Consider the following 57671-nt stretch of genomic DNA (forward strand, 5'->3'; position numbering starts at 1 on the left):
GATAAATTGTTCAGTTCAGTTTCTACTGATTCTAAATCATATGAACTTTTAAGGCCCTTTTTGAATTTAATAAGTTGATTTTGTATTTCTAATCTTTTATTATAAGTTTCAATAACATTAATCAATAAATCGGTTTCTTTAACTATAAATTCTTTGTCTATCCTACCATCAAACTTTTTTACTGCTGCTTTAAGGTCTTCTAATTCAACAAGCCTTCCATCTATTATATTTTTGGATATTTCAGTAAAATTAAATTCATCTTCAACTATAGGCGATAGATTACTAATATTTTCGAATATTTTACTTTTCAAGGAATCAAAAGGCACAGTATAATATGGTTTAAAAGTCTTTATTAAGTCAAAAATTCCATTTCTTGAATCGATTTCTTTCTTTAAATCTCTGTGAGCAGGCACGTAAAAGCAAGAAATATATTTCCTAAAAGTCCATGGAACATCCTTTATTTCCTGTTCTTCTTCTTTTAAATCAGTTCTTATGAATTTTATCGACGAATTAACATCACCTATACTCTCTTTCCATTCTGCAACAACCCTAATCGTTATTTCATCATTTTCAGGATTTTTTAAACCATCAAAATCAAAAAATACGGCCTCTTCGTCCCTTTTATCTATTTCATCAAAGGTTAATTCAATTTTTATGGGTTTTTCAGGGTTTTTAAAGTCCTTATCTTTAAAATAAATTTTTCTAGATAACGAATTGCAAATTGCATTTAAAATATTAGTTTTTCCAATGTTATTTTCGCCTACTAATACTTCAAATTCTGAAATTTCAATTTTTAAATCAGTAATGTTTCTAAAATTGTCAATATAAATTCGGGAGAGTTTCATGCATAAGCGCCTCTATCTTTTTTTAATTTCTCTCCCTTAAATTTATTACTAAATTATATTTATTTCGTTGAACACATACTTTTTTTAATTAAAGATAAAAAAAGCCGATGCATCACCTAAAATCACGATTTCCAAAATATCATTAAGAAACCCCATTTTTCTTTTCATTACATCTTGGAGGTAGTTTCATTCTTCTTCTTACTTTATCAATATCAAATCCTGGAGGTTTTGGTTTCAGATCTGTATCTTTAATTGGGCTTTCATAATTTAGTACTTGATGATTTCTTAATTTATTTATGTCTAAATCATGAGTAACTACATAATCTTTAATTCCGCCCTTTAATTTTATTAGATATTTATTTTCTCTTTTGGAAGGTTGAAGTATGCAGGTTCCTCCAAATTCAGAACTATTAACCTTAATACAATAACAAAATAAATCTCTTGACAAAGATTCTGCAATAGCCGTGAAATAAGCAGTATCTTTGTTATATTCGGAAACAATTACCATATCACAACAGCTCTTAAATAGAGATCTATGATCAATATTAGCTATTTCATAACAATAATATGGTGCGAAGTATATGTCATTCCAAATACATAAAACATATTCATATTTCGGTAACTTTTTTAATTCCTTAGTTTTATGTAAGTCAGATAATTTATTAGCTGACTTAGTTTTATTTAACTTTAATCCATTCTTTTTAGGTTTTAGATTATGTTTACGATATTCTCTCAATTCTTCAGGAGAATAACTATTCTTCAAACGCATTATTAAAGTGCAATTTTGCTTATTTTCTGTTTCTGAAGGTAATGCAATTCCAATATAATTTCCAACATGTTCTCCATGGATTATTGGCTCAATGCCAAAGACCATTGCCATATTATGTGTCCTTGAAATGTCTAAAATTCCAGGTATCCATTCATAAGGCATATACATCTCAGGCATTACAAGTAATTCTACTTTTTTCTTAACTGCCTCATTTATAATGGCTGCTATTTTATCTAAGCGTTTGGGGCTTCGGTTGGGATTACCTACCAATGCTTTTTGTAAAAGTTCGTTTTCCAATTTAGTGTTTATAAGACCAATTTTTACTTTCGATTTATCTTTTGAACCTGTTTTAATGACATGTACTCTTGCAGAGCATTTATCCTCTTTTATATATTTATCATAGTCCCTTATAAATTTACATTTGCTATTATCACAATTATAAGCAGCTATACAAGTATTTCTATAAAATAAATTCTTTTCTTTTTTAAAACTATTTTCTTTAGATTCTTCTTGTTTATTTCCGTTTTCTTCGTCAAATCCATTTATTAAATTATACAATTTCTTTGAGTGGAATAAATATTCATTTATATTTAATTGAGTCATATCATTCCAAAACAAACTCTTATTAATAATATGAATTGTTGCCTCATGAAATTGAACATAACATGGATAATAGTTATAAATATCTTTTTTATCCAAAGTTGAAAAATCAGGGTTAACTGAATCATCATATTCATTTGATAAAAAGTTTATTAAATCATAATCACTTGATAAAAAGTTATCAGGCACATCATTTATCAAAAACAAGGGATCCTTCATTAAAGAGGTTTTATATAAATATGATAAAACAAAGTTCTTGCGCATATCCTCTATTTTTAGATAATTTGGAAAAGAATCATCAATTTTTCGCAAATGAGGATCATTTATTTTTTTAAGCGATGATACTCTTGCATAAGTTAAATATAAAAAGTTCTTCAAGCTTTTCTTTAATAAATATTCATCATCTCCATTATATTTATATGTTGACTCATCATTTGTTTTGACCTCTAATTTAGATATTTTTTTGATAATTTTTTCAATTTCTTCCTCTAAAGTTCTATAATCTTTCTGAATAAACAAAAATTCCATCAATTTTTCCCATAAAATCATGAAATCAATTTTTTTACTTCCAGAAAATGCATGTATAATATTTTCTCTATTTTTTTTGGATAAACCCTTTGTTTCATAAATAGAACTTCTAATTAACCATGAAAGCGCTTTAGAAAGTTCAAATTTGTTTAATTCTATGGACTCGATGTCACTGATTTTATTTATTGAATCAGCATATTGAATCGAAAAAATATTTTTTCCAATGTCTACATATGATCTTTCAACTTCATGCATTAACCTAAACTCACTTGAGTTTCTATATATCTCTTTTTTAAAGTTTTCAATTAATGCTCGAGAATACTCATGCTTAAATATAAAAAGCTTTAACTTACCGGATTGTATTCTAAGATTCTCATAATTGGATTTATTAAATAGCGTATCTTCTTTATAAATAGATTTTTTTTCACATAAATTGTTTATACCGTACTCCTTACACTTTTTCTTGTTTTCTTTATCTCCATTTTCATTTTCATCTCCATTATTATCCTTCTTTTCATTATTTATGCACCTAAGTATATTGTGACTCGGATTGGGACGATTAGTAGTTAAATATTTTTCTAAAATTTCTTCTTTAGTTATATTAAAATTTTCATCAGAAAATGATTCGCTTTCAGGATATGATTTAAACACAATCAAAACATCATCAACATAGCGCCCATAATATTCGGGGTTTACAAGATCATGTATTGTTTGATCAAAAGCTTGAAGATTCCAGTTTGATATAATTAAAGAAGGTAAAAACCCTAAGGGGATTAAAGGTAATCTTTTATCTTCCGCTACTTCTTTTTCATAATATTCTCTTGTAAAATAACGTTCAGTATACGTTTTAAAAATTTTTTCGATGAAATTAGTTAAGAATTCATCTAATTTTTTATCAAATTCACTTACCTTCTTTAAACTGTCATTTAACAATTTTTGTTTAGCATTTTTAATATCCTGTTTTAGTTTTTTAAAGTCTATTGTTGATGTGTAATAATACTCCTTAAAATCCAAAGAAAGCATAATTGCATTTTCTTTTTTATTTAGCAATTTTTCTACAGAATCTAAACCTTCATCTCTCCAAACTTGATATCTTTTAAAATATGGTTCAAATAAGAAAGGTGTAGGCTCCGAATATTTTGAATTCTCTCTTTCGCAAGATATTATTTTTGATAATACGTCCTCATTTATCCTGTTACCATGAATATTCTCATTCAATCTGTGATCTAGTACCCACCCACTTCTTAAAATCCATAAAGTTCCTAGTATATGTGTTTCTATATCTAAATCTATAAAATAATTTAACTTTTCAATTTCATTAATATTGTCAGGAATATTTCCCAAAACAGGTGGATCAGATTTCCGTGGCTTTGGATAGCATAAAATATCAACAATAGGATCTTTTAAAAGATTCTTCCATTCTTTATCATCCAATAACTTCATAGCCAATTTCTCAAAAAAGTCATCCAAAGAATCTGAGTTTGCCTCAAAATCCGCTATCTTTGCTCTATTTATGGCACCGTAATTATCATAATATGTGTATGTTTTAAATTTGCGGTATGCACTTTTTAATTGCTCAACTAAATCATCAGTCATTTTATCACACATCAATGGGTAACTTTAAAAATATTATGCATCGATTCATATATTATTGTAGTAATATAGATATTTATCTACATAATCTGAATAGTTTTTGTCCAAAATGTCAATGATTTGTAATTTTATAAAAATCGTCCCTAATTGTTGTTAATGCATAAATAAATTCCTTATATTTCATAATTATTTTTCCTATGTTTGTTATTCATGATTATTTATTCCATGAAATTCCTTAATTTTAAGGTTTAATTATGTAATTTTAATGTTATAAATTCTTTTTTTCAAGATAGAAAGCCACTTCACCCCACCAAGGCTTTGTTCAAACCTCCAACATCGTACTAACAGGATGCGGCTTGTATATGTTATTTAATAAAAGCTGGAGCTTGACTGGTTCTTTACAAACTGCGAGGTAAGCTTAAATTAAAAAGATTTATATGATTTAATTTTATACAATTAAAAATATAATCCACCAAAAATGTAAGCAATGTTTTATACAATTAGTAAATCATCTTAAATAAACAATTACGAGTTTATTTATAAATAAAGGAGTTTAAATTTCATGTTAGGCGAAAAAGAATTGATCAAACTATTTCCAGATTTCAAAGAACTCATACAACCATCAGGAATCGATTTAAAATTAGAAGACGTTTTTATCCAAAAAAATGCAGGCTCCCTAATTGACAATGAAAAAAATTTACCAGAATTAGAGAAACTTGAAGGCCCAATATATACACTAAAATCGAAAACTGCTTATTCAGTTACAGTGGGGCCTAAAGTTAAAATCCCGAAAGGATGTGCCATGCTTTACCTTCCAAGGTCCACTTTAAACCGTTCATTTATTTCAGTGCACACGGCAGTTGGCGACCCTGGATTTTACGGGACTTTGCAGTTCATGCTCTACAACTACGGGGAATTCGATTACAGGATTAAAAAAGGAGAAAGAATTGCTCAAGCAGTTGTATTCGATGTTACTGGCTCTGGAGAGTATAATGGGAGTTATCAGGAAGTTGAATAATCTTTGTTAGTAAAGAGAATGATAAAAATTTGCATTGATCCTTAAATTATCATAAATTTTTAGTTTTTGATTTTGTGTTTCCATTAATATGGTGCTTACATTAAATTAGGAATATCCAATTAAATTTATTTCAGTTTAAATAATAGTAGAGTGCAGCGATTTTGGATTGAAAATTTTATCAATTTCATCTCAGTTTTTATCGCACCAATTTTTTAAAGCCTCTATACATGCCATTTTAATGGCTCCCTTTTCATAGTGAAATTTTTTATATGCTTTTTCTTTAAATTCGTCCATTAATTCTACTGGAATTCGTACGTTAAGTGTCTTCTGGTATGGTATTTAAATCACCTCATATGTTATTCTTATCTTTTTTTATACCATTTAACTTTTAATGTTGCTATATAGCAATGTAGTTATATAACGAACATTTTTATATAACAATATTTATAGTTTTAATTAAAGTTTGAAAAGGATGATATGATGTAAATAGTATGACAACATGGTTATTTAATATAATGAATATTTGGTTAAAAACCAATAAATAAGTGTTTAGGGAATTCAGAGGTTATTCTTGGTTTAATTGGAGGAATAGGATGAAAAATGATCTAATTTATTGGAATTTCTTAAAAAGAAAGAATATAACTTATGGAATTTATATGAGAAGAAATTTGGTTAAAAATGGCAAATATTTAAAAATTTCAAAAAATTAAAAAAATTTTGAATTCATAATTCTATAATAATTAATCATTATGAATAGAGGAGTATGTCTTGAAAATAAAAAAGGACCATTTAACTCAGTAATATGCCTTGCTGTAATGTTAGGGCTTTTAATGTTAATATTAAATTATTTAGTGTCAACAAAATAGGAGAATTTATAAATGGGCAGTGTTAAAGACCTTAAAATTTTAAAAAATCCAACTTTTGAAAAACCAGGTGAAGGGATATTCACTTTTTCCAATAGATACTCGATTTTTGATTGGGGAGGAATGCCTGATCACATAGATCATAAAGGAAAATCTATTGCACTCCTAGGTGCATATTTCTTTGAAAAACTGGACGAATTAGGGATTTCAAATCATTATATGGGCCTAATGGAAAATGGAGATGCAAAAAATCTTTCAGAATTAAATAATCCGTCAAAAGTGATGAAAGTCAAGCTTTTACGTGTTATCACTCCCAAGTTTGAGAATAATCAATATGATTACAACATATATTCACAAAATCTAAAAGGAAATTTTTTAATACCTCTTGAAATCATTTATAGAAACGTTTTACCTGAAGGTAGCAGTGTTTTTAAACGTTTAAATGAATCCGAGATAATTCCTGAAGATTTAGGATTAAAAAATCCTCCGGTTCCAAATCAAAAATTAAAAAAACCCTTAATAGATTTTTCAACTAAATTAGAAGTCACTGACAGATATTTGAGACCTCTTGAAGCTCAAGAAATATCAAGTTTAAGTGAGGAAGAACTTGATGAATTAAAAGACGTTACCACTATTATTAATAAGATGATATCTCAGGAATTTTCAAAAATCGGCCTAAAAAATGAAGATGGAAAAATAGAATTTGGATATGGTCCAAAACGTCAATTAATGGTAGTTGATGTGTTAGGAACTTTAGATGAATGCCGTTTTACATTTAATGACCTTCCAGTAAGTAAAGAAATCACAAGGATGTACTATCGAGATACCGAATGGCACTGTGCTACTGAAGAAGCAAAGAAAAAAGATAGAATAAACTGGAAAGATAATTGTGCCCTTCAGCCGAAACCTCTTCCTCCAAAATTGAAGAACTTGATTTCACAGGTTTATTGTTCATGTACCAATGAAATAACAGGTAAGGAATGGTTCAAAGATGTAATGTCCTTAAAGGAAATTTTAAAAGATATAAAAGGAGAAATACCCTGTGACAAATAAATTTGCAGTATGTCTTAACTGTATGGATGGCAGAGTACAGTTGCCAGTAATTCAATGGATTAAAGAAAACTATAATGTTGACTTTGTTGATTTAATAACCGAACCTGGGATGGACGGAGTTTTGGCAGATTTAAATTCAAATATAGGAAATATTCTAAATAAATTAGAAATTTCTGTGGATAAACATAGATCTGAATATATTTTTATTGTGGGACATTACGATTGTTTAGGAAACCCGGTTGATAATGAAACCCATAAACAACAGGTTATGTTGGCTGTAGAAAGAATTAAGAATTTAAAAGGTTCATATAAAGTAATAGGATTATGGATTTCTGAGAAATTTTCAGTGGAAAAAATAACTGAAATTTAAGGAGGATTAATTAATGAAAATACCACGATGTATGAGTACTCAACATCCAGATAATGTTAATCCACCATTTTTTTCAACAGACCCTGAACTTAGTGGTGAAGACGAGATAACCGAAGCTTATTATGTTTTTTCTCATTTAGGTTGCAATGAACAAATGTGGGATTGTGAAGGTAAAGAAGTAGATAATTACGTGGTTAAAAAATTACTTACCAAATATGGATCATTTTTTAATGAAAGAATTTTAGGTAAAGATAATTTTATAACCTTGAGAGTTCCAAATCCTACAGTTGAAAAAGCAGAAGCAAAAATTTTGCTGGAAACCCTAGAAAGCATACCTCGTTCATTTGACGCCGCTAAATTATTTTATGGGAAAGATAATGTGCCTGTATTTGAGGTAATTTTACCTATGACTGCTTCTTCAGACTGCCTTGACAGAATTTACAGATATTACCACGATTTTGTTGTGGGTAAACAAAACAAACCATTCAAACAAGGAGATATAACTATAGCTGAGTGGATTGGTGAATTTAAACCTGAAAAAATTAATGTAATCCCTCTTTTTGAAGATATGGAAAACATGCTAAATGCCCATAATATGACCCGTGATTATTTAAAGGATAAATCTGTTGAATATCAAAGAGTTTTCTTAGCAAGATCAGACCCTGCCATGAATTATGGATTTATAAGTGCACTTATTTTAAATAAAATAGCTCTGCAAAAACTGGTAAAATTAGAACAAGAAACTGGCGTTAAAATATATCCCATAATTGGAATGGGTTCGGCACCATTTAGGAGTAATTTAAGACCTCAGACTGTAGAGAGGATTTCAAAGGAATATCCCAATGCACATACTTTTACGATTCAATCTTCATTTAAATATGATAATCCTCCTAAAGAGGTCATATCGGCTATTAAAATACTGAATGAAAGAAAAACAACTATTCCTGAAGAAATTGACGAAGAAAGATGTATAGAAATAATAGAAAAGTATAGTAATGAATATCAAAGACAAATACTTGAAATTGCTCCAGTAATTAATAAAATTGCTAAATATATTCCCGTTCGGAGAAAAAGAAAGTTACATATTGGCCTTTTTGGCTATGCACGTAATATTGGGGGGATTTCATTACCTCGAGTCATAACCTTTACCTGTGCCCTATATTCATTAGGATTACCTCCAGAGATTTTAGGAATCAATGTACTTGATGATGATGACATATTATTTATTGAAAATGTGTATTTAAATTTTAAAGATGATTTGAAGGATGCTCTTCAATTTTTTAATCCAGAACCCGTATTCTTACCCAAAAATATTAGGAAAAATGATTTAATGGAAAGTTTACTTAAAAATATTCAAATAAATGAAAATCATAAAAAGTTAACAGATATTATCAGGTCTTCTTTGAATGCAAATAAAACAGAAAATTTAGGTGAAAACATATTAAGGGCAGCGAATTTAAGAGGATTCCTAGGGTAAATTATTTTTTTATTTTTTGAAAATATTTCCCTTAAATTAAGTCTTTTTTTAACAGAGGGTTAATATTTATTATATTGTGCCGGTTTCGGCCATTGAGGGAGATATTTTTAATCCCAGAATTATGTATTGATGAAGGCAGAGCTAGGGGGATTTTTATACATATAAGATGGGCTGCTGCTGTTTATTGTTCTAAATGCAACTCCAAATCAGTACAAAATCAGGGTTTCCAAGAAAAATCTAAACACTTACGTGAAATTTTTCCAATTTGTTTACAATAACAGCGTAAAATGGATTAATAAGGCGTTAAAAATAGTACTAAATTAACTAACTACATTCGGGGAATGGGCGAATAAAATAATCATAAAAATAAAAAATATACTTCTATTGAAGTATTATTCTAACTTATCAATTAATTTTGTTAACCAATCCACCCATTCTTCATAGGAAATATTTGGATAGGACATATCTGCATTGGGATGCATAAACCGACACAAAGTTAAGGTCTTTATATGTGGTGCAAAGTTCTTTAAAGTAGATAAACCCTGTGAGCCTAAATAATATGGAACTCCGATAAAACATACCAGATCATAGTTCCCCTGACCATCAAAACCTTTCCATTCCGGGTCTTTTAGGTGATTAATCAGTTCAATTACACCAATAACTTCGGCATTGAAATTTAATTTGGATAAGGTTAAACTAGAACCTCCGGTAGCAACCACCTTTATATTTCTTTTTTTTGCTATTTCTAAACTTTTTTCTGATATCTCTTCTGGAATATCATTCAGTAAAGATCCCATTACAAAAAGAGGATTTTTTGATTGTTTAATTGTTAAAGCTGCCATTTCAGGCGGCCAAACAGTTGCTGGATTTATGCTTATCAATGCAGGATTCCATGCTGACATTCTATCACCGCCAATATTTGTAGAAGGTGTATTAATCACATATGTAATGATTAATGATGACAAACTACATATGTAATGATTAATAATGATAGTATATAAAGGTGATGTTATGGTTCAAACCCGTCAAATGAAAGATAACCAACTTTCAATTAAAGGATTTAATATGGATTTTGAAGAAATAGATTCGTATTTAAAGCAAAAAAAAGTTAATTATGATATTCTGGATAAAAAAATTAGTTTAAACTACTCCTTACTTCGAGAATGGGATTTTAAATTACTTTATTATTTCAAGCCATTTTATGCACCCCTATGTGATATGTGTTGCCTATGCACTTATGGGCGGTGTGATCTTTCAGGTAACAAAAAGGGAGCTTGTGGTATAAACCTGGAAAAACAGCAGTCCCGAATGGTATTAATGAGCAGCGGCATCGGCGCTTCTACCCATGCGGCACATGCTAGACATTTAGTGGACCACATACTGGAAAAAAACCCGGAATTAGAATTAGAATATGGTAATTCTATTGAGGTATTATCTCCAATTATTACTACATTAACTGGAATGACTCCTAAAAATGCCAGAGACCTGGATAAAGTCATGGTGTGTGTGGAAAAAGAACTAACCAATCTAATGGCAGCTACTCATACTGGCCAGGAAGGATACTACTTAGAATTTGAATCAAAAGCATTTCATGCGGGAATGATAGACACACTATCCTTGGAAGTTGCAGAATTAGCACAGATAAATCAATACGACTTAAATAAAGGCGAAGCTGACGTTCCTATGATAGAAATTGGAATGGGTGCAGTTGACCGCGAAAAACCTGTTATATTGTGTATAGGTCACAACATAGTGCCCAGTAGTGAAATTATTGACTATGCTGAAGAAATGGACTTATTGGAAGACCTGGAAATTTGCGGACTTTGTTGTAGTGCCATAGAAATGGGAAGGTACTCTTCAAAATCAAAGATCATAGGCCCTATTTCTCGTCAGCTTATGTTTATAAAATCCGGAATACCTGATGTGGTGGTTCTGGACGAACAATGTATAAGGGCGGATATTTTTGAACTCTGTGCTGAAAAAAATATACCCATTATCACTACCAGTGACAATTGTTCTTTAGGACTCCCTGATAAAACCAAAGAAACTCATTACAAAATTGTTAATGAAATACTGACTGGAAAAATACCTGGTGCTCTAATAAGGGATAGTGAAAAAGTTGGAAAGGCTGCTGTTGATTTAGTAATCAGGATCAAAGAAAAGAATGAGATTCATAGTCGATTAAAAAAGTTAAATCCTGATGAAATTGATATCTTCGAAGCTGACACTAAATGTACTACTTGCACACATTGTGATACTTCATGTCTTGAAGTTAAACGAAAAAGTTGTGACAAAAGTTTTATCTCAGAAGTTGAAAATGATATAGGTCCATATATTGATCTATGTAACTCTTGCGGACAATGCAATAGAACATGTCCAGCTATGCTGCCTATCAAAGAAGCTTTTGAAGAAGCTAAAAATGGAGACATATCTCTCATGTCTAGTTTTTATGGTAAATGTGTGGGTTGTGGTAACTGTATGGAGCAATGTGAAAAAAACATACCTCTGATTGATATTATAAGATTAGCTTCCGAGAAAAAAATTGATTCAGAAAAATTTTTGATGAGAACTGGACGGGGGCCGATTCAGGATGTTGAAATACGGAAAGTAGGAGCATCCATAGTTTTTGGTGATATACCTGGAGTTATAGCACTTGCAGGATGCTCCAACTACACTAATGGGGAAGTAGAAGTCCATAAAATAGCAGAAGAATTTTTAAAAAGAGGTTACATAGTTTTAGCGGCTGGATGTGCCGCTATGGACATTTCACTTCAAAAAGACGAAGAGGGTAAAACTTTATATGAAAAATACAGTGGAGATTTTGATAGAGGAGGACTCCTTAATTTAGGGCCTTGTGTTGCAAATGCCCATGCAATTGGTAGTGCCATAAAAATAGCCAATATTTTTGCTAATGTACCTCTGGAAAATAACTTCACTGAAATTGCTGATTACATATTGAACAGGATAGGTGTTTGTGTAATTGCATGGGGAGCTATGTCTCAAAAAGCATTTGCAATAGCCACTGGAGCCAACCGATGGGGAATCCCTGCAGTAATTGGCCCTCAAGCATCAAAATACAAGCGATTATATCTTGGAAACGACCGAGAATTAAGGGATATTAAAGACAAAAGAGACGGAACAGAAGTAATGTGTGAACCTGCCCCTGTACATCTAGCATATTCTGCTGAAAGCCTGAATGAATGCATGATAATGGCAGCGAAATTATGTATTAGGCCAAACGATAATCCTAGGGGAAGAATGATCAAATTAACCAATTATGTAGATATCTACAATAGATTCTATGGTTGCATGCCTCCAGATATAAATCAGTATGTGAGAAGTGAGAAAGAAATTCCCTATCAAAGAAAAGATGAAATTAAGGAGAAACTTTCAGAAAATAACTGGGAGCCAAGAAAAAGTCCGCATGAACCTTCAATTTTATGAGTCTGAGAATTAATTAATTAATTTCTCAAATAACCGCCTCCAAATTTAATTCTCAGGCTTCATATTTTTTTTAAAAACTTAATTAGACATATAATTTTAATTTAAACGGGTTAATTCCCACTAATCTAGGTGAAAAAAATGAATCCACGGATAATGATAAAAAATCCATTAAAATGTTACAAATGTAATTTATGCCTGGAAAAATGTAAAGAAATACATGGAATTAGTAGAATAAAAAAAATTGAGGATATACCTTCATTTTGTAAGCAATGTGATGACGCACCCTGTGAAAAAGCATGTCGGGTAAATGCCATAACATTAAAAAATAATATAGTGGTAGTTAATGATAAACTCTGTGTGGGATGTAAAATGTGTCTGGAAGTTTGTCCATATAAAGGAATATTTGTCAAGGATCTTACAGCCCATAAATGCACACTATGTCTAGATTCCAATCAAATAACACCAGCATGCATAGAGGCATGTCAGGATAGGATACTGGTGGTTAAATGTGAATGAATGATAGGTAGTCAATATGACCTATTTTAAAGGGAATAAATTAAAGAGCATTATCCAATCCATCAACAGCTTCAGGATTTGCAAGGGTACTTATATCGCCCACATCCTCTCCTTTTACTTTAGCTTTAATCACTCTACGCATAATCTTTCCAGATCTTGTTTTAGGAAGATCATCAACAAATCCAATGTAAGATGGACTGGCTATAGGTCCAATTTCGGCTCTTACATGTTCTCTTAAGGCGTGTTTAAGTTTAGGGGATGATTCATAATTTTCTTTTAAAGTTACAAATGCTGCAATTTCTTCACCTTTAAGTAAATCTGGTTTTCCAACCACTGCTGCTTCCACCACAGCATGATGACTTACTAAAGCAGATTCAACCTCAGCAGTACTTATCCTGTGTCCGGCTACATTTAATACATCATCTTCCCTTCCTTGAATCCAGAAATAACCTTCTTTATCTACACGAGCCACATCTCCGCTTAAATATTGATTAGGAAACTCGCTCCAGTAGGATTCCACATAGCGTTCTGGTTCTCCAAAAAGAGTTCTAAACATGGCAGGCCAAGGAGTTTTAATCACAAGATGCCCTCCACCTTCAGTAATAGCGTTTCCGGAATCATCCAGTATTTCTGCCTTAACAGTTGGAAACGGTTTAAGTGCAGAACCAGGTTTTAAATTAGAGATAGGTAAGGGTGTTATCATGTGCATCCCTGTTTCGGTTTGCCACCATGTGTCCATAATAGGACATTTTCTGTTTCCAATGTGTTTGTAGTACCATATCCAAGCTTCTGGATTAATGGGCTCTCCTACAGAGCCTAAAATCCTCAAAGTACTTAAATCATGTTTTTGAGGCCATTTTTCCCCATATTTCATGAACATTCGCACTGTAGTAGGGGCTGTATAAAAAACACTGACTCCATAATCTTCAACCATGTTCCATAATCTTCCAGGGTCAGGATAATCTGGAGTTCCTTCATACATTAATGATGTAGCTCCCATTATGAGCGGAGCATACACAATATAGCTGTGTCCGGTGATCCAGCCAATATCTGCTGCACACCACCATATATCTTCATCTTTAATGTCAAAAACGAGTTTAAGAGTAGTGTATGTTCCTACTGCATATCCTGCATGTGTGTGCAGAACTCCTTTTGGTTTTCCCGTGGTTCCGGATGTGTAAAGAATAAATAAAGGATCTTCTGAATCTAATTCTTCAGTAGGGCAATTAGGACTTTCTTTTTGCAGGGCATCGTCCCAATAACTGTCCCTACCCTTTTTCATATAGGCTCCGCATTCGCAGTTTTTAACTACAATTACATTTTCAATGCTTGGTATTTTATCCATTACTGTGTCTAAAGTATCTTTTAGTTTAATTACTTTTCCTCGACGGTGAAATCCATCTGCAGTTATGGCTACTTTTGCTTTAGCATCATTAGCCCTTTCCTGGAATGCTTTGGCCCAAAAACCTGAAAATACCACACTGTGCACTGCTCCTATCTTTGCACAGGCCAGCATGGCAATAGGAAGTTCCAGAATCATGGGAAGATAAATACTTACCCGATCACCCTTTTCTACACCCATATTCTTTAATGCATTGGCTAATCGATTAACTTCTCGATATAATTCAAAATAAGTTAGTTTACGGACTTCTCCTGTTTCACTTTCCCATATATAGGCAACTTTATTCTTTCTCCAGTTTTTCACATGTCTATCCAGAGCATTATGCACAATATTAAATTTTCCATCTAAAAACCATTCTGCATGGGGTGGTTTCCATTTTAAAACTTTTTTGTAGCTTTTAAACCATTCAAGTTCATTTGCAAGTTCATCCCAGAACCATTCAGGATTTGCACCTGTTTTTTGGAGTAAATCATCGTAGTTTTCTATTTTATGTTTATTCATCCATTGCATGATATTGCTTTCGTTTATAATTTCCTCTGAAGGTTTAAAAATCCGTTCTTCTTTAAGCAGAGCATCTAAATCCTTTGGCATTTTATCTCCTCAAGCTTAGAATATTTCAATATCAAATCACTGCTTACTATTATCTAATTTGAACAAAATAAATTAACTGATTTTTACAATGATTAATTAAATAAAAATAAATTGGAAAATTTTTTATTATTCATTGAATGGAATATTCAAGACTCTTATCAAAATTAAGTTTATCTATTTAACTTTCAGGGCTATTAAAATCATATCATCAAACTGAGGCTTATCTTTGCTGAAAAATAAGATTTCTTTTTTTATAGTCCCAACTAAATCTTTTGATGGTAAGTCATAATTCTCTTTAATAAACTGTTTAAGCCTTTCAATTCCAAAAAGTTCTTCTTTTTTATTTAAAGCGTTAATAATACTATCTGTATAAAGAATAAGGATATCTCCCGAGCTTAAACCTATTTCTTTTTCTTTAAATTCTATATTTATTATTTTACCTAAATTGAAATCCTCATCTACAAGTTCTATAATATCTCCAGTATCCTTTTTGAAAACTAAAGGAGAATCATGTCCAGCATTAATATAGCTAAGAGTTTTATTTTTCAAGTCTAATACGGTATAAAATAAGGATAAATCAATTCCAGAGTCTGCTTCGACCATTACCAGCTTATTTAAGTACTCCATTACTTCAGAAGCTTGATGAGTTTCCCTGGCTTTTGTTTGAACTATTGTTTTGGATAGGGCCATTAAAAGAGCTGCTGGAACACCTTTTTCAGAAACATTTGCAATGGCAATGCCTATTTTGTTATCTGTAAGTGGAATAAAATCGTAAAACTCTCCTCCCACCTCTTTTGCAGGAATATTAAGTGCAGCAATGTCAAAATCATTTAACAAGGGGATTGCATCTGGCAAAAAAGTCTCCTGAATTTTTTGTGCAACTTTTAACTCATTCTTTTTCCTTTCAAGCTCGTCAAAATACATATCTCTTTCTTTTGTAGTTTTCTTCTCTTTTAAAAGATTTGATATAATATATGAGAAAACGAGGATACCCAGAGCATTTGCAAGAATCATAGGAATACTAAGTTCTTCAACTATTGCAAGCGCTTGTGAATAGGGTTTTACAATAAGAAGTGCTAATAACATATGGAATGCTTCCATTAAAACGGCAAATACTACAGCGCCAAAAATTCCAATGAATTTACGTCCATTTGCTAAAAATACGAGTCCTGCAAATAATCCTGCAAGAATTGTAGCAATTGAACATGCTAATGTGGTTGGACCTTCTAAAAAGAAATATCTGAAAAGTCCACCAATAAGTCCGGCTCCTAATCCTATTATGGGTCCACCAACTAAACCTGCAATCATAGGGCCGAGATCCCTGACATTTGCAATGGCACCAAAGACATCTACTCCAGAAAAGGATCCAAAAATGGAAATTACTCCAAAGATTAATATGATAATGGCCTGATTTTTAAGAGTAAATTTTCCGTCAAGTATTTCCTGAAAATATTTAATACGTGAAACAATATAAGCGATTACAATAATTACACATGTTTTTTCTATAAGTACCAGTAAAGAATGTAATGTAAGGGGTAATGATTCTTCTCCTCCCTCTAAAATAAGCAATACGCTTATACTTCCTATTACTGCAATTAATGCATGAAGGTTTAATATCTTATGCTCTTCATTAACTCTTAAATAATTCTTTATTTTCGAAAAAGCAGATTCTATTCGTTTTTTCTGTAATTCTGTCAAATTTAACACCTGATATAATAAGAAAATCAGTTTCTTAAAAAATTTTAGTGAAGTAAGCTTGTAAATTTATTTTATTATATTCATTTAGTTTATTCTTTATTGATTATTCATTTTAAAAACTATTTGGAAAAGTCTATATATTATTTGATTTACGATTTTAATAACTTTGAAAATTAAATGATCTTTCTTCTGCTATGAATAATTAATATAAAATAATGAAAAATAGAATTTATTAATCATTGAATTAATTTTTTTTACCATTTATGTTATGTAAATAGGAATAGATCAAAAAAAATGAGCAAATTGCATTAATATAATAAATCTGCAAGAATTTGTTGAAATAGATTAACTTTAATAAAATTAAAGATCATAAACCTATCAATGAATCCATCAGACCATAAAATAAGATGTGCAGATGCGTTGATTAAAATTTTAGAATCTGATAATGTAAAGTTTATTTTTGGACATCCTGGAGAGCAGATTTTACCATTTTACGATGCATTAAGAAAATCTGACATTGAACACGTCTTAATGCGCCATGAACAGGGTGCAGTGCATGCTGCAGATGGATATGCAAGAGCATCTGGTTATTTTGGTGTTTGTGTTGCAACAGCAGGTCCCGGAGCGTTAAATTTAACTATGGGTGTTGCTACAGCGTTTAAAGACTCAATACCTATGATTGTAATTACTGGGGATGTGCCAAGGGATCTTAAAGGTCAAAACACGTTCCAGGATATAAATATTGTTGATGTTTTCAAGCCAATCACCTTAGAATCATTTAATATTAAAGATCCAGAAGATGGCGTAGTAAAATTAAAAATGGCAATTAATTCATTTAAAAATGGGAAAACTGGACCTATTCATTTAAATTTTCCTAAAGATGTTTTAAATGAAAACATACGTGAGGATGTAATGGATCATGAAGTTGAAAATTCAACTCATGTCTCATTAAATGGGACTGATGATGCAATTAAATTAATAGAAATGTCAAAGAGGCCACTTATTCTTGCCGGAACTGGAGTTATATGGGCACATGCTGTGGAGGAACTTAGAGATTTTATTCTAAAATATAAAATTCCAGTTACAACAACCTACTCTGCAAGGGGCGTTTTACCAGAAAACAACCCTCTTTGTCTGGGAATGATTGGATTGAGAGGTACAACAGCAGCAAATTATGCTGGAGGAAGTTGTGACCTTATAATTGCTATTGGATGCAGATTCTCAGAAAGAACTAAAATAGGGATTGGAAAAACTAAAATAATCCATATTAACCCTGATGGTGAAGTTTTAGATGGTGATATTAAAATTCAAGGTGATGCAGGCCAATTTTTAGATAAAATAAGTAATATAAATATTAAAAACACCAGAGAATGGCTTAAAGAACTTGAAAACCATAAAAGAACATTTGATGTTAAAACAGATTATCATGATGTTCCAATTAAACCTCAAAGAGCTATAAAAGAAATATTAGATGCTTCAGATGAATCTATAACAATTAGTGATGCTGGAACGCATACAACATGGGTTACACTACTTAAACAAGCTCTTCAACCTTCAGAATTGATTTTTTCTGGAGGATTTGGACCAATGGGCTACGGGCTTCCAGCAGCAATAGGTGCAAAACTTGCAAAACCACAAAAAAAAGTGGTTTTAATAGTTGGCGACGGCGGATTCCAAATGACAATGGAGGAACTTGCAGTAATCGCCCAGAATAAGCTTCCCATATTAATTTGTATCATAAATAACTGCTGTCTTGGAATTATAAAGCAGTGGCAGAATATGCATTACAGCAAACAGTATGAAGTTGAACTTGAAAATCCGGATTTTATTGAAATTGCAAAGGCCTACAGAATTAGAGCAGAGAGAATAGAATCTCCAGAAGAAATATTTAAATCAGTTAAAAATGCTTTAGAATTGGATGAACCTTATTTAATTGATATGATGGTGGATAAAGAAGAAGGGATAATTTTACCTAAAATAATCTCATAACAAATGTTATTTAAGGTTACAGTATGAATATGTAAACAATAGTAAGGTGAACACATGAAGGTTTTATTAATAAATCCTCCAGATACTGCATCTAAATATAAATTCATAGGCCTTGTAGCTCCGCCATTAGGTATATCCTACATAGCGGCGGTTCTTGAAGAAAATGGAATTGATGTAAGGATAATAGACGGTTCTGCCCTTGAAATGACGTGGAAAGAACTGGAAAAAGATATTCAAAAATATTCACCGGATATAATAGCCGTAACTGCATTAACGCCCACAATTATTCAAGCCCTTAAAACTGCAAGAATTGCTAAAAGTGTCTGTCCTGATGCGTATATAGTTTTAGGGGGTTATCACCCGACTTTTACACATAACGAACTTTTAAAGAATGAATTTATAGACATTATAGTTTGTGGTGAAGGCGAATACACCATGCTGGAGCTTGCAGAGGCTATAGAAAATGGTGGGGATTTAAGGGAAGTTAAAGGAATCGCCACCAGAGAATTTAGGACACCTCCAAGGCCAATAATAAAAGATTTAGATGAACTACCATTTCCTGCAAGACATCTTTTACCTATGGACAAATATAAAATTCTTAATATTAAATTACCAACAGGAACATTAATATCAGGCAGAGGATGCCCGCATCACTGCTCATTTTGTTCTTCATCAGCCATGCACGGTCATAAATTAAGGTCACGTTCATCAAAAAACGTAGTTGATGAAATGGAACATTTAATTGATGTTCATAATTCAAAAATGATTGCATTTATGGATGATACATTCACCATGAACAGGAAGAAGGTTGAAGAAGTTTGCAATGACATTAAAGAAAGAGACCTCGATGTATATTGGGGCTGCACTGCCCGTGTTGATACATTATCAACGAAAATTTTAGAGCAAATGAGGGATGCAGGATGTATCACTCTCTTTTTAGGTGTTGAATCGGGAGATCAACAGAATCTGGATAATCTAAATAAAAATGTTACTATTGATAGGATAAAAACAACATTTGAACTTACAAAGAAGCTTGGAGTAAGAACAATCGCATCAGCAGTGCTGGGAATGCCTGGAGACACCCGTCAAAGCATTGAAAAGACAATAAATTTTGTAAAAACCCTTAATCCGTCATATGCAATATTTTCACTGGCAACACCCTATCCTGGAACTGATTTTTATATGAATGCATCTAAACAGAATTTAATTAGAGTGGACGACTGGTCAAAATACACATTACTAACTCCAGTATTAGAAACAGTTGACTGCTCTTTAGATGAGCTTAAAGAATTGCAGAGAAAAGCTTTCAGAAATTTTTACTTGCGACCGGATTATATAATACGTCAAGCATGGACTGATGGATTTATAATTATAAAAACAGTTGCTGCCATAATTAGGGACGTAGGAAGGTAAGAAATAGTTTTTTAAACTCTAAATAAGTTTTTTTATGTAATTTTAAAATTCCAAAAAATTCAATTATTTTTTTTATTCAAAAATTAAAAATAAAAAAAAGAATTAGAAGTGATCAGAAGCAATATAAGTTCCTGCTGCTGCTGCAACTCCTTTTCCTAATTCGATATTAAATCCAAGGCCTTTTAAGGTCATTTCAAGTGCAGACATTGTTGTTATAATATCTTTGTAGGTAATATTGCCCATATGTCCTATTCTGAAAACATTGCCTTTAAGATGGTCTTGACCACCAGCAAGCACAATTCCATATTTATCTCGCATGGTACCCCGCATATCTTTGTCAGATACACCTTCAGGCATTTTAACGGCGGTTACTGTTGCAGATGAAACATCTTCTTGTGCAAACAGTTCAAGACCAATAGCTTTTACACCATTTCTTGTGGCTTCTGCAGCTAATTTATGTCTTTCTATCCTGCTTTCAAGACCTTCTTCCATAATCATGCTTAATGCTTCGCGCATAGCATACATTAATGAAACAGATGGTGTGTAGGGTGTTTCAGCGGGTTTATTATTTCCATATTTTTTATATTTTCTTATATCAAGATAGTATGAGTTTGAATCAACTTTATCAATCACATTCCATGCATCATCACTTACTGTGATTGCAGCCATTCCTGGTGGTGCTGCAAGACATTTTTGTGAACCGGTCACGCAAATATCAATATTATAATCGTCTACAGCAACATCATCTCCTCCAAGGGATGAAACTGTGTCTACAACGTATAATGCATCGTAATTTTTAAGGATGTTTCCAACTTCTTCTATGGGGTTTGTAACTCCAGTTGAAGTTTCGTTATGGACTATGGTCACAGCTTTAATGTCTTTGTTGTCATCTAAGATGTTTTCAATATCTTTAGGGTTTACTGCGGTTCCCCATTCTACTTTAAGTTCTAATGGAGATCCTCCAGTTGCACGAGCTATTTGCAGGAATCTTTCACCGAATTTTCCCCCAACAACGTTTAAGATTTTGTCTCCTTTGTTTAGAATGTTTCCAACAGCTGCTTCCATTGCGGCTGTTCCAGAACCGGTTATTGTATATGCTGGATTTTCTGTTTGAAATATTTCTGCCATCATTTCGTTGGTTTCAACGAGAATTTCAGCAAATTCTGCACTTCTATGGTTCATTATAGCATCTGACATGGCTTTTAATACCCGTGGGGCTACTTTAGTAGGTCCAGGTATCATTAACAAGGTTTCCTCCATTTATAATCCTCCAAAATTCCTCAAAAAATCCTTGATTTTTTGGGACGCAAAACTTTAGTTTTGCAAGTTTCAATTTTGGGGTTTAGAAAACTTTTGGTTTTCTTCAACCTCCAAAAAATTTTAATTTTTTGTGGTCACAAATTCTATGAATTTGATAACCTCCAATAAATATTAATTAACTTAAACAACTTTATTTATGTTGATTTAATATATTTACTTTATATGGATTTGGATATATGGTTTTCATGGTATAAAAGAATATTAGATGAATTTGGGTTTTCTAAAGATGACGATGAAAAATCTGCAGAAATACTAAATAATCTATTAAAATAGCAAAAAGGCTTAAATCATCACCAAATAAAGATAAAAAGCAAAGTAATAGTATTTGGTGCAGGGCCGTCTCTTAAACGAAATATTCATGAATTAAAAACAGAAAATTTAGATGATTTCACATTAATATCTGCAGATGGAGCTACAACAGCACTTGTAGAAGAAAATATAATTCCAAATATCATTGTTACAGATTTAGATGGTAAAATGGAGGATATAATTAAATCTAACAAGGATGGGGCTATTTTAGCAGTCCATGCTCATGGTAACAACATGGATAAAGTTAAGGAGTATGTTCCAAAATTGCATGATGTAATGGGAACCACCCAAAGCATTACTTTAGAAAATGTTTATAATTTCGGTGGTTTTACTGATGGGGACCGCTGTATATTTTTAGCCATTGAACTTGGGGCAAAATTAATAGTTTTAGCGGGAATGGACTTTGGTGATACTGTTACTAAGTATTCAAGGCCAGATTTAAAAAATCATGAAGATAAAGCCGATGAAATAAAGCGTGGAAAGCTTAAATATGCAAAAAAACTCACTGAATGGGCAGCAGAAAATGAAAATGTGGAAATTTTAAATTTATCTGGTGGAGAACACCTTAAAAATGTGAAAAATATTAATATAATTGAATTTAAGAATTATTAATGTAGATACTAACTTAATCAGTAAAAAATACGATTATTAAGGTTATAGGGATTTGAATGCAGGTTGCAGAATCAGTTTTATATTTTGTACTGGCAGGACTATGTGAAATCGGCGGCGGATACATGGTATGGCTCTGGCTGCGTGAAGGAGCAAGTATATGGTTGGGAGTATTTGGAGCAATAATATTAGTTCTCTACGGAATTATTCCCACATTACAGCCCGCTAATTTTGGACGAGTTTATGCTGCATACGGCGGAGTTTTCATTGTTATGGCTATAATATGGGGTTGGCAGGTTGATAAAATAACTCCTGACCGTTTTGACATTATCGGCGGTTTAATTGCTTTAATCGGCGTTTCTGTGATAATGTACTGGCCAAGAAGTTAAATTATCCATTTTTAATTTATTTTATAATTCATTACATGCATCCTGTGGGCATACGTGAACGTTTGCACTTTTTATTATGTTCACATTGTTTATTATGGAGTTTTCAACCATATGGGCCAGTTTATGGGCTTCTTTTAATGTTAAATTGTTGTTAGCTTCAACATACAATTCAGTTGAAGCATAAGATCCAATATAGTTTACTTTTAAGCTGTGAACTCCATATATTCCACTTATAGATAATGCAGCAGATTTTATATCATTTAATATGTCTTTTGATGGGATTTTCCCAAGTAAATTACCAATATTTTCACGTGCAATATGAAAAGCGGTCTTTAAAACCAGTATACTTATAAATAGGGCTATAATTGGATCTAAAATAGGAAATCCCAGTTGTGCACCAACAACTCCAATGAATATGGCTGCACAGGAGTATATATCTACTTTCTGGTGGTGTGCATCTGCAATTAAAGCGGGACTATCTATTTTTTTCCCTGCTTTCATGATATAAGTGGTCATTGCAAAATTAATCCCAATACCTGCTAATGCCATCAGTGCTGCAATTGGTTCTGGAGCATGCAATGTGCTGCCTATGGTCAATTTGATGTAAACTTCAGAAAGTATTTCATAAGCCACTATCAAAAGGAAAACAACGATTATTAAACCAGCTATTGGTTCGGCTCTACCGTACCCATAGGGATGATCTTCTGTACTCGGTTTCATTCCAAGTTTAAAACCTATAAACGCTATTATTGATGTTAAAATGTCTGATAAGGTATGTGCAGCTTCTGCAATAAGTGCAGTACTTCCTGATAACATTCCCACGATAAAATTAAATGTGGTAAGTAATATGTTTCCGAATATTCCAACGTAAGCCGCTTTTTTGCCTATCTGTTCCCTTTGTAATTTAGTTTTCATGTTCAAATCTCCAACTTCTTCTATGTATGAACACATATTCATATGAACATATATAAACCTTTGCTCAAGAAATGTTGAATACAATTACAGTAAAATTTATAATTAATCAAATGAACAAATATTCACATGAAAGAAGATGCATGCGACATTGAAGAACCTGATGAAGAAACAGTAAATGAAATTAAATCCAAAATGCTTGAAGAGGGCACCATTTTAAAGATAACAGATGGCTTTAAAACCATAAGTGACCCTACAAGGCTAAAAATACTTTATGCATTATCCCTAAAAGATTTATGTGTCTGTGACTTAGCTTCATTACTGGGCATGAGCCAATCTGCCATATCTCATCAACTTAGAGTGTTAAGGGATAAGAATATGGTTAGCTTTAAAAAAGAAGGTAAAATGGCACGTTATTACATTGCAGATGACCATGTAATGAACTTCATTAAAATGGGAGTAGAACACGCTCAAGAGTAATTAATCATTGAAACAATAAAATGAAACTAAATCAAAAGAAAGATTATAATCTTATAACATAGAGTGATATAATGAGAGTTGGACTTGTAGTATTAGTGGTACTAATTTTAAGCATTGTAATGGTATCGGGGTGTACTAGTAGTGAGAAGGTTTAGAAAGTGAAGTGTACTTCTTGTGGAAGTAATAATACATACTTACTGGAGTTAGTGGCTTTAAAACAGCAGAACCCATAAGTGGAGAAAACGTCTTTATCAGTGTGCTGATTGCAATACTACATTACAGGCTACCGTGCCATGATATACGTCAGGGGCATGACAACCCAGTCTATTCTCAAGTTTTTATAATTTTATGGACCTTCTTCATTTCCCATGTGAACCCGACTATTTATACCCATATTTTGATGAAGCCATGTTGAAAGAGTTACTGTGTTATGTTTAGTTGTGGAGTACTGTGTTTCAGTATAAGTCATTTCTTGTCGGTCAGGTTCAGAAGCTCTGAACCATCCGATTATCTTATTTTCAGGCCAGTAAACCACAACATAATCAAGGACTTGTTGATAAACATCATATGTTCTGGTCTTAATATTACCATTAGTATCATAACCATAACCTGAGTATGTTTTTTTCCCTAAATGATTTTCATACTGATTAACTCGAATTATTAAAGTTAATTGTTTAGAACGATCATTGGTAATATTAAGGTCACGACCATTAGGAGTAGAATTAGTTTTACCCAATTCTCCCATACCGAGTTCAATAACAGTACCTTGTGGTGTAAAATTTCTTAATTGTTCACCTTTTGTTTTGTTATATTCTATAACATTGGGTAAAATTAGTGTATTGTAGTCTTGAGTTGTAAGAGCTTTAGAATTAACCGATGAGCTATTACCAGAATCACCGCATCCTGATATACTAATAACTCCCAAAACTAAAAGTAAAATTAATATTAGAGCTATTTTTGTCAATTTTCTTTCTCCCCCTTCACGCCCTTGCTAATTGATTTTTATATATGTATTATTATATTTTACTATTACTTTTATCCTTAAGAATCTTGTTTCATGGAGCTCCAGAAAACTAAAATAAATTCAAATGATTTCATATTTTTTGATTTTAAATTGCAGATAATCATTAATTATTAAAAAAAAAGCTTATTTAAATAATTGTATTAAATTAAAAGATATATTTATAATTTAATAGGCTAAAATCATTAACTATGGACATTGATGACATTCTGCTTTATGATGAAACTCTGTTTAAAAATATTGAGGCATTTAATCCAGATTATATTCCAGAAAATTTCATGCACCGAAAATCCCAGATGGAAGCCCTGGCAATTTGCATGCGCCCTGCCCTGCGGAAGGGAAGACCAGTAAATTCATTGGTACTCGGTTCTTGTGCCACTGGAAAAACCACAGCAATCAAAAAAATCTTTGAAATGGTTGAAAAATCATCAGATAAAGTTGTTTGTGTTTATATTAACTGCCAGATACACACAACTCGGTTTGGAATATTTTCACAGATTTATCAAAAGATATTTGGACACACACCACCAGAAACAGGAGTTCCCTTCTCAAGAATATACCAAAAAATAATGCAGCATCTTTCAAGCGAAGATAAAGCCCTTGTTGTTGCATTAGATGATATAAATTACTTATTTTACAGTAAAAATGCAAATAAAATATTTTACGATATTTTACGTGCTCATGAAGCATTTGAAGGTATTAAAACAGGTGTATTTGCTATTTTATCAGATATCGAATTCAGGTTTATGCTTGATAAAAACGTTAATTCCATATTCATTCCTCAAGAGATAATATTTAATCCTTATTCTCCAGATGAAATGAACACTATTTTAAAGGAAAGAGCAAAAATTGGTTTTTATCCTGATGTTATATCTGATGAGTTAATTATGGAAATAGCAGAATATGCAGCTTCAAGTGGAGATTTAAGAGTTGGAATTGATCTTTTAAGGATAAGTGGGAATCTTGCAGAATCTGATGCATCTAAAACCATAGAAAAAAAGCATATAGAAGAATCTCTTAAGAATACTGGCTCTATAAATCTTACATATATATTAAAATCATTGTCTGAAGATGAAAAAATGCTGTTAAATCTTATAAGAGGATATGATGGGGATTTAACTGCCGGAAACTTATACGACACATTTAATAAAATGGATAATGTTAGTTATGCGTCTTTTAACCGTATTTTAAATAAGCTTGAATTTTTAAGACTTATTGACACTAAATTTACAGGAAAGGGTGTTAAAGGTAATTCAAGAGTTATAATACTTAGATTCGAGCCAGAAGAAATCAAAAAATGCATGAATCCTATTTAAATATTCATAGGCACGTTGGAATTAGGATAAGCTGCCACGCAAAGCACGCTTATAATTAAAACCATTATGACAAGTCCTACAATAATAAATGGCTGCAAATTAATCTGTTCTAAGTTTATAATATGGGTTCTTTGTTTAAGGCTAATTGGAACATTTTTACGAGTTTTTATCATTTAAATCACTTCCTTATATAGATTCTACTTCCTAAAGCTATTTAAAGAAAGAGATAGAGAGCATGTGAAAAGTAATCAAAAAAGTGATTAAATCTAAATTACATAAATTAAAAATAAGAGATTTTAGAAATTAAAAAAGATGATAGTAAAAAGGTTATATTGACATTTAAAATAAAATTTTGTTATTTATAAAATTTTAGGTGAGGTTATGCTGTGGAAAACAATGATCTAAGCAAAAAATTCGAATTTTTTGATGTAACGGCTGATGTTGGATATAATGCTTATGGCAACAATTTAGAGAAAGCATTTGAAAATGCAGCCCTTGCAATGTTTGAAGTTATTACAGATACGTCCAAAGTAAAACCAAAAATAAAAAAAGAAATAAAAATCGAATCAGAAGACGAATATGCACTTTTATACGATTGGCTTTCAGAATTTCTGGTTATATTGGATTCTGAATTTCTTGTATTTTCAAAATTCAATGTAAAAATAGAATCAAAAGGTAATGGATATTTATTAGAAGGAACAGCATGGGGAAAAGAATTTGATACATCTATACATGAAATTAGGGCCGAAGTTAAAGCTGTTACCTATCATTTGATGGATATTAAAAAAGAAGACGGCGTTAAGGTCCGCGTTATACTGGACATATAACTAATAAATCTGGGAAATGAAGTCTATGTAAATCTATTTTAAAAAGTTTGATCAAATAGAAATATGATAACTAATTAACAGTTTAAATTATTTATTGATTCTTATTCTGTTTTTGGAGAAATGACTTATGGAAGTTGAAGGAAACTTAAAAAAAGTAAGATATTGCGTTTGGGAAATCCCCTCTAGCTATAAAAAAGAGATGAGGGTCCCTGGAAGAGTATATTTAAATGATGAAGCTATTAAAAGTGTAGAGAAAGGAGCAATTGATCAAGTCGCTAATGTAGCATGTTTACCGGGAATTCAGAAATTTTCAATAGGACTTCCTGATATCCATTTTGGATATGGATTTAGTATAGGTGGGGTGGCAGCGTTTAGCGCCCGTAATGGAGTAATAAGTCCTGGAGGAGTTGGATTTGATATTAATTGTGGGGTTCGTCTTTTAAAAACAAATTTAACTGAAGAAGACATAAAACCAAAACTTAATCAGTTAATGGACATGCTCTTTAAGAATATACCTTCTGGACTTGGAAGTAAAGGGAAAATAAGGCTTCAAGAAGGACAGATTAATGAAGTGCTTGATCAGGGAGCTGAATGGGCAATTGAAAACGGATATGGATGGAAAAAAGACCTGGAGTTTCTGGAAGAAAATGGAAAAATGGAAACTGCAGATTCAAGTAAAGTAAGCGATAAAGCAAAAAAAAGAGGTATTCCCCAATTAGGGTCTCTTGGATCGGGAAATCACTTTCTTGAAGTTCAAAAAATGGATAAAATCTTTGATGAAAAAACAGCAAAAGTATTTGGAATAGAAGAAGGTCAAATCGTGGTTCTTATCCATACAGGCTCCAGGGGCTGCGGACACCAGATCTGTTCAGATTATCTTAGAACCATGCTTAAAGCTACAAAAAGATACAACATTGATGTTCCAGATAAGCAATTAGCATGTGCCCCTGTAGATTCCAATGAAGCACAGGATTATTTTAAGGCAATGTCAGCTGCAGCAAACTATGCATGGGCTAATAGACAAATGATTGTGCATTGGGTTAGAGAATCATTTGAAAATGTTTATAATCAAGATGCTGAAGAAATGGGTTTGGATATAGTTTATGATATTGCCCATAATATTGCAAAGAAAGAGGTTCATAATATAAAAGGACGAGATATGGAAGTTTACGTTCATAGGAAAGGAGCAACACGTGCATTTGGTCCTGGAAGAGAAGAAATACCTAAAGTTTATAGGGATGTTGGACAGCCGGTTTTCATTCCTGGAACAATGGGTACATCATCATATGTCCTTGTAGGAACAGATACAGCAATGGAAGAAACATTTGGTTCTTCAGCACATGGTGCAGGACGTAAAATGAGTAGAGCTGGAGCTAAAAGAGAATATAAAGGTGAAGAAGTTAAAAAATACTTAGAAAGCAAAGGAATCGTTATCAGAGCTACTTCCATGCCTGTTGTAGCAGAAGAAGCTCCTGGAGCATATAAAGACGTAGATGACGTTGTAATGACTTCTCATAAAGCAGGAATATCTAAAATGGTTGGAAAAATGATACCTCTTGGAGTTTCCAAGGGATAATCATTTAAATTCCTTAAATTTTATAAATAAAAAGAGAGAACGTTGAAAACATGATAGGAATAATTGGCGGCACTGGAATATATGAAATTGTTGAAATGGGTGAAGAAGTTGAAACAAAAGCCATAGAAACACCCTATGGTAAATCTCCCGAAATCAATGTGTTCAAATTGCATGATAAAGATGTTGTATTTATGCCCAGACATGCAAAAGGACATGCAAATCCTCCCCATATGATTAATTACAGAGCAAATATTTATGCAATGAAAGAAATGGGTGTTGAAAGGATAATTGCCACTAATGCTGTTGGATCTCTGGAATTATCAATTAAACCTGGAGATTTCATGATTCCTCATGATTTCCTTGATTTTACAAAGCTAAGGCAAAGTACATTCTATGATACTAAAACAGTACATATTGACATTACAAAGCCTTATTGCGATAATTTAAGGGATATTTTAATATCTTCAGGTGAATCAGTAGATAATGGTGTTTATATTTGTACTGAAGGTCCAAGATTTGAAACAGCCGCAGAAATTGCCATGTTTAAACAATTAGGCGGTTCTGTTGTAGGAATGACAGGAATACCTGAAGTTATACTTGCAAGAGAGCTTGAAATTTGCTACGCAAGTGTTTGTATGGTATCAAATTATGCGGCATCAATATCACCCACTAAACTGACAATAGAAGAAGTATTTGATGTTGTAAATGAACAAAAGGATAATTTGATTAAATTAATATCAGACTCAATAGCAAAACTACCTGAAAAAAGAGAATGTCCATGTAAATATGCATTATCAGGTGCAGAAATAGATGAAGTATAATTAAAACTTTATTTAAGCTTTATTAAATAATTAAACTCAATAAATAACTATTTTAACTTTATTGGAAGATTAAATAGTTATTTGAAGCAAAATATAATATAATAAATTTATAATATTTAAAACACATAATGCGTGTAATAGATTATTATTAAATTATTTTGAAGGCGATTATCATGTTAAATGATCTGCAAAAAGAAATTTTACAACTTAAAGAAGAAAAAAATGCAATAATATTGGCTCATAATTATCAAACTGGCGATATACAGGAAATTGCAGATTACATGGGAGATTCTCTTGAATTATGCATAAAAGCATCTGAAATTGAAGAATCAGACATTGTAGTTTTCTGTGGTGTTGATTTCATGGCAGAAACAGCTGCAATATTAAATCCTGATAAAAAGATTTTAATTCCAGACACTAAAGCAGAATGTCCTATGGCAGCTATGCTCCCTGCAGATGAGGTAAAAAAAGCTAAGATGAGACATCCTGGCGCGGCAGTGGTTTTATATGTAAATACGCTTGCAGAGGCAAAAGCAGAAGCAGATATATTATGCACATCATCAAACGCTGTAAAAATAGTTGAAAGCCTTAAAGAAGATACAATCCTTTTTGGACCGGATATGAACCTTGCAGCATATGTTTCAGGATTTACAGACAAAGAAATAATACATATACCTGAAGGTGGGCACTGTTACGTGCATAAAATGTTTACAGGGGAAATATTCTTTTTAAGGGAAAAATATCCTGATGCAGAGATACTTGTACATCCAGAATGCAACCCGGAAATCCAGGAAATGGCAGATTACGTTTTAAGCACTGGAGGTATGGTTAGTCATGTTAAGGAGTCACCTAAAGATACATTTATAATTGGAACTGAAGTTGATATGGTAACTCGTCTTCGACGGGAAAATCCAGATAAAACAATTATTCCAGCATTATCTGAAGCTATATGTGAAACAATGAAGCTCAATACACTTGAAAAAATAAAAAATTCTCTAATTAACGAAGAATTTATAGTAAAAGTAGATGAGGAAATTGCAGATAAAGCAAGAAGTGCTGTAGAGCGGATGATTGAAGTTTCCAAGAGGTAAACTCCTTAAATTTTATCAATTAACTCAAGAAAATCTTCCTAAATTTTTCTTTCTTGTATTGGGAACAATTGATGCATTAATATTTTCAATGACACTTATTTTATTGGAATTTTAAGTGCGGAGTTTTTTTTTGAACATATTGTGTGATTTATTTAATTATTGGATTTAATCCATTTATTAGCGGCATCTGCAGCTTCACGGACGGATTCATTAACTATAGAACTAGCCATGAAAATGTTTTCGGGTCTGATTTCTTCTAATACGCCTGTTCTATCAAGTTGTTTTTTAATAGATTCTTCTACCTCTGCCAACATTAATAAATTACCAGAGTCTCGTAATTTTTGGGCGAATTCATTCATCCAGACCACAACATTTGTCCCAAGATAACCCCGGTCATGTAAATTAAGAATAATCACGGCTCCTGAGGTATTATTTGTAGAAGGCATTTGTTCCTCTAATAAGTATGCAACCGCAAAGTAATCCAATCCCTTGACTTCTATGACTGTGCATTTATTGCAAGGAAACTCTGCAGGGAGTGGACGTTCCTGATAACGCCCATCATCTAGTAAAACCAGCTCTTCCAGCATTATGTCCTTATGGGCTGTGAAAACATAGATTAGTAAAGAGAGAATTACTCCGGCAAAAACTGCATATTCAATACTGAACCCCACACCTGCAATAAATGTTAAAATCATGGCATAACGGTAAACATTGGAACTTTTCCAGACTAAAACGATGTTAGACCATTCATTAATAATGATTGCTGCCCCTAATACTATTAGAATTGCGGCTAAGCCAGACATGGGCACTTTTTCAAACATTTGAGGTATGAGGAGGAATATTACAATCACAAAAAATCCAGAGAATACACCTGACCACCGTGTTTTACCTCCGCTTTCAATATTCACTCCTGTACGGGTAAAAGAACCTCCTGCAGGTAAAGCGGTGAATATTGAACCTCCTAGATTGGCCAAACCCTGGGCAGAAAAATTTCTTGATCTGTCAGTTCGTTTTCCATTTGGATTGGGATAGGCTGATCCCACGCCAACTGTTTGGATAGATGTTAAGATCAGTATGGCCAGGGCGGGTAAAATCAAATCGGGGATAAGCATGGGATTGGGTAAAACAGGTTTTGGTAAACCCCCTGAGATGGGAGCAATACTACCTGTGAGCTTCACAGTTGTTAACCCTAATATGGCCACCATAACAGAAATGATGGCTATGGCCAAGAGATTTCCATAACGTTTCAGCCGTGACCACTTGAATAAGATTAGAACTGCAATTGTTCCTATTCCAACCAAAAAGGTGGGGATATCCCATAACCATGGGTGGATGAGTATGTCTATTCCCTGTATTACAGAATCTGAGATATATGGCAGTATAATGGTGCTTTTATAACCTGTAAATTTAGTAAGCTGACTGATAACCAGAGAAAGACCCACTGCAGCAATAAAACCGGACATGACTTCTGCAGATATGAATCGAACCAGACTACCCATTTTTAGTTGCCCTGTGGCAAGTTGTAATAATCCTACCATCAAGGTTAAAGTAACCAGTCCCTGGGTTACATCACCTCCCAAGGCACCTACTGAACTTGCCACTACCAGGGCAACTTCGTCGCTGATGGTGACAATCATTAAACTGGAAGAAGCAGCTAATGAGCCAATAATAACAGTCAGCATCGCAGTATAAATACCATAAATAGGATCAACACCAGCCAGGAGTGCATAGGCCATGCGTAAATAATTTTTATAGTCCATTAATATTTTTTTAATAGTTCTAATATAAATTTTTGATGAAATTATAACATCATTTATACTATGGTAATTTTTAAATTGCTACAAAATGTTGAAAGTAAAATAGTATCATATACATACTAATGCATGTAATCTTAATGAGAATAATTACTTAAAATCGTGTTAAACAAATTATAGGCACGTTAAAATTTACATCATTAATAAATATTTACTAAAAGCTGATTTAAAATTAAAATATCCATAATTAGTAATTAAGATATATAATAATTGTGTAAAAAAAGGAAATACAATTTATGGACGACTTTGATACCACAGCTATTTTTTATTACTTTTCAAATGCTCTTAGGTTAATTCTTTATTTTAAAAATTAAATATAATAATTTGAAAAAGCGAGGAAAATGAAAATGCATACAAAAAGAGGAGTTGCAAATCTCCCATTACACGGAGGGCACGCGCCAAGGTGGCTGTTTAACAGAATGGTTAAATTAGCTGGAGGCATACTGGATGTTATTTTGTATGAATATGATTCTGATGAATTTTTAAGACGAATTTCAGATCCACACTGGTTTCAGGCTCTTTCATGCGTAATTGGATTTGATTGGCATTCATCAGGAACCACAACCACAACTTGCGGCGCATTAAAGACTGTAATCAACCCGGAAGAACATGGAATCATGATGGCAGGAGGTAAAGGTAAAAATTCAAGAAAAACACCCTTTGAAATTGATGAAATTTCAGATTTATTCTCATTACCATCAAAAAAGGTTAATGAACTTAAATATTCAAGCAGGATTTCAGCAAAAATAGATAATTCATGTATACAGGACGGATATGACTTATATCATCATTCATTTATTTTCACTGAAGGTGGGAACTGGGCTGTTGTTCAGCAGGGATTAAACAGCAAAAATAAGTATGCTCGACGTTATCACTGGCTTTCTGAATCCATTGATCAGGTGATTGAAGAACCGCACAATGCAATCTGTTGTGATGAATCAAAAGAAAGCACATTGAACATGACAGCTTCCAAAAGCGATGAGGCGAGAAAATCAAGTGTGGATTTGATATGTGATAACCCTGAACATTTAAAACCATACTTTAGAAGGAAATCTCAATCATTACTTACAGATTTTTTTGATATTGGGGCTAATTCTCACGTATCACAGAATTTTAAGGAAATTAAGATGCCCAGCCATCATCCAGTATTGGATATAGACATGAGCAAACATGAATTTAAAGTTTTAAAGAATGCATATGAATTACAGCCTGAAAGCTATGAAGAATTAATTTCTCTTGAGGGAATGGGGCCTAAAAAAATCAGGGCACTTGCATTAATCTCTGATTTGGTATATGGGGCTGAATCAAGCTGGAGTGACCCTGTAAAATATAGTTTTACCCATGGTGGAAAAGATGGCTTTCCATATCCTGTAGATAGGGAAGTTTATGATCATTCAATTTACACATTAAAAGAAGCTTTAGATGAAGCTAAAATAGATAAAAAAGATAAATATAATGCAATTAAAAGATTAGAATCCTTTGTTAATTTAGAAAAATGTTAGGATTAATTTTTTAGGTTTAAATTAGTTTTTTTGTCCTCTCCTACCATACATAACTATTAAAAATCCTATTATTGCTCCGACGACGGCCCCTATTAAAAGTCCTGTTAAATTCATGATTTATCACCTATATTTTTGTTTATTTCTTGTAATTTTATTTTCTATTATCTTTTTTATGTTAGACTTAAATTATTTGGTTAATTATCCTTTCATTTTTTTATAATTATATTTTCAGAATATGTTAAAATTAGTATATTTTATTTTACTTCGCCATACTACCGTTTAACGAACTAAAAATGCTACTTATCCAGAATAATAAAAAATCATAAATATACACGTCACGATTATTCAATTTACATGTTCTTAAATTGAAATCTTCAAAAACAGCCATAAATAGTATGCTAAGCCTATACCAAACAATGGAAATACATTGATTTTACAAAAATATTTAAGTTAGTTTTTTTAATAGAATTTTAAGGAGGATATATTTTGAAGGAATCAGTAAAAAAACCATTTATTATCTTTGTAATCTTGGGCATATTAATTTTTTTTGTTTTTATTTTAGGTTTTAATGGACCTAAGAGTTATAATGGCACTGATCAAGGAATATATTTTGAATATCCTCAAGGATGGGAACAAGCATCGGTTGAAAACGTAACCTTACTGCCAAATGAAAACTATAATTTCCTTTCAGATGAAAATAAACTTAAATCAGGTGGCCAATTAGTTTTATTAAAAGGACCTAATAATGCAGAATTTTATGTGATAAAAGAAAATAGAAGTTATAGTGATGTGTATAACGCTAAATCGCAATGGGAAAAAGACTTAGATATAAATAATTCTGCTGGTGCTATCGACAATCCTTATCGTACTAAGGATTGGATTAGGGGAATAAAATCAGCTTCTTCCTCACCGTGGGGGCCTAATAATGGTGTGATGAATGGAATAAACATGACTGGATTTTCTTATATCCCTGCTGGTGAAAAAAACCCAACATTTCTAATAGTTTTTGTTGAAAAAGCTCCTGGAGAATATTACCGTTTAGTAGGCAAAGTAGGTCAAGGTGACTCCAAAAAAACAATGAATACATTCGAAAACATCATAACAAGTTTCAGATTCCAATAAAAAAAATAATATCGAAAACCTTTTAATTATAATTTTCAAATAATAAGATATGGAAAAAATAGTACTTGGCCTCCCCAAAGGGAGCTTAAACAATGTAAATAGAGGTAACACTTACCAATTATTTGTTGATGCAGGTTATGAGGTTAAAGGATATGAACCAGGTAAAGAAGAGAACGAAATCAACATAGTAAACGATCCTGAAATCAAAGCATTTTTAACAAGACCTCAAAGCGCTCCAGTAGAGCTTAACAGGAAAATACTGGATATAGCAGTCATCGGCGAGGATTGGGTAAGAGAAGAATCAGTAGAAAGCGGTGAAGAGCTAATAACTAAAATTGGAGACCTTGATTATGGTCAAACAAGGCTTATTATAGCTGTGCTCAATGAAGACTCTTATGAATCATTAACTGAATTTTTCAAGGCCAATAAAGACAAAAAAACACCTATATTATGCTTTACAGAATATCCAAATTTGACCCGTCAGCATTTCATGAATAATGAAGGGTATAAAGAACTATTTGGTGAAAGTAAACCTCTTGTTCAAATAAGAGGTCTTCAAGATGGGGATAATAAACAGGTTCAAATTATAAATTCAGATGGTGCAACAGAAGTTTATATAGCAAAAGGTGCAGACCTGGTTGTTGATAACACTCAAACAGGAAGCAGCTTAAAGAAAGCAGGTTTAAAAATACTGGAAACCATTATGGAATCAAGCGCAGGTCTTTATGCAGGCCCAAGCTGCACTGATAAAAAGGCTGAAAAAGCAAAAATGATGTTTGAACAATTATTTGGAGCAATAGAAGCCAGAAAATATTTCGATGTGAAATTTAACATATCAAATGAAACAGTGGATGAAGTTAAAGGGTTTTTAATGTCTAAAAGTTTCTGTTCTGACGAGCCAACCGTTGTAAAAGGGGCCAGTTTTTCCCAGGTGAATGTTTTAATCCCTAAAACTAAATTCCCTGCAATGTTAGAGGGAATAAAAAGTTACGGTGCTTCAGCTATTGTTCGAGAAAATGTGAAGCAGTATGTGAAGTGATTTGAGCCAAAATAAGGATATGGATCAATTTAATGGTTGTATATAATCTTAAATCATTCTTTTTTTTATATTTTTTTATTTTAACTAATTTTTAATGTTCTTTTTTTAAACAAAATTATAATAATGAGATATGATTATATTACTTTTAGAGAGGTAATGAGGGGTTAAGTGCAGAAAAAAAGTTTTTTTGATAAGTTTAAAAGACTTTCTCGTCCTACTGGCAGTCCTCAATGGGGACAAGCAATACGAGCAGTTATTTTAATGGTTTTAGCAGCTTTAATTGCCAAATTTCTTGGTTTTGATAATGGAATCGGTGCAATTATGTTCATCACTCTTTTAGCAACAATAATAATCGATGTTCCACTACCAATTAAAAAAGTAGCTGTTTTAGCGTTATTAGGGCTTTTAATGACAATTTTAGCATTTATTAGTGCTTCTTTAGCTCTTTCAAGCATTACAATATTCATTTGCTTCACGGTTATATGGGCGTTTTTCAGCCTTTCAATGTACATTTTTGGAAATACTGTAGGTTATTTAGGTTTTACATTCTTTACTTTTTATTTTTTAGCCGTAATAACAGTTAACAATCATTCTACCACTTTAGATTGGGCAATTTATTGTATATTGGCATATTTAGTTGTTTTTATCCTTTTTATTCCTAAAATATTCATTGAAAATAAAAGGGTTCGTGAAATGGCAGTAGCAGGGTTTATCCCACAGAATTCAGTACAGAATATTTTATTGGCACGTCAAATCTTGTCTGGAATTTCAATTGACTCTCAAAATTATGAAATTTTTAAATTTGGAAGTTATTATAAAGGTTTTAGAAGTTATAGTGATATGATAATTTATAGATTGGATGATAAATCTCAATTATTCTTTAAAAAACTTTTAAAATCATTAGATGAAACCAGTTTGAAGATAACCCAGAATTTTATTAACAAAAAAGGTAAAGTGGACTTAAAACCTCTTGATATTGATCTTTCAAAAATCAAGGAGAACTCTGCAGTTGCTGATAAGAATAATAGTGACATTTTAATGGATATATTAGGGGATATGAGATGGATTCTACATAAAACCAATGAATTACTGTCTAATAAACCTGAAAAGACGAAAATGAAGATATTTACTCCTCAAAGAACTCTTAGAGATGTTTTAGAAGCTAATTTTAACCTGAAAAACATTTATATTCGTCATGCTATTCGTTTTACATTGGCTATGACTGTTGCTCTTGCAGTAGTGTATTTTACCCATGGAAGAGATGCTATATGGGTAACAATGGGAGTATTAATCATAATAAAGCCAGATATTACAAGTACAATTAATAACATGATTTTAAGAGTAGGATTCAACTTTTTTGCAATTATACTGGCTATAATTCTGGCATTTATATTTCCTCATCAAATATTGATTTATCTGGCATTTTTAATGCTATTCTTATTCAGAGCATTTTTCCCTAACTATATGGGGCTTTCAGTAATGGCACTTACGGTTTTTGTGGTTTTAATATGGCCTATAGGAACTGTTTTTGATAATGCTATAGCTCGAATAGTTGATATATCAGTTGGAGCTATTATTGCATTTATTTCTGCTTATCTCATTTTACCAAGCCGTGTAAGAATAAATTTACCCGAACAGATTATTAAAACCATTAAATCAAATGCAGAATATGCAAATCAGGTTTTATTACCAAATAATGATAGTTATAATCATGATAAAGCATTTAAAAGCTTTAAAAAGTATATGCTTGAAGAAAATAATTTAGAAGCTGCCATAAGAAAAATTCAGGATTCTTTTAATGATATAGATGAGGATTTGGCTATTTATCAAGAAATTGCAGGGGTAAATAACAAGTTAGCGGCGGATTTAACTGCTGTAGCTACAACCTTAGAAAAGGATAAAGTTGATATTAATATGTCTAAAATAGGTTTAGAAATACAAAATGCTTTAAATTATCTAATTAAATCTACAGATGAAGATTTTAAGCCTAAAAAGTTTCATTTAGTAGAAATATCCTCAAATAAAGATTCAGAGGTTCATATTCCTAAAACTTTAGAACAGTATCTTAATTGGATTGTTTCAGATATACAGCTACTTTATAATGGTGTAGAAATAGCTTTTCAAACTGGAGCACTGCAAAGATACAAAAAATTAGAGTAATTTATTTAATATCAAATTAGTTCTAAAAATGAACATATTTATATAAAAAAAGTTTTTGTAAACTAAAAGTGGAGAAAAACTATGAAACAATTTCTAATAACACCCTCAGCTGGAAAAAGGTTAATAGCAAAGGCACTGATAAAACATGGAGCCATAAATAAAGCACTTAAATCAGGAACAGTAGCTATCATTGCAGGTACAACAAATGGGTATATAGCTGAGGAAATATTGTCTTCAATTGATCAAGCAGATGATTTTTCAAGAAAACGGTTCTTTAGAGGGATTATACTGCCTCCTGGAGGCCCAGTCAATAGCACTGGTCGTATATCTGATGAAAGCAAGTTTCCAGGGGATGTAATAATCCAAGACGGTATTTGGAAAAAGGGTAAAACTATATTTGATGTTGTAAATGATTTAAATGAAGGAGACATTATTTTAAAAGGTGTAAATGCATTAAATTATCCTAATAAGAAGGCAGGGATTTATATTGGTGATCCTTTAGGTGGAACTATCGGAACAGCAATTCAAGCAGTTGTAGGGCGGCGTGTTCGGTTGATTCTTCCTGTAGGGATGGAAAAACGCGTTTACGAAGATTTAAATGAACTTGCAGTGAAATTAAATGCTCCTGGAGCAAAGGGGCCGCGTCTTTTACCAGTTCCTGGAGAAATATTTACAGAAATTGAAGCTATCTACGAGATTACAGGCGTAAAAGCAGAATTAGTTGCAAGCGGAGGAGTAAGTGGAGCAGAAGGTTCTATATGGCTTGCAATTGAAGGAGATGATGAACAGCTTATTAAAGCAGAAAAACTGATAAAATCTATTTCTTTAGAACCTAACTTTCAATTTTAATTTAAAAATAACAAAAATAAAGGAATTAAACTACTATTTAAGTCTTGAAATAAACCAGAGACATTTATCCCTCCAGCTGCAATTTCTGCATATTTTTTTAGCATCATTAAATGTTTTAAATCTTTCATTTACAAGAGAAAAAGCATCATCAGCCTTAATAAATGTTCCATTATCCAATTCTATTTTTTTAAGTATTTTTTCATCTGTTTTTTTAATCATCCAGTCAAATATTAAATTTTTACATTTTTCATTTCTATTGTTTGGACAACAGGAACAGATTGCATCAAAATTTGTAATGATTTCTATTTCTTGTTGAGGATTAGAATTAATGATTTTAACAATTTTACCCATGTTAATGCTGAATTCTTCGCTGTAACCATGTCCTTGAAACCCTTGCAAGCATAAAAGATGATGGGCTCTGATTTGCATTCTATCAAAATAAGCTATGATTAAATTATGGAAAAAAAGAATTAGAGAGATTTTCTGATATTAATCAGAATATTCTCCATTTACTTGATGATTCTATATCTGCTTCGTTATTGAATGTTTCTTTAGGAGTAATAGCTTTAGTTAATGCTGCAGCGCCCCCAATTTTGAATAAATCTCCAATAATGAATGGGATAAGTCCCATTACAAGTAAAGTCCAGAGTGTAGGCATTGAACCCTTAACAAAATACATCCATGCGCCTAAACCAATTAATCCTGGAATATATATAAGTGCGAAGTTTGCAAAGAGCATTAATCCAAGCATTGGAGTAAAACTTCTTGAATTGATATATTTATCAGTTAAATGACCCAGGAATAATGCAGCTAAGATAAAACCTATCAAATAGCCACCTGTGGCCCCCAATACTGCACCATAACCTCCTTGCATCCCTGCAAACCATGGAACTCCTAAAATACCTATTCCTATGTAAAGAATTTGACTTATTCCTCCCCAGTACCTTCCAAGAACAATTCCTGCCATTAAAACGGCAAATGTTTGCCCAGTAACTGGAACAGGAGTCCAGGGAAGAGGTATAATTATTTGGGCCATGAAACCGGTAATAAGTGCCATAAATAGTGCTAAAACAACTTTATTTACCAAAGTTGATTCATGACGCCATTTAAAAAATGTTAATCTTTTTTTGTAATAACTATCAGTTGATATATGCATTGTTTTTCCTCCTAACCTAACAAATGGTTGAATGATGCCTTAGATGACATTTAATCAATTTAATGCTAATAATCAAAAGTAGATGTAAATTTACATCAAAGTGGGAAATTTAGTTAATTATCTCCTTTATTGATTAGATTAAAATATTATAAATACTTTATTTTTTATTTTAATATTTAAGTTAAATGATAAACTATTATTTTTAAAACTATTCTATTTTTGTATATTTCAATTAAAAATAAAAAAAAAGATGTTTTTAAGGATTTAAGACGTATATTGTGTAATTTAAATAAGATGCAATTGTAATCCAGATAATGTAGGGTAAAAGAAGTATCCCTGCAACTTTGGATATTTTGTAGAACAAAATAATGTTTACAAGTACTGCAATCCATAAAAACACTATTTCGATAAGTCCACCTAAGATGTTTTGAGTGCCAAAGAAAATTAGTGACCATAAAAGGTTTAGAATAATCTGCAATCCGAAGATTCCAATGGCTATTTTAACATCCTTTCTTTCAAGACCTTTACGCCAAATAAGAAACAATGCAATACCCATTAATATGTATAGAGTTGTCCATATCGGCCCAAAAGCCCAGTTAGGAGGTGCCCATGCCGGTTTAGCTAAAGCAGCAAAAAATGTGGGTATAGCACCCAAAGTAGCAATTGAACCAATAAAACCGATAATTAAAGGTATTAAAATTGCTACAACCAATTTTATAATATCGTTTCTTTTAAAACTCTCCATTTTAAGCCCCCTGAATTATCATATAATTAATATATTAATATGGCGTGCATAATTAATAAATATTTCCATTTAACACCTGATTTTAAAAAAGGATATTAATTAATAGATTTTTATAAATATAACTAAAAATTGTAGATTTAAATTGAGTAAATACATTATTTTGACTTTTCAATTAATAAGAAAAGGGGAATGGAGGCTAATTGAGCAATCATGGAAAATATGACTAAATAAATAATTGAAATCTCATACAAAATGCCCATAGTTAAACTACCTAAAAACCATGATACTCCATAAATTGTATTAAAAACACCATAAGCAGTTCCACGTCTTTTAATTGGGGACATCCCTGCAATTGCTGCCCTCATTATAGATTCTTGGGCACCAAGACCTATCCCCCACAAAACAACACCAATTAATGCTAAATTTAAACCTCCTAAAAACACTAAAGGCGCAAAAAGTGCTGAGATAACAGCCACAATGATCATAGTAGAAATCCCAATCTTATCAAATAAACGGCCGAAAATAATGGCTGCAAGAGCATCAACACCCATAGCAATAGCATAAAAAATCGGAATTACACTATCTGAAGTAACTAATGCTTCTTTGAAATGGAATGCCATCAATGGAAAATCAACAAAACCTGCTGCAATTAAAGCAACAGCAGCCATATATATCCAATAAGCATGTTTAAAATCTTTAGTTTCAAGTTTAGGAGTTTTAATTTCTAAATCATGAGGATTAGGATAAAGAAACCGTGATAAAACAAGCACACTTAAAGCTAAAACTGCAGGTATCAAAAGAATTGCAAAACCAGTCTGATAACTTCCTTTAAAATATAAAACCAAAGCAATAATTAAAGGCCCCATTATGGCTCCTATCTGGTCCATTGCTTCATGCAGGCCAAAACCCCAACCATGACCAACTCCAGAAGATGCATGAGAAAGCATCACATCACGAGCAGGTGTACGAATAGCTTTTCCCATACGTTCTGCAATTAAAAGACCAGCAGCAATTTCCCAGCTCCCAGAAAGAGCAAGAAGAGGAACAGCCATTAAATTAATAAAATAACCTACAATGGTTATTGTCCAGTATCTCCTGGTTCGATCACTAATATATCCTGAAACAAGGCGCAATGTATAACCAATAAGTTCTCCAAAACCTGAAACAAAAGCTACAACAAAGGCACTTGCACCTAAAACTGCAAGATAAGGTCCTGTAATACTTCTAGCACCCTCATAAGTCATATCTGCAAGTAAGCTTACTATTCCAAGTAAAATAATGAATTTAACAGCATGATTCTTTAGAAAATCTTCATCTTCCATTGATTCGGATTCATGGTTCATTAATATCCTATTTTGTTATTTATTTTATAAAAATATGATAAAATTATATATTTTAAAATAAAATTTTCAGTTTAATAAAAAAGAGTTATAATAAAAATAAATAGAACAAATAACTCACATTTTAATGGAGATATACCAAATTAAACTAATTTAGCCCGGTCATAAACATTCTTAAGTGTTTGCATATCCACACTGGTATAAATCTGTGTTGTACTCAAGTTAGAATGCCCTAAAAGCTGCTGAATGGCTCTAATATCAACACCATTCTTTAAAAGGTGTGTTGCAAATGAATGTCTTAAAATGTGGGGTGTTACTCTTTTTTTGATTCCTGCAACCTTTGCATGGTCTTTAATCATCATTTGAACGTATCTTGTGGTTAAATGATTTCCGGAGCGGTTTACAAATAGAAATTCGTTATAATCAGATTTTTTTTCAAGATATTCTTCAATTAAAACCTTTGTTAATTCATCAAAAAGTACAATACGGTCTTTTTCACCTTTACCGCGTATTCTAATAGTTCTATCTCTAAGATCAACACTGTCGGTAGGTAAATAGACAAGTTCAGAAACACGGAGTCCTGAAGAGTAAAGTAAGGCTAAAATAACCTTGTTTCGAAGTTTCATCACTTCTTTAGCTGGAGATGTGCAATCACTGCTATCAAAAGCATTGATCAAATCTTCAACTTCTTGTTCATTCAAATGCTTTGGAAGAGACTTTGTTCTTTTAGGAGTTTGAATTTCCTTTAAAATATGAATACCGCCAAATTCAAAGAATTTCTTCACAACCACGGTTACAAGATAAATATAATTTTGTGAAACATTTTTGTCACGCTTTAAATGTTGAATATATTTCTTAAATGCTCTTAAAACTCTCCGTTCATCAGTCAAGTTTTTTTCTTCAAGCAAAAATTTGTAAAAATTAATCACTATTGACTTATATGTTTTAATGGTATTTCGGGAGTAATTTCTTATTTCCAGTTCGATTAAATAATCTTCTATCATTTCAGGAAAATCAAATGTCTCTAAAATAGATTCTTCTCTAATATAACTATTTCCTTCTGCAACTACGTCCCCAAGATTTGATGGGCCTCTTTCTGGAGTTCTATTAATTTGATTGGAATAATGGTTCATTTTATCAGTTATATTTTTATTTTTATTAGGATATTGAAGCCCATATTACATATAACTTCTGTCTACATTTTCATTTGGTACATTTGGCTTTCCATTACTCATGTTTTGAGAGCTGGATAAATCCTTATGCATAGCATTTTCAAATGAACTGTATCTTTTAATTATCTGATCCTCGATAGAGATAGCGTTGTTAACAGCAAAATTCATGTGTTTTTCCATTATAAGCTCATCTTCTCCCATAATAGCTACATCTCCTGCCATTCTTATAACTCCACCCAGATCTCTTAATCGGAGTGTGAGAGAATCTCGTTTATCATCAATGATCTTTGCCCTTTTCCTTGCTTCTTCAATGAGTATTTCTACAGCTCCTATTGTTGCATGAGGTATTTTGCCGTCCATTTCAATTTCTTGAGCGACAAATTGGGCGAGTTTTGCTACATTTTCTTCAGTATCTGGCATTGTAGTTCTCATAAGGATTTCATAACCTTCTCCCTGAATTCTGGAACGTAGTGGAGGTAATATGTATTGTATATCTCGTATATTACACGCTGCTACAAATATAAAGTCGCATGGAACATTTTCAACTTTAACAGAGCTTCCAGCACTTTGTGGGTTTCTTCCAATGATTGGAAATGCCTTGTCCTGCATTGCACTTAAAATATAACGCTGTAATCCCGCTATATGGACTATTTCGTCTATAAAAAGAACTCCTTCATGGGCTTCATGTATTGCTCCAGGTACAACTCTTTCGTAGGGTTGTGTTCCTAAATCAGGATGCCCACCATAAGGATCGTGTCTTACATCACCTAAAAGTTCAGTTTCGCTTGCTCCAGTTGCTTGAATGAATAATTTCCGCTTTAAAGGAATGATAACATTTTTTGGTTTTTCATCAACAATTTCACGCCGTTTTTCAAGTGCGTCCTGGTCAAGTATCTTTATGTTATCTCCATCAATTCTCTCATATATTACAACTTCTTCTTTCCCGTTTCTAACTCTGGTTGTTGTTACTCTATCTTGAGGGAAGCTTATAGGGCCGCTGTTCATTTCAAACATACCTAATAGATCGCCTAAATGTTTTCTCCTCGCGTTTATATGAGAAAATTTGTCGCCACCACAACTTTGGCATATACTTTGATAGGCATTGTCATAATTTCCGCAGTGGATACATCGAAATCCTAACCGTTCTGCAACAGCCTCAGGAACATCTTTAGCGTTAACAATGTCTCCTTCAGCTTTTTGGATGTCAATGCGTTCGCTTTCCATTTCTTTACGATTTTTTATTTCTACAAAAGGCCTCTCAGGTCTTTCAGGGTTATGAACAACAGTTATTTCTTCGTTAGGTTCGTGTAAATGGAAAGAAATTGCTTGAGCCAGTAATGATTTCCCAATTCCAGGGGGTCCAACCAGCAGTAAATTTCTTCTTTGTTTGGCAGCGATTTTTACAAATTCAACGATATCATCGTGTCCAATAACTCTGTTCAAGGGGTCTTTAGGTATTAAAATATCTTTAGTAGTTTCTATATCTTCTAAAAACTGATTTTTCATGTTAACAAACATTTAAATACCCCTATGATGTGACACCAAGTCACATAGTTAATTAAACTTTTTAATTTCTTAAATGAACTTTAAATTAAAGAATATCCACCAATATCTGGTGGATTAATGGATTTATCTTGTTATAACTTTTATTGGAGCCGGTTTTTTGACTACATCACTCATTCTAACTGCAACAATGTGTTTAAGTCCTTTTTCTTTGGCTATATCTATTAATCTTTGACTTATAACACCATCGAAAACAACAGCATATGTGTGATTATCGATATTTTTAAGTTCATCGTAGAGGTTTTCTACTTTTACTTCTTTAAGTATGTTTAAAGCATCGTCGAAGATTTCAGCATTACCTGAACCTTCTAATTCTTTTAAAACATTCTTTAGGACTTGAAGTTTATCTTCACCTTTCTCTTTTTCCTTCTCTTCTATTTTTTCGACTTTTACTCCAAGATCATGGTACATTTGTTCAACAGGAATTTTATCCCTTAAAGCAACCATAACTTCTTCTTTTTCCAGATCTTCAACTTCTTTTCCTCTTGGAGCTCTGGTGACATAATCAACTTCACCAACTTGTAATAATTCTTTTAATATAAGCTCTCCGCCCCTATCTCCATCTACAAAAGCGGTAACGGTTTTACTTCTGGTCAATTCGGCAACAGTTTTTGGAATGCTTACGCCTTCAACAGCTATTGCGTTTTTTACTCCGTATTTTAATAGATTTAGGACATCTGCTCGTCCTTCAACAACAAGTATAGCATCGGATGTAGTGACATTAGGGCCAGCAGGAAGTCTTTCATTACCAAATTCAGTTATTTCATGAATTCTCATGGCTTCTTTGACTTCTTCTATCATTTTAAGACTTTCAGGAGTTACTTCTTCCATCATTCCTTTGTATAATTCCTTTGCTCTGTCTACGACTTTCCTTCTTTTAACAGCTCTAACGTCTTCAACTTTGGAAACCTGTATATAAGCTTCACAAGGTCCAACACGGTTTATAGTTTCCAGTGATGCTGCAAGGATGGCAGTTTCCACCCGATCAAGGCTTGATGGAATAACTATCTCTCCTTTTGAACGACCTCCACGAGAGTTTATATTTACTTTAATCCTTCCTATACGTCCTGTTTTTTGTAATTCCCTTAAATCAAGATCATTGCTTAAAAGACCTTCTGTTTGTCCAAATATTGCACCAACAACATCGGGCTTTTCTACAATTCCATTAGCATTAATTTGAGCATGAATGAGATATTTAGTTGTACTTATTTCTTCGCCTTTTCCCATAATAGGCCTCCTTTAGTTATAGATACTTATTATGATATTTGTATATCATGTGATGTGGGCTTTCCATTTAAATTAGGAAATCCCCTGATAATCATTTAAATTAGGTTATTGGTAATTACCATAAGGATTTATTTCCAGTTCTAATTGTTTTATGTGTTTTGGAAGACTTTCAATGTCTTTAATATATTTTCGAGTAATTTTCATAATTTTTTTTCGAATGCTAAGATCAGGATGAGAGCCAAGGCTTTGTATATCGTATGACAATTTTTTTGCAAGTATATCACCTTTTTTGTCAAAATCGGTGAGTATAATCACTTTTGAAGATGATTCGACAGCCATTTCTGCAATTTCAAAGAGTTTAAGACCAGAACCAGAAACTTTGATGATATTACCATTAATACCAAGCTCTTTTAATGCTTCTTCGTCTTTCTTACCCTCTATAAGAATTGGCATTCCTTGTTCTACACAGTTTGATAGCTCTTCAACTATAAGAGATAATCTTCTAAAACTCATGGTAAGCCTTTATGAAATGTTTAATAGTATCTATAAAGTTATATGCATAATCTCATATAAATAATTGAACATAAAAAACTAGTAATAACCAATAAAATCTTCTATTTTAGTTTTATTTTTTAACAAATAATCAAGTTATATTTTGTTAAAATGTTTGATTTAATAATTTTAACTTTAAAAACTAAAATTTTAAATATCTTGTAAATAATTAAGTGTTAATATAAACTATGAAATCTGGAGGTTATCAAAATTCATTTGAATTTTGGAACTATCGAAATCAATAGATTTCGATGTACCAAATGCGGAGCATTAGAAAATCTCTCAAAAATTCGAAGAATTTTTGGAGCACAAACACGAAGTGTTTGTAGGCTACGATTTTCGATGTTGAAGGAAAGTCTGTTTCCTGAACCGCAAAACATTTGGTTTTGCAGGCGCCAAAATGAAATTTTGGCAGCATTTGATAACCACAAAAAATCACTGATTTTTGGAGGTTGAAGAAAAATCATAAAAGATTTTCCTGAACCCCAATTATTGAAAATAATTGGAGGATATGAAAGTGGCAAAAGGCCTTATAAGAATTGTTTTAGATATATTAAAACCTCATGAACCGCATATACCTTATTTTGCGAAATATTTAAGTGAATTAGAGGGTGTTGATGGAGTTAATGTTACTTTAATGGAAATTGATAAAGAAACTGAGAATGTTAAGGTAACAATGCAAGGAAATGACTTAAATTTTGATAAAATCAACGACGCAATCAAACAATACGGTGGTTCAATACACAGTGTTGATGAGGTTGTAGCAGGTAAAACACTTGTTGAAGAAGTTACAACACCTCAGGATTGATTTTTAATGTTTGATGGCATGAAGCTTTCACCTGAAAGCATCTTAAAAAAATTTTCATCCAACTCTTCTATTTCTAAATTAGTGAGAATGGATATTTCAACTTCCCAACTTTCTGATGCCTTAAATCATGTTACAGGTAATTCTGGAGTGATTCAGGGCGTTAAACCATTATTAGATAAGGTGGTTATTGGAAGGGTAGTAACTGCATCTACAAGTTCTGATGATTGGGGAACCAGCTTAAAAGCAATAGATGCAGCTAAAAGTGGTGAAATACTTTTTATTTATGTTGAAGATGATAATAATGCGATTTGGGGTGAATTAACATCTAAAACTGCACAAAAAAAGGGAATAGTAGGTACAGTAATATATGGTGCAGTAAGGGATGTTGGGGCAGTTAAAAGATTAGGATATCCTGTTTTTTCAAAAAAGATAGTTCCTAATGCTGGCAGCCCTAAAAATGAAGGTAAAGTAAATATATCAATAAAATGTGGCGATATCACAGTTAATCCTCAAGATATAATTGTTGGAGATGAATGTGGTGTTATAGTCATACCTAATGAGCATTTAGATGCAGTGATAAAGGAAACATTAAATATAAAGAAAAAAGAGGATCAAATCATTTCTAAAATAGAAAAAGGGCGTTCTCTATCAGATATATTGGGAATAAAATAAAAACTATAAATGCTAAAGATAAAAAAATAAATATATATTGTTTTAATAAAAAACGTTTTTGAATTTAAATTTAATAGGGATAATAATGCAAAGCACTACCGAATTTATAAAGGGTCATAAATGGGAAATATTAATTTCATTCATTGTAGGCGCATTCATCATATTCATTGTATCCTTTGCAGTGGGTATAAATGATATATTAGAAGTTTTAGGGCGCACAAATATTTATTTAATGTTGTTTACAGTGCTTTTAGAACTGATTATTATATTATTATGGACGCAACGGTGGAAATTGATTTTAGATGTTCTTCATAGGGCTCCTAAATTTAAACAACTGTTTTTAATGATGTTTGCAAGCCAATTTGGAAACAATGTAACTCCCGGTGCTGCTGGAGGCGAACCATTACGTGCGTATTTACTTGATAAATTTGAAGAAATTCCATTTGAAACTGGTTTTGCATCAGCAACTGCAGACAGAGTTTTTGAATTTTTCCCATTTGTATTGGTATCCACACTCGCAGCATACCTAATATTCACATTAAATATTGGATTTTTAACCAGTTTATTGGTTAGTTTAATGATAATAGTGACAATGACATTTTTTGGATTGATGATATATGTTGGTTTAAAAAAAGAAGTTGCAACAAGATTAATTTTATCACTTGCAAAGCGCATATATCCTTTTGTAAAAAGATTAACTTCCAGAGAAACTTCATTTAATAATGTCAAAAATAAATTAGTTGAATACATTGAAACATTTACAACAGGGTTCCAGGGAGTTTTAAGGAATAATAGGATGTTTTTAGTGGGAGTATTCATCTCATTTTTGATGTGGGGACTTGATAACTTCCGTTTTTATCTTACATTTGGAGCAATAGGCTATTATCCGCCTATAGTGCCTATGATAATCATTTATACAATATCTATTTTAGTATCAATACTTCCTACAATACCAGGATCATTGGGGATTCGTGAGGGCACTATGGTTGCTCTTTTCCTTCCTGTAGGTGTTCCTGCCGATGTAGTCCTTGCTGTGTCTTTATTGGATAGGTTAGTTACTTATATGATGCCTACATTTGTTGGAGCTTTTGCTACATTCTATTATGGTAAATTGTATAAAGATAAGAAGGGAAGTTCGGTTAATCAAGGATAATCTGATTTTTGATCATATTCTATGCTGATTTATTATCTAATTCAGATAGCCTTATTATATTAATAGATTTCCTTTTTTTATCTACCCTAAAAATCAATTCAAAAGGCTTATATGAAGGTTTTAATTTTATTATTTATAAGTATCGAAACATTTATATAGTACTTCTTAACACATTTTAGTTATATAAAACTATCGGTATGATGATAAATGAAAAAACTAGGAATTATCTCACATATGTCTAATAAGGGCAAAATTATCCTTAGATCGGATAACTCTCCTAGATTAGGACTACATGTTTTTAATAAAGACAAAAAAAAGATTGGAAGCATCCATGATGTCTTTGGACCAACAAAAAAACCTTACATCTCAGTTAGAATATACGCAAAAAATATTGAAAGTTTTGAAAAGCGAGTTGGAGAGCAATTGTTTATATCATCAAAACCTATAAAGAGTTGGGGGCGGAAAAAACGAAAGAAAAAATGAAATACGACGTTTCAGAAATTGAAAAAGTCGAAACAAAGTGCCCAGAATGTGGTTCTGACAAATTAATTAATGATCACGAACGTGGAGAAATTGTATGCGGAGCATGTGGTCTGGTTATAGATGATAATTTAGTTGATATGGGTCCAGAATGGAGAGCATTTGACCATGAACAAAGGGATAAAAGAACAAGAGTAGGTGCACCTATAACTTACACCATCCACGATAAAGGTTTAAGTACCATGATCGACTGGAGGAACAAGGACATCTACGGTAGGGACATCCCTGCACGAAACCGTGCTCAATGGTACCGTTTAAGGAAATGGCAGAGAAAGATAAGGATTTCTGGTGCTACAGAAAGGAACCTTGCATTTGCTTTAAGTGAACTTGACAGGGATTCATCAAGATTAGGTTTACCAAGAAGCGTGAGAGAGGCAGCATCAGTTGTCTACAGAAGCGCTGTAGAAAATAAGCTCATCAGAGGCAGAAGTATTGAAGGAGTAGTTGCTGCATCATTATATGCGGCGTGCAGAAGATGTAACGTTCCAAGAACTCTTGACGAGATTGCAGAAGTATCTCGTGTAAGTAAAAAAGAAGTTGGAAGAACTTACAGGTTCCTAACACGTGAACTTAACATTAAATTACCACCAACATCTCCTGTGGATTATGTTCCACGATTTGCAAGTGAATTAAGCTTGTCTGGTGAAGTACAATCCAAAGCTATTGAAATAATTGAAAAAGCAATGGAAAAAGGCCTTACATCAGGTAGAGGGCCGACAGGAGTTGCAGCAGCAGCATTATACATTGCATCTGTGCTTCTTGGAGAGAGAAAAACTCAAAGAGATGTTGCTGATATTGCAGGTGTAACTGAAGTAACAATCCGTAATAGGTACAAAGAGCTCACCGAACAGCTTGATATGGGTGTAACTTTATAGTTACATCAATTTATTTATTTTCTTGTTTTATACTTATTTTTAAATTATACATTAATTCCAATTTTTAGAAGTTTAATTGAGCCTAAATCCAATTTGACAAGGAATTTCCTATTTTATAGCTCATCGACATCTTCAGACAGTATCATGTCCTCATTATAATATTGGACAATCAATTTTTTTTCTTCTTCCATCTTAGGAAATTTGTAGAACACGATTGCAGCTCCAATAATGATTGCTATAATTCCAGCAAGATAAGCCCAATGGTCTCCCGCTAAAAATGAAGTTTTAGCTGCAGATATGATCTGGGCAGAATATTGTGGATTCTGTTGCGCAAGGGTGGCAGCGCTGGCAAATGATTTTGTAAGTGTTGCCTCTATGCTAGCGGATATTTGCTGTTGGGCAGAGGGGGACAGGTTGCTGATTTGTGTAGCAAATGCCTTGGCATAACCTGCTGTAAGTAGTGCACCGAATATGGAAGTCATGATTGCACCACCAAAATCACGTTGCAAGTCTGCAGTTCCTGAGGCCATACCTTCACGTTTAACTGGAACGGAACCTGTAAGTGAATGTGAAGCTGGAGTTCCTGCCAACCCTACTCCAATTCCGACAAAGGCGTAAGCAAGTCCAACCTCCCAGTAGGGGATGTTATCTTTCCATAACAATAGCATGGTCATGAAACCTAATAAACAGAACAAATAGCCAAGTAAAAGTGTAAATCTAGAACCATGGGACTCAACGAGCTTGGCAGATTGTGGTGCTACCAGAATCATCAAGATAGCTGCCGGTAAAATTGAAATTCCTGCATCTAAGGTTGAATATCCAAGAACATTTTGTAAAAACTGTTGACCGATGTACATAGCGCCCATAAGTGACCCAAAAACAATTATTCCTGCAGTTGCCGCTACCCAGAAGATCTGACGACTGGCGATTTTAAGGTCATACAGTGGATTTTGTACTTTATGTTGGCGCATTATGAATAAGATTCCTGCAACGGCTGCGATTATTAATAAACTAATTATCAGAGTTTCTGAATTTGGTACTGGAGCAAAGTTAATGGCTAGAATCAATGTTCCTAAGAGAATTAGAGACATTAACCCTCCAATGTTATCAACTGGATCTTTTGTTTCATTTATATGGGATGGAACGAATTTTATGGCCATAATTAGAGCTATAACAGCCAGGGGCAATGTGATAAGGAAGACCGAACCCCATGAATTTGATAGAAGCAGATATCCGGAGAATAATGGTCCAAGAGCCGCAATTGCAGCACCTATACCTGACCACAATGCGATTGACTTTGTCCTTATTGGACCTGACCATAAAGCAGCTATTAGTGCCAGAGTAGTTGGAAATGCCATTCCTGCAGCCAAGCCGCCTATGATACGGGCCCCAATTAAGATCTCAATGGTTGGAGCAAAACCTGCGATGATAGATGCAGGTATGGCAATCAGTGTTCCTATAATGAGCATCATCTTTCGACCATGATGGTCACCCAAAGCACCAAACCATAGCACTGAAGCAGCAAGACCTAAAGAGAAGCCTACTGCCACGAGATTAATTTGAACCTGTGAAGCACCAAAAGCTAAACCTATTGAAGGTAGAGCAACATTAGCTACCGAAAGATTTAGGTTGGCGACTGCAGCTACCAGAATTAGTGTGGCTAGAACAATTTTCCCTGGTATTTGTGGTTTAATGTTTGCTTTTCTATTATCTGCATTGTTTTTTATTTCAGTAGACATATTTACTTCCTTATAATGGATTTTTTTACTGCAATATTATCTTTTTTCATTATTCAATTGTTTATAATCAATCTTATTCATTTTTTGCCTTTCAATATGATTATATTTAATTTATCTTAAGATTTATTTAAAAATATTTCTCATTTACAGATTCAAATTGAAAAAAATGGTTTTTTGAGTATCTATGAAAAATAATTAAATTAAATATTATTTTTAATCAAAAACCAAAAAATAATTAAATTAATAACATTTATTATATACTATGAAGCCGGATAGTAGAATCAGACGGATTTATGAATTATTTTGTTTCATGTCTATCATTTTCTATGGATTTACCCTTTTGATACTGGTTTTTTTTAATTTTGAACCTAGAAATATCACTATATTAATTCAGTCAGACTTATTCATTGCAGTATTCCTTTTATTAGAATTCTATTTAAGAATAAGGGATGAAAAAGATAAAGGAGATTATATCAGGGATAATTGGATTGATATAGTTGCCATAATTCCCATAAATTTTATTATAATAATTTTAGCGGGAGAGATTAGCCCTATAATATTTGTTATTGTCAAATTGGTTGCAATAATTAAAATTTTTGCATTATACAAGTTTTCAAGGAAGATAAGTGATGAAGTTTTAGAATTTGCCGAGAAAACAAAACTGTTTTATGGTTTGGCAATCTACCTTTTTGTTATTATATTTGGTTCTGCAGCTGTTTTCTATATTGAAAGAGGAGTAAATCCAAATCTGCACACACTGGGAGACGGTTTCTGGTATATAATACAAACCATCACCACAGTTGGTTATGGGGATGTGGTTCCAGTAACAAGTTCTGGTAGATTAATTGGTTTAGTGGCTATGTTTACTGCAATTGCATTTTCAAGCCTCCTAACAGCTACAACAACATCTGCACTACTTGAAAAATTCCGTAAAGAAAGGGAAGTAACTAAAGAAAAGAGTAAAGAAACTATTGGAAATCTTTTTAAAAAATTGAACAGCTTAGAAAATCAGATAAACGAAATAAAATCTGAGACTGATAGTTTAAAAGAAATAAAGTCAGAAATTCAAGATTTAAAAAAAATAATTGAAAAAGAAAAATAAACAAGTTTAATATAGTTTTCCCTTAAAAGCAAACAGGAAATAAATTATAATTAATGCAGCAAAGGCTATATACATTATTTTCCTTGTTTTAGCTACTTTTCTTTGTCTTTCTGTAAAAATTTGTTCACAATTTGGAGAGCAGAACTTTTCTTCCATAGGGATTGGTGTTCCGCACATTGGACAATGTTTATGTGGTTTTGTCATATTTACACCTCAAAATCTCTCGAAATCTGTGAAAATTTTCAATTTTCACGCAGCAAAAACGAAGTTTTTGCATGCTTTGATTTCGGAGCTCTCAAATACTTTATATTTGGAGCAGAGAAACTTTGTTTCTCATGCATGAAAATCTTTGATTTTCGTATGTTTTTATTTTGGGTTCGAAAAACTCTTGGTTTTCTTAACCTCATTGGTTAATATAAAAATTCAATTTATTTATTAATCAGGAATGATAACAGTACCTATTTCATCTTTTATGGCTTTTTTAAGATTTTTAGGGTATTCGCCGTTTATAATTCTAGTTTTTATATTTGATCTTTTTATAATTTGAATTGCAGTCATGTCAAAAAACTCATATGTACCTGCTTTAATTTCTTTACTGCTTAAAATATTCATCATTTCAGTTGGAGTGATCTTTTCGAACATTTTAGCGTCATTGTATTTATTTGGGTCTTTATCATATAATCCGTCCACTGATGTGGCGTTTATTAAAAGATCAGCATCTACAAACTCGGCAAGGATACTTCCAACAGCATCAGTACTGTGTGCTGGTTCTGTTCCACCCATAACTACAATTTTACCCGACGTTCCAAATTCCATTGCATCATGGAAATTCATAGCAACTTTAGGATATGCATCTGCCCCAAGGGCCATGATCAGAAGCTTGGCATTAAGTCGGGTTACTTCAATTCCTATATCGTCACAGGCTGCTTCAGAAGCTTCAAAGCCTCTGGCTATTCCAATATAATCTCTTGCAGGTTTTCCGCCTCCAACAACAACTAAAATTTGATGTTCATTGTTCATATCGTGTAAAACTTCAGCATAATCTTTGAATTTTGCAGGATCATTATCTTTAATTATAATTGAACCGCCAATTGTAACAACTATTTTCATCTTATCACCAATAATTAATGTCGTGAAACTTAAATAAATATAATTCTAATAGTATAAGTAAATAAATTTGAGTTTAATTAATTATATTATTATTTATATCATTGAAGATAAACATAGACTAAATAATTTCTGATATTTTAAATTATGCAGTTAACCAATTTATTATTTATACTAATTAAGGAGTGATTTTTTTGGCTGAAGTATCATCAAAAGAGTTATACGAGTTTAAACGAACTATTGAGGAACTTTCAGATAAGAAAGGAAGAGGAACAGAACTCGTATCTGTTTATATCCCTCCAGATAAACAAATAAGTGATGTCGTAAAACATATGAGGGAAGAATTAAGTCAAAGTGCAAATATCAAAAGTAAATCTACAAAAAAGAATGTACAATCTGCAATAGAAGTGATTATGCAGAGATTAAGACTCTTTCCTAAACCTCCTGAAAACGGACTTCTGCTTTTTGTGGGAATGATTCCACGGGGCGGTCCTGGTACTGAAAAGATGGAAACATACGTTTTTGAACCTCCAGAACCATTACAAACATATACTTACCACTGTAACTCCGAATTTTTCCTGGAACCACTTCAGGACATGTTAGATATAAAAGAAACATATGGGCTGGCAGTTTTAGATAGAAAAGAAGCTACAATTGCACTACTCCGTGGAAAAAGAATAGACATTGTAAAAACACTTACAAGTGGAGTTCCAGGTAAACATAAAGCAGGTGGGCAATCACAGAGAAGATTTGACCGTTTAATAGAACTTGCAGCTCATGAATTCTTGAAAAGAATTGGAGGGCACATGAACGATGCTTTCCTACCAATTACTGATTTAAAAGGAGTAATATTGGGCGGACCTGGACATACAAAGGAAGAGTTCCTTAAAGGAGATTATTTGCAATATGAAATTAAAAATAAAGTTATAACAACAGTAGATACATCATATACTGGTGAATTTGGGATAAGAGAAGTTATTGATAAATCTATGGATGTTTTAACTGAAATTGACATAATGCGGGAAAAAAAGCTTGTTCAGAGATTTTTAAAGGAATTAATAAGTGAAGATGGACTTGCATCATATGGGGAAGCAGATGTAAGAAAAAATCTTCAAATGGGAGCAGTTGAAGTCCTTCTACTTTCTGAAGGCCTTAAATCAAGCAGAGAAACCTATGAATGTTCAGCATGTGGATGTGTTAAGGAAAAAACTGTTAAAAATGTTGATGAATCCGATGAAATGCAGTGTCCTGAGTGCGGCGAAAAAATGAAAGAAAGTAAAGCCAAAGACATTATCGATGATTTCGTGGATATGGCAGAAGAAATCGGATCTGAAGTAGAACTAATATCAACAGAAACAGAGGAAGGAATGCAGATTTTAAGGGCTTTTGGAGGTATTACGGCTATATTGAGGTATAGGGTGTAATTCAACCTTTTTTTGATCAACCCTTTTTTCAAGGAAAAAAGGTTGAGGAGATGCAGATTTTAAGAGCTTTTGGAGGTATTACAGCTATATTAAGGTATCGTGTATAATTCAATTTTTTTTTTGATCAACCCTTTTTTCAAGGAAAAAAGGTTGAGGAGATGCAGATTTTAAGGGCTTTTGGAGGTATTACAGCTATATTAATGTATAGGGTGTAATATTTCTCCCTAATTTTCGAAATTTATTAAAATAAATAATAGAAAAGCAGACAATAAAATTATCCAAGCCTGCTTACACGTATCAATGATTCTACAGGAACATTTCCAATTTTTTCTATTCCTTTTTTATCAATTAAAACAACAACACATAAAGTGTTTGCCCCAAGGTCATTTAACACTTTAATTGCTTCATTAATGGTTCTTCCACTAGTTATAACGTCGTCAACAATCACAATGTTTTTGCCCTCAACTGATGCGAAATTGCTGCTTATAGCTCCTTTTGCATCTTCTTCTTTTCTGTGTTTTATGGGGTGGAAAACAGTTATATCAGCTCCTATTATTTGGGCCATCATGGTTGCAAATGGCACTCCACTAACGGTTATGCCTACTACAACTTCTACATCGCCGCATTCAATGGCTAAATCGGCCATAGCTGCAGATACATTCATCATTCGTGTGGAACTGCTTCCTAATTTTTTCCAGTCTATTGCAAAGTCAACTGGTGCTTGAGATTCAGCTTCTATTTTTTTACCTGTTACCTGTAAAATAAGCCATCTTGCAGTGTCTTTGGACACATTAAGTTCATCTGCAATTTCTCCAGTTGTAAAACCTCTGCTTCTTAATTCATAAGCCTTTTTTATAAGCTCTTCATTCATAAACACACTTCCAATTAATTGAGGACTATCATTTTATTTTTTCTTTTTAGGCAATATAAACTCTGTTGTAAAAATTTCTAATAATCGTTTATTTCAACAGGAAGATTACTTTTAGCAGATTGCATTGCTGCAGTAACAACTTTAAGGGCATATATTCCATCTTCACCGGTGATTTTTGGCTCTTCATCATTACTTACTGCAGATAAAAATGAACCTAATTCTTCTTTTAAAGGTTCTTTGTGAGGGACATTAACATTCTGTGTGGATTTACCATAAATATCAACACTCTGGTCAATATA

At 32.5% G+C, this 57671-nt stretch carries 52 protein-coding genes and 1 pseudogene (2 of these 53 running past the window's edge); 30 read left to right on the forward strand and 23 right to left on the reverse strand.

The genetic code is table 11. From position 1 onward, the window contains the following. Positions 1-845 carry the 5' portion of an AAA family ATPase gene (locus HZC47_04265; protein ID MBI5680091.1) on the reverse strand. The gene continues 1177 nt to the left of window position 1, outside the view, so the window shows 845 of its 2022 coding nt (coding positions 1-845); it begins with the start codon at positions 843-845; its stop codon lies off the left edge, out of view. Positions 846-987: 142 nt separating this feature from the next. Next, entirely contained in the window at positions 988-4338 is a 3351-nt protein-coding gene (locus HZC47_04270) for a hypothetical protein (GenBank protein MBI5680092.1), read from the reverse strand. Positions 4339-4897: 559 nt separating this feature from the next. Here HZC47_04270 and HZC47_04275 point away from each other — a divergent pair. The 4 genes from HZC47_04275 to HZC47_04290 all read left to right on the forward strand — a co-directional run bounded on the left by HZC47_04275 (position 4898) and on the right by HZC47_04290 (position 9116). Then, the gene (locus HZC47_04275; protein ID MBI5680093.1) at positions 4898-5353 is read left to right on the forward strand and encodes a deoxyuridine 5'-triphosphate nucleotidohydrolase; all 456 of its coding nucleotides are present in this window, start codon (positions 4898-4900) and stop codon (positions 5351-5353) included. Between the two features lie 878 nt (positions 5354-6231). Continuing rightward, the gene (locus HZC47_04280; protein ID MBI5680094.1) at positions 6232-7269 is read left to right on the forward strand and encodes a phosphoribosylaminoimidazolesuccinocarboxamide synthase; all 1038 of its coding nucleotides are present in this window, start codon (positions 6232-6234) and stop codon (positions 7267-7269) included. A 22-nt stretch (positions 7270-7291) separates the two neighbouring features. Then, on the forward strand, positions 7292-7639 hold the full coding sequence (locus HZC47_04285; GenBank protein MBI5680095.1) for a hypothetical protein: 348 nt from the start codon (positions 7292-7294) through the stop codon (positions 7637-7639). Between the two features lie 13 nt (positions 7640-7652). After that, entirely contained in the window at positions 7653-9116 is a 1464-nt protein-coding gene (locus HZC47_04290; protein ID MBI5680096.1) for a phosphoenolpyruvate carboxylase, read from the forward strand. A gap of 392 nt (positions 9117-9508) precedes the next feature. Here HZC47_04290 and HZC47_04295 read toward each other — a convergent pair whose 3' ends face one another. Next, positions 9509-10018, reverse strand: coding sequence for a CO dehydrogenase/acetyl-CoA synthase complex subunit epsilon (locus HZC47_04295; protein ID MBI5680097.1), 510 nt, complete (start codon positions 10016-10018; stop codon positions 9509-9511). Between the two features lie 109 nt (positions 10019-10127). Between HZC47_04295 and HZC47_04300 the strand changes: the two genes are divergently transcribed. Then, positions 10128-12560, forward strand: coding sequence for a 4Fe-4S dicluster domain-containing protein (locus tag HZC47_04300; GenBank protein ID MBI5680098.1), 2433 nt, complete (start codon positions 10128-10130; stop codon positions 12558-12560). 138 nt (positions 12561-12698) lie between these two features. Next, complete coding sequence (locus HZC47_04305) at positions 12699-13076, forward strand: 4Fe-4S binding protein (GenBank protein MBI5680099.1); 378 nt, start codon at positions 12699-12701, stop codon at positions 13074-13076. A 40-nt stretch (positions 13077-13116) separates the two neighbouring features. Here the strand turns inward: HZC47_04305 and acs are convergent, their stop codons facing one another. Continuing rightward, positions 13117-15069, reverse strand: a complete 1953-nt coding sequence (gene acs, locus HZC47_04310; GenBank protein MBI5680100.1) for an acetate--CoA ligase — start codon at positions 15067-15069, stop codon at positions 13117-13119. 174 nt (positions 15070-15243) lie between these two features. Next, positions 15244-16584: a SpoIIE family protein phosphatase gene (locus HZC47_04315; protein ID MBI5680101.1), complete on the reverse strand. Its 1341-nt coding sequence runs from the start codon at positions 16582-16584 to the stop codon at positions 15244-15246. A gap of 564 nt (positions 16585-17148) precedes the next feature. Here HZC47_04315 and HZC47_04320 point away from each other — a divergent pair. Both HZC47_04320 and HZC47_04325 read left to right on the forward strand, forming a co-directional pair. Continuing rightward, positions 17149-18756, forward strand: a complete 1608-nt coding sequence (locus HZC47_04320) for a thiamine pyrophosphate-binding protein (GenBank protein ID MBI5680102.1) — start codon at positions 17149-17151, stop codon at positions 18754-18756. A gap of 54 nt (positions 18757-18810) precedes the next feature. Continuing rightward, positions 18811-20169 carry a cobalamin B12-binding domain-containing protein gene (locus HZC47_04325; GenBank protein ID MBI5680103.1) on the forward strand — a complete coding sequence of 453 codons (1359 nt, stop codon included), beginning with the start codon at positions 18811-18813 and terminating at the stop codon, positions 20167-20169. 102 nt (positions 20170-20271) lie between these two features. Here the strand turns inward: HZC47_04325 and HZC47_04330 are convergent, their stop codons facing one another. Further along, on the reverse strand, positions 20272-21429 hold the full coding sequence (locus HZC47_04330) for an alanine--glyoxylate aminotransferase family protein (protein ID MBI5680104.1): 1158 nt from the start codon (positions 21427-21429) through the stop codon (positions 20272-20274). A 222-nt stretch (positions 21430-21651) separates the two neighbouring features. Between HZC47_04330 and HZC47_04335 the strand changes: the two are divergent. Together HZC47_04335 and HZC47_04340 are read left to right on the forward strand one after the other, a co-directional pair. Beyond that, a pseudogene (locus HZC47_04335) lies at positions 21652-22410 on the forward strand (DUF115 domain-containing protein). Positions 22411-22466: 56 nt separating this feature from the next. Next, a complete protein-coding gene (locus HZC47_04340) occupies positions 22467-22796 on the forward strand; it encodes a YnfA family protein (protein MBI5680105.1) in 330 nt (109 codons plus the stop codon). Between the two features lie 21 nt (positions 22797-22817). Here HZC47_04340 and HZC47_04345 read toward each other — a convergent pair whose 3' ends face one another. Then, on the reverse strand, positions 22818-23711 hold the full coding sequence (locus HZC47_04345; GenBank protein ID MBI5680106.1) for a cation transporter: 894 nt from the start codon (positions 23709-23711) through the stop codon (positions 22818-22820). Positions 23712-23837: 126 nt separating this feature from the next. On the opposite strand from HZC47_04345, the gene HZC47_04350 reads away from it, so the two are divergent. Then, complete coding sequence (locus HZC47_04350; protein MBI5680107.1) at positions 23838-24188, forward strand: winged helix-turn-helix transcriptional regulator; 351 nt, start codon at positions 23838-23840, stop codon at positions 24186-24188. Positions 24189-24534: 346 nt separating this feature from the next. Here HZC47_04350 and HZC47_04355 read toward each other — a convergent pair whose 3' ends face one another. Next, positions 24535-25152, reverse strand: a complete 618-nt coding sequence (locus tag HZC47_04355) for a hypothetical protein (GenBank protein MBI5680108.1) — start codon at positions 25150-25152, stop codon at positions 24535-24537. A gap of 248 nt (positions 25153-25400) precedes the next feature. Here HZC47_04355 and HZC47_04360 point away from each other — a divergent pair, with 248 nt between their 5' ends. Then, positions 25401-26525: an ORC1-type DNA replication protein gene (locus HZC47_04360; GenBank protein ID MBI5680109.1), complete on the forward strand. Its 1125-nt coding sequence runs from the start codon at positions 25401-25403 to the stop codon at positions 26523-26525. On the opposite strand, the gene HZC47_04365 is transcribed toward HZC47_04360, so the two are convergent. Continuing rightward, positions 26522-26698 (reverse strand): hypothetical protein, encoded by a 177-nt coding sequence (locus tag HZC47_04365; protein MBI5680110.1) that lies wholly within the window; start codon positions 26696-26698, stop codon positions 26522-26524. The two genes, HZC47_04360 and HZC47_04365, sit on opposite strands and share 4 nt — an antisense overlap. 213 nt (positions 26699-26911) lie before the next feature. Here HZC47_04365 and HZC47_04370 point away from each other — a divergent pair, with 213 nt between their 5' ends. From HZC47_04370 to nadA, 4 genes are all read left to right on the forward strand, one after another. Beyond that, positions 26912-27352, forward strand: a complete 441-nt coding sequence (locus HZC47_04370; GenBank protein ID MBI5680111.1) for an archease — start codon at positions 26912-26914, stop codon at positions 27350-27352. 127 nt (positions 27353-27479) lie between these two features. Continuing rightward, complete coding sequence (locus tag HZC47_04375; protein ID MBI5680112.1) at positions 27480-28928, forward strand: RtcB family protein; 1449 nt, start codon at positions 27480-27482, stop codon at positions 28926-28928. Between the two features lie 50 nt (positions 28929-28978). Then, positions 28979-29749, forward strand: a complete 771-nt coding sequence (mtnP, locus tag HZC47_04380) for an S-methyl-5'-thioadenosine phosphorylase (GenBank protein ID MBI5680113.1) — start codon at positions 28979-28981, stop codon at positions 29747-29749. A gap of 173 nt (positions 29750-29922) precedes the next feature. Further along, the gene (gene nadA / locus HZC47_04385; GenBank protein MBI5680114.1) at positions 29923-30840 is read left to right on the forward strand and encodes a quinolinate synthase NadA; all 918 of its coding nucleotides are present in this window, start codon (positions 29923-29925) and stop codon (positions 30838-30840) included. A 152-nt stretch (positions 30841-30992) separates the two neighbouring features. Here the strand turns inward: nadA and HZC47_04390 are convergent, their stop codons facing one another. Continuing rightward, positions 30993-32600 (reverse strand): SulP family inorganic anion transporter, encoded by a 1608-nt coding sequence (locus HZC47_04390; GenBank protein ID MBI5680115.1) that lies wholly within the window; start codon positions 32598-32600, stop codon positions 30993-30995. Between the two features lie 401 nt (positions 32601-33001). Between HZC47_04390 and HZC47_04395 the strand changes: the two genes are divergently transcribed. The 5 genes from HZC47_04395 to HZC47_04415 all read left to right on the forward strand — a co-directional run bounded on the left by HZC47_04395 (position 33002) and on the right by HZC47_04415 (position 39326). Continuing rightward, a complete protein-coding gene (locus tag HZC47_04395) occupies positions 33002-34156 on the forward strand; it encodes a DUF763 domain-containing protein (protein MBI5680116.1) in 1155 nt (384 codons plus the stop codon). Between the two features lie 486 nt (positions 34157-34642). Beyond that, a complete protein-coding gene (locus HZC47_04400) occupies positions 34643-35278 on the forward strand; it encodes a hypothetical protein (GenBank protein MBI5680117.1) in 636 nt (211 codons plus the stop codon). A gap of 49 nt (positions 35279-35327) precedes the next feature. Next, positions 35328-36317, forward strand: a complete 990-nt coding sequence (locus tag HZC47_04405; protein MBI5680118.1) for an ATP phosphoribosyltransferase — start codon at positions 35328-35330, stop codon at positions 36315-36317. 168 nt (positions 36318-36485) lie between these two features. Next, positions 36486-38477 carry an FUSC family protein gene (locus HZC47_04410; protein MBI5680119.1) on the forward strand — a complete coding sequence of 664 codons (1992 nt, stop codon included), beginning with the start codon at positions 36486-36488 and terminating at the stop codon, positions 38475-38477. An 81-nt stretch (positions 38478-38558) separates the two neighbouring features. After that, entirely contained in the window at positions 38559-39326 is a 768-nt protein-coding gene (locus HZC47_04415) for a hypothetical protein (GenBank protein MBI5680120.1), read from the forward strand. Between the two features lie 33 nt (positions 39327-39359). Here the strand turns inward: HZC47_04415 and HZC47_04420 are convergent, their stop codons facing one another. From HZC47_04420 to HZC47_04455, 8 genes are all read right to left on the reverse strand, one after another. Beyond that, on the reverse strand, positions 39360-39755 hold the full coding sequence (locus tag HZC47_04420; protein MBI5680121.1) for a DUF1284 domain-containing protein: 396 nt from the start codon (positions 39753-39755) through the stop codon (positions 39360-39362). A gap of 64 nt (positions 39756-39819) precedes the next feature. Further along, the gene (locus HZC47_04425) at positions 39820-40482 is read right to left on the reverse strand and encodes a biotin transporter BioY (GenBank protein MBI5680122.1); all 663 of its coding nucleotides are present in this window, start codon (positions 40480-40482) and stop codon (positions 39820-39822) included. Positions 40483-40738: 256 nt separating this feature from the next. Then, a complete protein-coding gene (locus tag HZC47_04430) occupies positions 40739-41227 on the reverse strand; it encodes a tryptophan-rich sensory protein (GenBank protein ID MBI5680123.1) in 489 nt (162 codons plus the stop codon). A 155-nt stretch (positions 41228-41382) separates the two neighbouring features. Further along, positions 41383-42570, reverse strand: coding sequence for an MFS transporter (locus tag HZC47_04435; protein ID MBI5680124.1), 1188 nt, complete (start codon positions 42568-42570; stop codon positions 41383-41385). A 140-nt stretch (positions 42571-42710) separates the two neighbouring features. After that, positions 42711-43700 carry a tyrosine-type recombinase/integrase gene (locus HZC47_04440; protein MBI5680125.1) on the reverse strand — a complete coding sequence of 330 codons (990 nt, stop codon included), beginning with the start codon at positions 43698-43700 and terminating at the stop codon, positions 42711-42713. Between the two features lie 45 nt (positions 43701-43745). Next, complete coding sequence (locus HZC47_04445; GenBank protein MBI5680126.1) at positions 43746-45257, reverse strand: ATP-binding protein; 1512 nt, start codon at positions 45255-45257, stop codon at positions 43746-43748. A gap of 111 nt (positions 45258-45368) precedes the next feature. Further along, a complete protein-coding gene (locus tag HZC47_04450; protein MBI5680127.1) occupies positions 45369-46529 on the reverse strand; it encodes a DNA primase in 1161 nt (386 codons plus the stop codon). Positions 46530-46634: 105 nt separating this feature from the next. Next, on the reverse strand, positions 46635-47042 hold the full coding sequence (locus HZC47_04455) for a hypothetical protein (protein ID MBI5680128.1): 408 nt from the start codon (positions 47040-47042) through the stop codon (positions 46635-46637). A 255-nt stretch (positions 47043-47297) separates the two neighbouring features. Between HZC47_04455 and HZC47_04460 the strand changes: the two genes are divergently transcribed. The 6 genes from HZC47_04460 to HZC47_04485 all read left to right on the forward strand — a co-directional run bounded on the left by HZC47_04460 (position 47298) and on the right by HZC47_04485 (position 51129). Beyond that, the gene (locus tag HZC47_04460) at positions 47298-47537 is read left to right on the forward strand and encodes a hypothetical protein (protein ID MBI5680129.1); all 240 of its coding nucleotides are present in this window, start codon (positions 47298-47300) and stop codon (positions 47535-47537) included. Positions 47538-47598: 61 nt separating this feature from the next. Beyond that, a complete protein-coding gene (locus tag HZC47_04465; protein MBI5680130.1) occupies positions 47599-47889 on the forward strand; it encodes a DUF211 domain-containing protein in 291 nt (96 codons plus the stop codon). A gap of 6 nt (positions 47890-47895) precedes the next feature. Next, complete coding sequence (locus HZC47_04470; GenBank protein MBI5680131.1) at positions 47896-48561, forward strand: RraA family protein; 666 nt, start codon at positions 47896-47898, stop codon at positions 48559-48561. An 85-nt stretch (positions 48562-48646) separates the two neighbouring features. Further along, positions 48647-49714 (forward strand): UPF0104 family protein, encoded by a 1068-nt coding sequence (locus tag HZC47_04475; protein ID MBI5680132.1) that lies wholly within the window; start codon positions 48647-48649, stop codon positions 49712-49714. A 207-nt stretch (positions 49715-49921) separates the two neighbouring features. Beyond that, positions 49922-50197 (forward strand): hypothetical protein, encoded by a 276-nt coding sequence (locus HZC47_04480; protein ID MBI5680133.1) that lies wholly within the window; start codon positions 49922-49924, stop codon positions 50195-50197. Then, positions 50194-51129 (forward strand): transcription initiation factor IIB, encoded by a 936-nt coding sequence (locus tag HZC47_04485; GenBank protein MBI5680134.1) that lies wholly within the window; start codon positions 50194-50196, stop codon positions 51127-51129. The genes HZC47_04480 and HZC47_04485 overlap by 4 nt, the downstream gene beginning before the upstream one ends. A 113-nt stretch (positions 51130-51242) precedes the next feature. Here the strand turns inward: HZC47_04485 and HZC47_04490 are convergent, their stop codons facing one another. After that, positions 51243-52868 (reverse strand): MFS transporter, encoded by a 1626-nt coding sequence (locus tag HZC47_04490; GenBank protein MBI5680135.1) that lies wholly within the window; start codon positions 52866-52868, stop codon positions 51243-51245. 262 nt (positions 52869-53130) lie between these two features. Between HZC47_04490 and HZC47_04495 the strand changes: the two genes are divergently transcribed. Next, entirely contained in the window at positions 53131-53970 is an 840-nt protein-coding gene (locus tag HZC47_04495; GenBank protein MBI5680136.1) for an ion transporter, read from the forward strand. A gap of 6 nt (positions 53971-53976) precedes the next feature. On the opposite strand, the gene HZC47_04500 is transcribed toward HZC47_04495, so the two are convergent. Further along, complete coding sequence (locus tag HZC47_04500) at positions 53977-54174, reverse strand: DUF2116 family Zn-ribbon domain-containing protein (GenBank protein MBI5680137.1); 198 nt, start codon at positions 54172-54174, stop codon at positions 53977-53979. Between the two features lie 231 nt (positions 54175-54405). Continuing rightward, complete coding sequence (gene pyrH, locus HZC47_04505; protein ID MBI5680138.1) at positions 54406-55080, reverse strand: UMP kinase; 675 nt, start codon at positions 55078-55080, stop codon at positions 54406-54408. Between the two features lie 191 nt (positions 55081-55271). Here pyrH and prf1 point away from each other — a divergent pair, with 191 nt between their 5' ends. Together prf1 and HZC47_04515 are read left to right on the forward strand one after the other, a co-directional pair. Further along, on the forward strand, positions 55272-56501 hold the full coding sequence (gene prf1, locus HZC47_04510; protein MBI5680139.1) for a peptide chain release factor 1: 1230 nt from the start codon (positions 55272-55274) through the stop codon (positions 56499-56501). 50 nt (positions 56502-56551) lie between these two features. Then, positions 56552-56608: a hypothetical protein gene (locus HZC47_04515; protein MBI5680140.1), complete on the forward strand. Its 57-nt coding sequence runs from the start codon at positions 56552-56554 to the stop codon at positions 56606-56608. A gap of 167 nt (positions 56609-56775) precedes the next feature. Here the strand turns inward: HZC47_04515 and HZC47_04520 are convergent, their stop codons facing one another. Both HZC47_04520 and HZC47_04525 read right to left on the reverse strand, forming a co-directional pair. Continuing rightward, complete coding sequence (locus HZC47_04520) at positions 56776-57372, reverse strand: orotate phosphoribosyltransferase-like protein (protein MBI5680141.1); 597 nt, start codon at positions 57370-57372, stop codon at positions 56776-56778. Between the two features lie 77 nt (positions 57373-57449). Continuing rightward, positions 57450-57671, reverse strand: partial view of a Gfo/Idh/MocA family oxidoreductase gene (locus HZC47_04525; protein MBI5680142.1) — the 3' end only. Its footprint extends 732 nt past the window's final position; the window shows 222 of its 954 coding nt (coding positions 733-954); its start codon lies beyond the right edge, outside the window — the gene reads right to left on this strand; it ends in the stop codon at positions 57450-57452.

This window comes from Methanobacterium sp. (genome assembly GCA_016222945.1).
Lineage (GTDB): Archaea > Methanobacteriota > Methanobacteria > Methanobacteriales > Methanobacteriaceae > Methanobacterium_D.

Bases quoted from the DNA above. Each gene is read 5' to 3' on its own strand.
- HZC47_04440 (MBI5680125.1), bottom strand. From the start codon at position 43,700: ATGAACCATTATTCCAATCAAATTAATAGAACTCCAGAAAGAGGCCCA.
- HZC47_04275 (MBI5680093.1), top strand. From the start codon at position 4,898: ATGTTAGGCGAAAAAGAATTGATCAAACTATTTCCAGATTTCAAAGAA.
- HZC47_04470 (MBI5680131.1), top strand. From the start codon at position 47,896: ATGTTTGATGGCATGAAGCTTTCACCTGAAAGCATCTTAAAAAAATTT.
- HZC47_04450 (MBI5680127.1), bottom strand. From the start codon at position 46,529: ATGGGAAAAGGCGAAGAAATAAGTACAACTAAATATCTCATTCATGCT.
- HZC47_04415 (MBI5680120.1), top strand. From the start codon at position 38,559: ATGAAACAATTTCTAATAACACCCTCAGCTGGAAAAAGGTTAATAGCA.
- HZC47_04445 (MBI5680126.1), bottom strand. From the start codon at position 45,257: ATGTTTGTTAACATGAAAAATCAGTTTTTAGAAGATATAGAAACTACT.
- HZC47_04290 (MBI5680096.1), top strand. From the start codon at position 7,653: ATGAAAATACCACGATGTATGAGTACTCAACATCCAGATAATGTTAAT.
- HZC47_04325 (MBI5680103.1), top strand. From the start codon at position 18,811: ATGAAGGTTTTATTAATAAATCCTCCAGATACTGCATCTAAATATAAA.
- HZC47_04430 (MBI5680123.1), bottom strand. From the start codon at position 41,227: ATGGAGAGTTTTAAAAGAAACGATATTATAAAATTGGTTGTAGCAATT.
- HZC47_04475 (MBI5680132.1), top strand. From the start codon at position 48,647: ATGCAAAGCACTACCGAATTTATAAAGGGTCATAAATGGGAAATATTA.
- HZC47_04425 (MBI5680122.1), bottom strand. From the start codon at position 40,482: ATGCATATATCAACTGATAGTTATTACAAAAAAAGATTAACATTTTTT.
- HZC47_04490 (MBI5680135.1), bottom strand. From the start codon at position 52,868: ATGTCTACTGAAATAAAAAACAATGCAGATAATAGAAAAGCAAACATT.
- HZC47_04375 (MBI5680112.1), top strand. From the start codon at position 27,480: ATGGAAGTTGAAGGAAACTTAAAAAAAGTAAGATATTGCGTTTGGGAA.
- HZC47_04345 (MBI5680106.1), bottom strand. From the start codon at position 23,711: ATGAAAACTAAATTACAAAGGGAACAGATAGGCAAAAAAGCGGCTTAC.
- HZC47_04485 (MBI5680134.1), top strand. From the start codon at position 50,194: ATGAAATACGACGTTTCAGAAATTGAAAAAGTCGAAACAAAGTGCCCA.
- HZC47_04300 (MBI5680098.1), top strand. From the start codon at position 10,128: ATGGTTCAAACCCGTCAAATGAAAGATAACCAACTTTCAATTAAAGGA.
- HZC47_04520 (MBI5680141.1), bottom strand. From the start codon at position 57,372: ATGAATGAAGAGCTTATAAAAAAGGCTTATGAATTAAGAAGCAGAGGT.
- HZC47_04405 (MBI5680118.1), top strand. From the start codon at position 35,328: ATGGAAAAAATAGTACTTGGCCTCCCCAAAGGGAGCTTAAACAATGTA.
- acs (MBI5680100.1), bottom strand. From the start codon at position 15,069: ATGCCAAAGGATTTAGATGCTCTGCTTAAAGAAGAACGGATTTTTAAA.
- mtnP (MBI5680113.1), top strand. From the start codon at position 28,979: ATGATAGGAATAATTGGCGGCACTGGAATATATGAAATTGTTGAAATG.
- HZC47_04295 (MBI5680097.1), bottom strand. From the start codon at position 10,018: ATGTCAGCATGGAATCCTGCATTGATAAGCATAAATCCAGCAACTGTT.
- HZC47_04280 (MBI5680094.1), top strand. From the start codon at position 6,232: ATGGGCAGTGTTAAAGACCTTAAAATTTTAAAAAATCCAACTTTTGAA.
- HZC47_04500 (MBI5680137.1), bottom strand. From the start codon at position 54,174: ATGACAAAACCACATAAACATTGTCCAATGTGCGGAACACCAATCCCT.
- HZC47_04495 (MBI5680136.1), top strand. From the start codon at position 53,131: ATGAAGCCGGATAGTAGAATCAGACGGATTTATGAATTATTTTGTTTC.
- HZC47_04270 (MBI5680092.1), bottom strand. From the start codon at position 4,338: ATGACTGATGATTTAGTTGAGCAATTAAAAAGTGCATACCGCAAATTT.
- HZC47_04365 (MBI5680110.1), bottom strand. From the start codon at position 26,698: ATGATAAAAACTCGTAAAAATGTTCCAATTAGCCTTAAACAAAGAACC.
- HZC47_04455 (MBI5680128.1), bottom strand. From the start codon at position 47,042: ATGAGTTTTAGAAGATTATCTCTTATAGTTGAAGAGCTATCAAACTGT.
- HZC47_04390 (MBI5680115.1), bottom strand. From the start codon at position 32,600: ATGGACTATAAAAATTATTTACGCATGGCCTATGCACTCCTGGCTGGT.
- HZC47_04330 (MBI5680104.1), bottom strand. From the start codon at position 21,429: ATGGAGGAAACCTTGTTAATGATACCTGGACCTACTAAAGTAGCCCCA.
- HZC47_04395 (MBI5680116.1), top strand. From the start codon at position 33,002: ATGCATACAAAAAGAGGAGTTGCAAATCTCCCATTACACGGAGGGCAC.
- HZC47_04360 (MBI5680109.1), top strand. From the start codon at position 25,401: ATGGACATTGATGACATTCTGCTTTATGATGAAACTCTGTTTAAAAAT.
- HZC47_04320 (MBI5680102.1), top strand. From the start codon at position 17,149: ATGAATCCATCAGACCATAAAATAAGATGTGCAGATGCGTTGATTAAA.
- HZC47_04480 (MBI5680133.1), top strand. From the start codon at position 49,922: ATGAAAAAACTAGGAATTATCTCACATATGTCTAATAAGGGCAAAATT.
- HZC47_04305 (MBI5680099.1), top strand. From the start codon at position 12,699: ATGAATCCACGGATAATGATAAAAAATCCATTAAAATGTTACAAATGT.
- HZC47_04285 (MBI5680095.1), top strand. From the start codon at position 7,292: ATGGATGGCAGAGTACAGTTGCCAGTAATTCAATGGATTAAAGAAAAC.
- nadA (MBI5680114.1), top strand. From the start codon at position 29,923: ATGTTAAATGATCTGCAAAAAGAAATTTTACAACTTAAAGAAGAAAAA.
- pyrH (MBI5680138.1), bottom strand. From the start codon at position 55,080: ATGAAAATAGTTGTTACAATTGGCGGTTCAATTATAATTAAAGATAAT.
- HZC47_04340 (MBI5680105.1), top strand. From the start codon at position 22,467: ATGCAGGTTGCAGAATCAGTTTTATATTTTGTACTGGCAGGACTATGT.
- HZC47_04420 (MBI5680121.1), bottom strand. From the start codon at position 39,755: ATGCAAATCAGAGCCCATCATCTTTTATGCTTGCAAGGGTTTCAAGGA.
- HZC47_04350 (MBI5680107.1), top strand. From the start codon at position 23,838: ATGAAAGAAGATGCATGCGACATTGAAGAACCTGATGAAGAAACAGTA.
- HZC47_04435 (MBI5680124.1), bottom strand. From the start codon at position 42,570: ATGAACCATGAATCCGAATCAATGGAAGATGAAGATTTTCTAAAGAAT.